Annotated in this window: 56 protein-coding genes, 1 tRNA gene and 1 pseudogene (1 of these 58 only partly in view); 17 read left to right on the top strand and 41 right to left on the bottom strand. The window is 67.0% G+C overall.

Features of this window, described 5'->3' with window-relative positions:
* Both NE2_RS21955 and NE2_RS21950 read right to left on the bottom strand, forming a co-directional pair.
* Nucleotides 1-1679: the 5' portion of a S9 family peptidase gene (locus tag NE2_RS21955; protein ID WP_063029034.1), read on the bottom strand. It extends 499 nt beyond the left edge of the window; 1679 of the gene's 2178 nt are visible here — the first part of the coding sequence; its start codon is at nucleotides 1677-1679; its stop codon lies beyond the left edge, outside the window.
* Between the two features lie 99 nt (nucleotides 1680-1778).
* A complete protein-coding gene (locus NE2_RS21950; protein ID WP_063065915.1) occupies nucleotides 1779-1991 on the bottom strand; it encodes a hypothetical protein in 213 nt (70 codons plus the stop codon).
* Between the two features lie 310 nt (nucleotides 1992-2301).
* Here NE2_RS21950 and NE2_RS21945 point away from each other — a divergent pair, with 310 nt between their 5' ends.
* Nucleotides 2302-2526 carry a DUF397 domain-containing protein gene (locus NE2_RS21945; protein WP_223273481.1) on the top strand — a complete coding sequence of 75 codons (225 nt, stop codon included), beginning with the start codon at nucleotides 2302-2304 and terminating at the stop codon, nucleotides 2524-2526.
* Nucleotides 2527-2605: 79 nt separating this feature from the next.
* Here NE2_RS21945 and NE2_RS21940 read toward each other — a convergent pair whose 3' ends face one another.
* From NE2_RS21940 to NE2_RS21920, 5 genes are all read right to left on the bottom strand, one after another.
* A complete protein-coding gene (locus NE2_RS21940) occupies nucleotides 2606-3565 on the bottom strand; it encodes an alpha/beta hydrolase (RefSeq protein ID WP_063028971.1) in 960 nt (319 codons plus the stop codon).
* Nucleotides 3566-3683: 118 nt separating this feature from the next.
* On the bottom strand, nucleotides 3684-4154 hold the full coding sequence (locus NE2_RS21935; protein WP_063029032.1) for an HIT family protein: 471 nt from the start codon (nucleotides 4152-4154) through the stop codon (nucleotides 3684-3686).
* Nucleotides 4155-4284: 130 nt separating this feature from the next.
* A complete protein-coding gene (purB, locus tag NE2_RS21930) occupies nucleotides 4285-5718 on the bottom strand; it encodes an adenylosuccinate lyase (protein ID WP_063028969.1) in 1434 nt (477 codons plus the stop codon).
* Between the two features lie 6 nt (nucleotides 5719-5724).
* Nucleotides 5725-6429, bottom strand: coding sequence for a TetR/AcrR family transcriptional regulator (locus tag NE2_RS21925; RefSeq protein ID WP_084494228.1), 705 nt, complete (start codon nucleotides 6427-6429; stop codon nucleotides 5725-5727).
* A gap of 247 nt (nucleotides 6430-6676) precedes the next feature.
* Nucleotides 6677-7846: a pyridoxal phosphate-dependent aminotransferase gene (locus NE2_RS21920; RefSeq protein ID WP_084494234.1), complete on the bottom strand. Its 1170-nt coding sequence runs from the start codon at nucleotides 7844-7846 to the stop codon at nucleotides 6677-6679.
* 131 nt (nucleotides 7847-7977) lie between these two features.
* Between NE2_RS21920 and NE2_RS21915 the strand changes: the two genes are divergently transcribed.
* The gene (locus tag NE2_RS21915) at nucleotides 7978-8982 is read left to right on the top strand and encodes a M23 family metallopeptidase (RefSeq protein ID WP_063028967.1); all 1005 of its coding nucleotides are present in this window, start codon (nucleotides 7978-7980) and stop codon (nucleotides 8980-8982) included.
* A 65-nt stretch (nucleotides 8983-9047) separates the two neighbouring features.
* Here NE2_RS21915 and purD read toward each other — a convergent pair whose 3' ends face one another.
* A complete protein-coding gene (purD, locus tag NE2_RS21910) occupies nucleotides 9048-10340 on the bottom strand; it encodes a phosphoribosylamine--glycine ligase (protein WP_063028965.1) in 1293 nt (430 codons plus the stop codon).
* A 105-nt stretch (nucleotides 10341-10445) separates the two neighbouring features.
* Here purD and NE2_RS21905 point away from each other — a divergent pair, with 105 nt between their 5' ends.
* Entirely contained in the window at nucleotides 10446-10871 is a 426-nt protein-coding gene (locus tag NE2_RS21905) for an HIT family protein (RefSeq protein ID WP_063029026.1), read from the top strand.
* A gap of 15 nt (nucleotides 10872-10886) precedes the next feature.
* On the opposite strand, the gene NE2_RS21900 is transcribed toward NE2_RS21905, so the two are convergent.
* The 3 genes from NE2_RS21900 to NE2_RS21890 all read right to left on the bottom strand — a co-directional run bounded on the left by NE2_RS21900 (nucleotide 10887) and on the right by NE2_RS21890 (nucleotide 14344).
* Complete coding sequence (locus NE2_RS21900; protein ID WP_084494233.1) at nucleotides 10887-12398, bottom strand: sensor histidine kinase; 1512 nt, start codon at nucleotides 12396-12398, stop codon at nucleotides 10887-10889.
* Nucleotides 12399-12511: 113 nt separating this feature from the next.
* Nucleotides 12512-13249, bottom strand: coding sequence for a response regulator transcription factor (locus NE2_RS21895; protein ID WP_084494227.1), 738 nt, complete (start codon nucleotides 13247-13249; stop codon nucleotides 12512-12514).
* A 723-nt stretch (nucleotides 13250-13972) separates the two neighbouring features.
* Nucleotides 13973-14344, bottom strand: coding sequence for a hypothetical protein (locus NE2_RS21890; protein ID WP_146165145.1), 372 nt, complete (start codon nucleotides 14342-14344; stop codon nucleotides 13973-13975).
* A gap of 72 nt (nucleotides 14345-14416) precedes the next feature.
* On the opposite strand from NE2_RS21890, the gene NE2_RS21885 reads away from it, so the two are divergent.
* Complete coding sequence (locus NE2_RS21885; RefSeq protein ID WP_063029024.1) at nucleotides 14417-14623, top strand: hypothetical protein; 207 nt, start codon at nucleotides 14417-14419, stop codon at nucleotides 14621-14623.
* Nucleotides 14624-14666: 43 nt separating this feature from the next.
* Here the strand turns inward: NE2_RS21885 and NE2_RS21880 are convergent.
* The 3 genes from NE2_RS21880 to NE2_RS21870 all read right to left on the bottom strand — a co-directional run bounded on the left by NE2_RS21880 (nucleotide 14667) and on the right by NE2_RS21870 (nucleotide 16140).
* Nucleotides 14667-14741: transfer RNA gene (locus NE2_RS21880), tRNA-Thr, on the bottom strand.
* A 158-nt stretch (nucleotides 14742-14899) separates the two neighbouring features.
* Entirely contained in the window at nucleotides 14900-15142 is a 243-nt protein-coding gene (locus NE2_RS21875; protein WP_011207082.1) for an MbtH family protein, read from the bottom strand.
* A gap of 158 nt (nucleotides 15143-15300) precedes the next feature.
* Nucleotides 15301-16140, bottom strand: coding sequence for an alpha/beta fold hydrolase (locus NE2_RS21870; RefSeq protein WP_030517394.1), 840 nt, complete (start codon nucleotides 16138-16140; stop codon nucleotides 15301-15303).
* Nucleotides 16141-16407: 267 nt separating this feature from the next.
* On the opposite strand from NE2_RS21870, the gene NE2_RS21865 reads away from it, so the two are divergent.
* Both NE2_RS21865 and NE2_RS21860 read left to right on the top strand, forming a co-directional pair.
* Nucleotides 16408-16578, top strand: coding sequence for a hypothetical protein (locus NE2_RS21865; RefSeq protein WP_157110959.1), 171 nt, complete (start codon nucleotides 16408-16410; stop codon nucleotides 16576-16578).
* Between the two features lie 98 nt (nucleotides 16579-16676).
* On the top strand, nucleotides 16677-18224 hold the full coding sequence (locus NE2_RS21860) for an alpha,alpha-trehalose-phosphate synthase (UDP-forming) (RefSeq protein WP_030517393.1): 1548 nt from the start codon (nucleotides 16677-16679) through the stop codon (nucleotides 18222-18224).
* Nucleotides 18225-18582: 358 nt separating this feature from the next.
* Here the strand turns inward: NE2_RS21860 and NE2_RS21855 are convergent, their stop codons facing one another.
* From NE2_RS21855 to NE2_RS21800, 12 genes are all read right to left on the bottom strand, one after another.
* Complete coding sequence (locus NE2_RS21855) at nucleotides 18583-19083, bottom strand: Rv1363c family protein (protein ID WP_063028959.1); 501 nt, start codon at nucleotides 19081-19083, stop codon at nucleotides 18583-18585.
* Nucleotides 19080-19928, bottom strand: coding sequence for an Rv1363c family protein (locus NE2_RS21850; RefSeq protein WP_063028957.1), 849 nt, complete (start codon nucleotides 19926-19928; stop codon nucleotides 19080-19082). Before NE2_RS21850 ends, NE2_RS21855 begins: the two co-directional genes overlap by 4 nt.
* Nucleotides 19925-21349, bottom strand: coding sequence for an MCE family protein (locus tag NE2_RS21845; protein ID WP_063028955.1), 1425 nt, complete (start codon nucleotides 21347-21349; stop codon nucleotides 19925-19927). The genes NE2_RS21850 and NE2_RS21845 overlap by 4 nt, the downstream gene beginning before the upstream one ends.
* Nucleotides 21346-22593, bottom strand: coding sequence for an MCE family protein (locus tag NE2_RS21840; protein ID WP_063028953.1), 1248 nt, complete (start codon nucleotides 22591-22593; stop codon nucleotides 21346-21348). Before NE2_RS21840 ends, NE2_RS21845 begins: the two co-directional genes overlap by 4 nt.
* A complete protein-coding gene (locus NE2_RS21835) occupies nucleotides 22590-23855 on the bottom strand; it encodes an MCE family protein (protein WP_063028951.1) in 1266 nt (421 codons plus the stop codon). Before NE2_RS21835 ends, NE2_RS21840 begins: the two co-directional genes overlap by 4 nt.
* Complete coding sequence (locus NE2_RS21830; RefSeq protein ID WP_063029022.1) at nucleotides 23852-24913, bottom strand: MCE family protein; 1062 nt, start codon at nucleotides 24911-24913, stop codon at nucleotides 23852-23854. The genes NE2_RS21835 and NE2_RS21830 overlap by 4 nt, the downstream gene beginning before the upstream one ends.
* Complete coding sequence (locus tag NE2_RS21825) at nucleotides 24910-25935, bottom strand: MCE family protein (RefSeq protein ID WP_030518637.1); 1026 nt, start codon at nucleotides 25933-25935, stop codon at nucleotides 24910-24912. Before NE2_RS21825 ends, NE2_RS21830 begins: the two co-directional genes overlap by 4 nt.
* Nucleotides 25936-25937: 2 nt before the next feature.
* Complete coding sequence (locus NE2_RS21820; RefSeq protein ID WP_063028949.1) at nucleotides 25938-27155, bottom strand: MCE family protein; 1218 nt, start codon at nucleotides 27153-27155, stop codon at nucleotides 25938-25940.
* A 5-nt stretch (nucleotides 27156-27160) separates the two neighbouring features.
* A complete protein-coding gene (locus NE2_RS21815) occupies nucleotides 27161-28012 on the bottom strand; it encodes an ABC transporter permease (RefSeq protein ID WP_030518639.1) in 852 nt (283 codons plus the stop codon).
* Nucleotides 28013-28016: 4 nt separating this feature from the next.
* The gene (locus tag NE2_RS21810; RefSeq protein WP_030518640.1) at nucleotides 28017-28781 is read right to left on the bottom strand and encodes an MlaE family ABC transporter permease; all 765 of its coding nucleotides are present in this window, start codon (nucleotides 28779-28781) and stop codon (nucleotides 28017-28019) included.
* A gap of 279 nt (nucleotides 28782-29060) precedes the next feature.
* Entirely contained in the window at nucleotides 29061-29978 is a 918-nt protein-coding gene (locus NE2_RS21805) for a 3-oxoacyl-ACP reductase (protein WP_063028947.1), read from the bottom strand.
* Nucleotides 29979-30022: 44 nt separating this feature from the next.
* Nucleotides 30023-30211, bottom strand: coding sequence for a ferredoxin (locus NE2_RS21800; RefSeq protein WP_030518642.1), 189 nt, complete (start codon nucleotides 30209-30211; stop codon nucleotides 30023-30025).
* A 209-nt stretch (nucleotides 30212-30420) separates the two neighbouring features.
* Between NE2_RS21800 and NE2_RS21795 the strand changes: the two genes are divergently transcribed.
* The gene (locus NE2_RS21795; protein ID WP_030518643.1) at nucleotides 30421-31614 is read left to right on the top strand and encodes an acyl-CoA dehydrogenase family protein; all 1194 of its coding nucleotides are present in this window, start codon (nucleotides 30421-30423) and stop codon (nucleotides 31612-31614) included.
* A 49-nt stretch (nucleotides 31615-31663) separates the two neighbouring features.
* The gene (locus NE2_RS21790) at nucleotides 31664-32761 is read left to right on the top strand and encodes an acyl-CoA dehydrogenase family protein (protein ID WP_063028945.1); all 1098 of its coding nucleotides are present in this window, start codon (nucleotides 31664-31666) and stop codon (nucleotides 32759-32761) included.
* On the opposite strand, the gene NE2_RS21785 is transcribed toward NE2_RS21790, so the two are convergent.
* The gene (locus NE2_RS21785; protein WP_063029020.1) at nucleotides 32758-33312 is read right to left on the bottom strand and encodes an AAA family ATPase; all 555 of its coding nucleotides are present in this window, start codon (nucleotides 33310-33312) and stop codon (nucleotides 32758-32760) included. The genes NE2_RS21790 and NE2_RS21785 overlap by 4 nt on opposite strands.
* A gap of 160 nt (nucleotides 33313-33472) precedes the next feature.
* Here NE2_RS21785 and NE2_RS21780 point away from each other — a divergent pair, with 160 nt between their 5' ends.
* The gene (locus NE2_RS21780) at nucleotides 33473-33892 is read left to right on the top strand and encodes a VOC family protein (RefSeq protein WP_063028944.1); all 420 of its coding nucleotides are present in this window, start codon (nucleotides 33473-33475) and stop codon (nucleotides 33890-33892) included.
* A gap of 7 nt (nucleotides 33893-33899) precedes the next feature.
* On the opposite strand, the gene NE2_RS21775 is transcribed toward NE2_RS21780, so the two are convergent.
* On the bottom strand, nucleotides 33900-34712 hold the full coding sequence (locus NE2_RS21775) for an alpha/beta fold hydrolase (RefSeq protein ID WP_063028942.1): 813 nt from the start codon (nucleotides 34710-34712) through the stop codon (nucleotides 33900-33902).
* 32 nt (nucleotides 34713-34744) lie between these two features.
* Nucleotides 34745-35536: an alpha/beta fold hydrolase gene (locus NE2_RS21770; RefSeq protein WP_218018644.1), complete on the bottom strand. Its 792-nt coding sequence runs from the start codon at nucleotides 35534-35536 to the stop codon at nucleotides 34745-34747.
* Nucleotides 35537-35647: 111 nt separating this feature from the next.
* On the opposite strand from NE2_RS21770, the gene NE2_RS21765 reads away from it, so the two are divergent.
* On the top strand, nucleotides 35648-36532 hold the full coding sequence (locus NE2_RS21765; protein WP_063028940.1) for a LysR family transcriptional regulator: 885 nt from the start codon (nucleotides 35648-35650) through the stop codon (nucleotides 36530-36532).
* A 247-nt stretch (nucleotides 36533-36779) separates the two neighbouring features.
* Entirely contained in the window at nucleotides 36780-36923 is a 144-nt protein-coding gene (locus NE2_RS35850; RefSeq protein ID WP_156055884.1) for a hypothetical protein, read from the top strand.
* Nucleotides 36924-37010: 87 nt separating this feature from the next.
* Here NE2_RS35850 and NE2_RS21760 read toward each other — a convergent pair whose 3' ends face one another.
* The 5 genes from NE2_RS21760 to NE2_RS21740 all read right to left on the bottom strand — a co-directional run bounded on the left by NE2_RS21760 (nucleotide 37011) and on the right by NE2_RS21740 (nucleotide 44367).
* Entirely contained in the window at nucleotides 37011-38435 is a 1425-nt protein-coding gene (locus NE2_RS21760; RefSeq protein WP_063028938.1) for an MFS transporter, read from the bottom strand.
* A 219-nt stretch (nucleotides 38436-38654) separates the two neighbouring features.
* The gene (locus tag NE2_RS21755) at nucleotides 38655-39644 is read right to left on the bottom strand and encodes a sigma-70 family RNA polymerase sigma factor (RefSeq protein ID WP_063028936.1); all 990 of its coding nucleotides are present in this window, start codon (nucleotides 39642-39644) and stop codon (nucleotides 38655-38657) included.
* Between the two features lie 246 nt (nucleotides 39645-39890).
* Nucleotides 39891-41540 carry an acyl-CoA synthetase gene (locus NE2_RS21750; RefSeq protein ID WP_063028929.1) on the bottom strand — a complete coding sequence of 550 codons (1650 nt, stop codon included), beginning with the start codon at nucleotides 41538-41540 and terminating at the stop codon, nucleotides 39891-39893.
* 217 nt (nucleotides 41541-41757) lie between these two features.
* On the bottom strand, nucleotides 41758-43299 hold the full coding sequence (locus NE2_RS21745) for an acyl-CoA synthetase (RefSeq protein WP_063028927.1): 1542 nt from the start codon (nucleotides 43297-43299) through the stop codon (nucleotides 41758-41760).
* Nucleotides 43300-43329: 30 nt separating this feature from the next.
* A complete protein-coding gene (locus tag NE2_RS21740; protein ID WP_063009993.1) occupies nucleotides 43330-44367 on the bottom strand; it encodes an LLM class F420-dependent oxidoreductase in 1038 nt (345 codons plus the stop codon).
* Nucleotides 44368-44485: 118 nt separating this feature from the next.
* Between NE2_RS21740 and NE2_RS21735 the strand changes: the two genes are divergently transcribed.
* The 4 genes from NE2_RS21735 to NE2_RS21720 all read left to right on the top strand — a co-directional run bounded on the left by NE2_RS21735 (nucleotide 44486) and on the right by NE2_RS21720 (nucleotide 48232).
* The gene (locus NE2_RS21735) at nucleotides 44486-45496 is read left to right on the top strand and encodes a Zn-ribbon domain-containing OB-fold protein (protein WP_063028925.1); all 1011 of its coding nucleotides are present in this window, start codon (nucleotides 44486-44488) and stop codon (nucleotides 45494-45496) included.
* Between the two features lie 12 nt (nucleotides 45497-45508).
* Entirely contained in the window at nucleotides 45509-46543 is a 1035-nt protein-coding gene (locus NE2_RS21730) for a thiolase family protein (RefSeq protein WP_062994467.1), read from the top strand.
* Nucleotides 46540-47706, top strand: a complete 1167-nt coding sequence (locus NE2_RS21725; protein WP_062962009.1) for a thiolase family protein — start codon at nucleotides 46540-46542, stop codon at nucleotides 47704-47706. Before NE2_RS21730 ends, NE2_RS21725 begins: the two co-directional genes overlap by 4 nt.
* A 103-nt stretch (nucleotides 47707-47809) precedes the next feature.
* Nucleotides 47810-48232, top strand: a complete 423-nt coding sequence (locus NE2_RS21720; protein WP_063028923.1) for a nuclear transport factor 2 family protein — start codon at nucleotides 47810-47812, stop codon at nucleotides 48230-48232.
* A gap of 86 nt (nucleotides 48233-48318) precedes the next feature.
* Here NE2_RS21720 and NE2_RS21715 read toward each other — a convergent pair whose 3' ends face one another.
* Nucleotides 48319-49503 (bottom strand): cytochrome P450, encoded by a 1185-nt coding sequence (locus NE2_RS21715; protein WP_063028921.1) that lies wholly within the window; start codon nucleotides 49501-49503, stop codon nucleotides 48319-48321.
* A gap of 213 nt (nucleotides 49504-49716) precedes the next feature.
* Here NE2_RS21715 and NE2_RS21710 point away from each other — a divergent pair, with 213 nt between their 5' ends.
* Nucleotides 49717-50883, top strand: coding sequence for a steroid 3-ketoacyl-CoA thiolase (locus NE2_RS21710; RefSeq protein ID WP_063010005.1), 1167 nt, complete (start codon nucleotides 49717-49719; stop codon nucleotides 50881-50883).
* A 358-nt stretch (nucleotides 50884-51241) separates the two neighbouring features.
* On the top strand, nucleotides 51242-51658 hold the full coding sequence (locus tag NE2_RS21705) for a helix-turn-helix domain-containing protein (RefSeq protein WP_014348820.1): 417 nt from the start codon (nucleotides 51242-51244) through the stop codon (nucleotides 51656-51658).
* Nucleotides 51659-51862: 204 nt separating this feature from the next.
* Here NE2_RS21705 and NE2_RS21700 read toward each other — a convergent pair whose 3' ends face one another.
* From NE2_RS21700 to NE2_RS21675, 6 genes and pseudogenes are all read right to left on the bottom strand, one after another.
* The gene (locus tag NE2_RS21700; protein ID WP_063028918.1) at nucleotides 51863-52888 is read right to left on the bottom strand and encodes a hypothetical protein; all 1026 of its coding nucleotides are present in this window, start codon (nucleotides 52886-52888) and stop codon (nucleotides 51863-51865) included.
* A gap of 40 nt (nucleotides 52889-52928) precedes the next feature.
* Nucleotides 52929-53444: an ImmA/IrrE family metallo-endopeptidase gene (locus NE2_RS21695; RefSeq protein WP_063028916.1), complete on the bottom strand. Its 516-nt coding sequence runs from the start codon at nucleotides 53442-53444 to the stop codon at nucleotides 52929-52931.
* A gap of 11 nt (nucleotides 53445-53455) precedes the next feature.
* Entirely contained in the window at nucleotides 53456-53779 is a 324-nt protein-coding gene (locus NE2_RS36335; protein WP_146165144.1) for a hypothetical protein, read from the bottom strand.
* Nucleotides 53780-54833: 1054 nt separating this feature from the next.
* Nucleotides 54834-55865: a hypothetical protein gene (locus NE2_RS21685; protein WP_063028912.1), complete on the bottom strand. Its 1032-nt coding sequence runs from the start codon at nucleotides 55863-55865 to the stop codon at nucleotides 54834-54836.
* 150 nt (nucleotides 55866-56015) lie between these two features.
* Nucleotides 56016-56528, bottom strand: a complete 513-nt coding sequence (locus NE2_RS21680; protein WP_063028910.1) for an ImmA/IrrE family metallo-endopeptidase — start codon at nucleotides 56526-56528, stop codon at nucleotides 56016-56018.
* A gap of 11 nt (nucleotides 56529-56539) precedes the next feature.
* Nucleotides 56540-56790: pseudogene (locus tag NE2_RS21675) on the bottom strand (cell surface protein); the annotation flags it as partial.

The raw sequence follows: 56790 nt of genomic DNA, 5'->3' as shown, positions 1-56790 counted from the left end.
GTATCGACGAGATGCCTTGCGCAGGAGACGAAGTCGGTGAAGGTGTTCTTCTTGGTGAGCGTCTTGCCGTTCTCGTACCACAGCCGCCCCATCTCGCCACCGCCGCGCACATGGGCGACCGCGAACACCATGCCGCGGTCGAGCAACGACAGCCGCGACACCGAGAAACCCGGATCGATACTGGCCTCGTAGGAGCCGTACCCGTAGAGCAGCAACGGCTTCGGGCCCGCACCCTCGCTGTCGCGGCGGCGCACCACCGAGATCGGAATCCGGGTGCCGTCGGCCGCGGTCGCCCAATCCCGGTGCTGCACATAGTCGTCCGGGTCGTAGCCGCCGAGCACCTGCTGCTGTTTGCGCAGCGTCAGTTCCCCGGTGGCGGGCACGTAGTCGAAGACCTGCATCGGGGTGATGAACGAGGTCACGCCCAGCCGCAGCGTCGGCTGCGCCCACTCCGGATTGGAGCCCACGCCGGCGGAGAACAGTTCCAGGCCGAATTCCAATTCGCGCAGCTCGCCGTAACCGTCGGAAGTCAACGGCCACACCGCGACTCGCGGCAGGGCCTCGCGCCGATACGAGAGGACGAGATGGTCGCGGAAGCAGTCGACGTCCTCGAGCCGCACATCGTCGCGATGGCCGATCAGCATGGTCATCGCGGCCGGATCGTCCACCGGCGCCTCGGTGAGCACGAAATTCTCGGCCTTCACACCGTCGACCACGTCGTTGTGCAGGATCAGCAGCCGGTCCTGCCCGCCGATCACCGCGTGTTCGGCCGAATACTCCACACCCTCGCGGCGCGGCAGCAGCACCCGGAATTCGCCCTCGGGATCGTCGGATTCGAGGATCCAGCCCTCGGTGGTGATCTTCGACCCGACCCAGATCATCAGGTACTTCTCGGAGCGGGTGGCGCCGATGCTGACCCAATAGCGCTCGTCGGGCTCGTGGAACACCTTGACGTCGTCGGACTGCGCGGTGCCGAGGCGGTGGCGCCACACGGTGTCGGGCCGCCAGGATTCGTCGACGGTCTGATAGAACACGTGGGTTCCGTCCAGCGACCAGGTCGCTCCCGGCGCGGTGCCCGGAATTTCGTCGCCGAGCAGCTCGCCGCTGCGTAAATCCTTGAACCGCAGCACATATCGCTCGTCACCGACGGTATCGGTGGAGTACGCCAGCAGCGTGCCGTCGTGACTGATCGAATAGGCGCCGAGGGCGAAGAAATCGTGCCCCTCGGCCAGCACGTTGCTGTCGAGCAGAATCTCCTCACCGGGAATCTCGATATCGACGTCGAGTTGCGGCGGGGTCCAGTCGTCGACATCGGTGATCGGGCAGCGGCAGTGCACGCCGTACTGCTTGCCTTCGAAACTGCGCGAGTAGTACCAGTACTCGCCCAGCCGCGCCGGGACCGACATATCGGTCTCCTGGGTGCGCGATTTGATCTCGTCGAAGATGCGCGCGCGCAGCGGGGCCAAGTGGGCGGTCTGTGCGTCGGTATAGGCGTTCTCGGCCTCGAGATGGGCGATGACCTCGGGATCGTCCTTGTCCCGCAGCCATTCGTAGGGATCGACGAAGGTGTCACCGTGATGGACGCGTTCGGCCGGGACCTGTTTGGCCACCGGCGGGGTCACCGCCGCGGCGGCGTCGCCGGCGTTCTGGATGGTTCCGGTACCACTGTCGAGAGCCATGGTGACCACCGTAATCGCGGCAAGCCGGTCCGGGCGCGCACCCCCACACCCGCCGACACGAACGCATCGGCGAGGACGGGAGTGCGAGCTCGGCCCGCATTACCCCAGGCCGGTGGTCCGCGGTGCGGGCCGGCGCAGGTCACGCCCGTTGCCGCGGGCCGAACGACGAGATTCCATCAGGAAGAACAGTGCGGCTTTGCGGCGCGGGCATTGGTCGGTGGGACAGCTGCTGTGACTGTGCAGGATGTTGTGCGCCTGCTCGACGGTGAGGTGCCGGGGCACCACCGCGCAACTGTCGAAGACGGGTGCCATGCGGTGCTCCATCCTTGTCGTCCCTTCAGTGCGGCAGGGCACGCCCTCTCGGTCTCTTGACCAGTCGACGCCCTCCAACTGCCACAGTGAGTGGGGTTTCCGATCAGGTTGCGGCGTAAACCAGCGGTGTTGCCGGGACGAGTAGACGAATGCCACATTTCGCAGGTCGGCATATCGGTGTGATCCCGGCCATGCCGGTACGCGCGGATTCGGAAACGACGCCGGTGCGGCGGCTTCCGACCGCCTACTCTCGGGGACGGCAGCGCCCGCGCCGATCCCGCGGGCGATCACATCGATGCAGGAGCACAGGTTGGAAGCGAAGAATCGCGAGATCGAACCCGGGGCGGTCTGGCAGCGCAGCGGCGACGGGGAGGGTGGTGTCGAGGTGGCCTTCCTGGCCAGCGGCAATATCGGGCTGCGTGATGCCAAGAATCCGGACGGGCCGGCGCTGATCTTCACTCCCGGCGAATGGCGGGCGTTCGTCGCCGGCGCGAAGGACGGCGAATTCAACCGGCCGGGCGCGCAACCGCACTGAACGCAGTGCACCGGATCTCCGGGGCCTCGCCCGGTCGCGCGGGGGCGTCCCGCGCCGATCGGACGTCGGGCCCCGGCGATCAGGCCCCGATCGCCGCGCCGATTGTCGGCCAGGACGCGTGCATATAGTCCTGCCAATACGACCAGGAATGCGTCCCCACCGGACTGTGATCGACCCGGGCCGGAATTCGCATGCCGCGCAGCCGCTGCTCGAAGGCGGTGACGCAGACGTCCACGCCGGCTTCGATCGGACCGCCCAGGACGATGTTCTCCGGCAGCTGCGGTTTGATCTCGGTCTCGTGTGGACCCGGGATACCGGTGCCGGTGGACAGGTAGAGGGTCTTGCCGCGCAGCCGATTCGCCAGCAGCGCCGGATCGTGGGCGCCCCATTCCGGACTTCCGGGCGCACCCCACATATCGAACGGATTGCCGCCGCGGTTGGCGATCGAGAACATGATCGCCCCTTGCGCGATACCCAGGTCCGGGCACGCACTGTAGCCCGCCACCGCCTCGTACAGCTCCGGATGGCGAACGGCCAGGACGAACGCAGCGATGCCGCCCATCGACAGGCCACCGATCGCGTTCACGCCGTTGCCGGAGAACGTGGCATCGATGATGGGCGGAAGTTCGCGCGTCAGGAAGGTTTCCCACTGGTAGCGGCCGAAGTGCGGATCGTCGCGCTGCCAGTCGGTGTAGTAACTCGCCTGCCCGCCGATCGGCAGCACCACGTTGACGTTCTTACCGTGGAAGAAGGGTTCGGCATCGGTGGCATTGGTCCAGGTGCTCTGCTGCACACCGGGATCGAGCCCGTCGAGCAGATAGTAGGAGGGCCGTGAACCCCCACCGGCCGGATGCAGCACCTGAACCTGGATGGTGCGTCCCATGGCTGGGGAGTCGATGAACAGCGCCGTCCGGGTCGGACTCATATCGTTTTCCCCGACCACCCGCGCCGCCGATGCGCGTGGCTGTGGGCCCATCCAGGGACCGAAGACGCCCAGTCCGACTGCCAGCACAACTGCAGCAACGCATGAACGTCGCATGTCCCCACCTCCGTCAACCCACCACAACTGCTACTTAAAGTAACGCATACCGTGGCGCAGCGCGGAGCTTTCGACCTCCTGGCGTTTCCTCAGCAAACCACCCGGTCCGCAGCAGGACTCAGGTGAGCCACCACTTTCCGTCCTGTCCGCTCGCGGGATTCGGTTGTGCCCGCCCGGCCGCGCCCCGGATCGACGCGGCCAGATAGTCCAGGTCCGCACGCGGCGGGGTCGTCGCGCGATTGCGCAGACCGAAGCCGTCACCGGGCGTGCGCGGAATGACGTGCAGATGGACGTGGAAGACCTCCTGCCCGGCCGTAACACCGTCTGCCAGAAAGAGATTCACCCCGTCACAGCGCACCTCGGACTGCCGCAGCGCGGCCGCCAGACGCTGCGCGACCTGAAAGAGCTTGCCGCCGATCGCCGGATCGAGTTCGGCCAGGCTGCGCGCCGGAATCTTCGGAATCACCAGCAGATGACCGGGTGTCATGGGACGGATGTCCATGAAGGCGAGAACGTCGTCGTCCTCGTAGACCTTGGACGAGGGCGCCCGCCCGGCGACGATATCGGCGAAGATCGTATAGGGGTCCATATCCGGCAACCCTAGTCGCCGGTTTCGCCTGCGCCGCCGCACCATTCGCACGGCGCCGAGCACGCGCGAGACCACCACGCGAACGGCGGCGCCGGGCGGTTGCGGTGCCGCGACCATCGGTCCGCGGCGGTTACAGAATCGGCGAGGGGGTGTAGCGGGCGGCCTCGGGATTCGCGTCGATCAGCTTCTGCACCTGCGCCACCACATCGCTCACCTGCGCCTCGGCGGCGCCGATGAACGCCGTCCGATCGGCCAGGGCGGCCTCGAGTCCGGCCCGGTCCAGCGGCATCCGGTCGTCGGCCGCGAGGCGGTCCAGCAGATCCGGTTCGCGCCCCTGCTCCCGCATGGCCAGCGCCACGGCGACCGCGTGCTCCTTGATGACCTCGTGCGCACTCTCGCGCCCGACCCCCGCCCGCACGGCCGCCATCAGAATGCGCGTGGTGGCCAGGAAAGGCAGGTAGCGGTTGAGCTCACGCTCGATCACGGCCGGGTAGGCGCCGAATTCGCCGAGGACGGTCAGGAAGGTTTCCATCATGCCGTCGATGGCGAAGAACGCGTCGGGCAGCGCGACCCGGCGCACCACGGAACAGAACACATCGCCCTCGTTCCACTGCGCGCCCGCCAGTTCGGCCGCCATCGAGCCGTAACCGCGCAGCACCACCTGCAGACCGTTGACGCGCTCGCAGGAGCGGGTGTTCATCTTGTGCGGCATCGCCGAACTGCCGACCTGCCCGGGCTGGAAACCCTCGGTGACCAGTTCGTGCCCCGCCATCAGCCGCACCGTGTGCGCGAACGACGAAGGGCCCGCGCCCAATTGGACCAGCGCGGAGATCACGTCGTGGTCCAGGGAGCGGGGGTAGACCTGGCCGACACTGGTCAGCACGGTCGCGAAGCCCAGATGCCCGGCGACCTTCTGCTCCAGCTGGGCGAGTTTGGCGGCGTCGCCGTCGAACAGATCGAGCATGTCCTGCGCGGTGCCCATCGGGCCCTTGATCCCGCGCAGCGGATACCGGTCGATCAGCTCGCGCACCCGGTGCAGGGCGATCAGCACCTCGTCGGCCGCACCCGCGAACCGCTTGCCCAGGGTGGTCGCCTGTGCCGCCACGTTGTGCGAGCGTCCGGCCATCACCAGCGACTGGTACTCGGCGGCCCGCTCCGCCAGCCGCGCGGCGACCGCGACACCGTGTTCGTAGACGTGTTCCAGCGAGAGCCGGATCTGCAACTGCTCCACGTTCTCGGTCAGATCCCGGCTGGTCATGCCCTTGTGGATCTGCTCGTGCCCGGCGAGGGCGTTGAACTCCTCGATGCGCGCCTTCACATCGTGGCGGGTGATCCGCTCGCGTTCGGCGATCGAGGCCAGGTCGACCTCGCCCAGCACCCGCTCGTAATCCTCGAGCACGTCGGGGGTGACCGCCTCGGTACCGGCGGCGCCGAGTTCGGTCTGGGCCCGCAGCACCTCGAGCCACAGCCGGCGCTCCAGCACGATCTTGTTCTCGGGCGACCACAACTGCACCAGCTGCGGGCTCGCGTACCGGGTGGCGAGGACGTTCGGGACAAGACTCACGAACAGTCAGTCTAATGTTCGATGCCTGCTCGGTTGCTGGGGCATGGCCGCGGGCAGGTGCGGCGCCGCGGCCGGTGGCACGGTCTGCGGCGCCATCAGCGGTTGCGGCACCGGCGGAGCGATCACATCGATCAATTCCAGCAGCGCGCCGCGGGCGGTCCGGCGCGGTTGCGGATCGGATTCGGCCAGCGCGGCGACCACCGCACCGTCGACCACCGCCACCAGCCGGCGCAACTGATCGGTGCGCACCATCCGATCGGATCGGCGCAGCACATCGGCCAATAGGTCCTCGAGCTGGGCGCGTAACCGCAGCTGCACCTCGCGTAGTTCCGGATGCCGGGCCGAGGCCACCGACCGCTCGTAGCGGGCGATCAGCCGCCCGCGGGCGAATTCGTCGGGGCCGTCGGTGCCTACCATCAGATCCACGATCAGGTCGACGGTCGCCTCGGCGCCGCGTTTGCGGTGGGTGACCTCGCCGATCCGGCGGCGCATCGACTCGAGTTCGGCGTTGCCGCTGAACTCGACCGCGCGCGCGATCAGGTCCTCGAGGGATTCGAAATAGTAGGTCGTGGATGCCAGGGGCAGGTCCGCGCGCGTCGCCACCGAACGGTGGCGCACGGCATCGAAGCCGCCTTCGAGTAGCAACTCCGCGGCAGCCGCAACCAACGCTTGGCGACGCCTTTCGCCTTTCGGGGTCGTCGCGGTGATCACCGTGTCATCGTGCCAGTCATCATCGGTTCATCCGTGCCAAATCGGTGCGATCTGTGCAAATCTGTGCGTCTGTGCAATCCCGGCCGAATCGTTGCTGTGCAATCGACCATGGGACCGCGCAAATTTCCGGGATCCGATCCGAGCGGACAGCCGGGATCGGTTCGAAATAGCAAGGGTTGAAATCACAACCCGAATCATTTGTACCGCATCCACGCGCTCCGGTGGGCCGGTACGGAAAGTCTGTGCGTCAGCTCAGATATCGGCCGAGTCGCACCAGGGCCTCCTCGATATCCGCGGTGGCGCCGGCGAAGGAGAATCGGACCGTGCGGTGTCCGTTACGGGTGTCGAAATCGATCCCGGGCGCGAGGGCGACACCCGTGTGCGCCAACAGATCCGCGCACCAGCGCGTCGAATCCTGGCTCAGATGACCGATATCGGCGTACGCGTAGAAGGCGCCGTCGGCAGGCGCCAGATCGCTGATGCCGAGAGCGGGCAGCCCCTCGAGCAGTAACGACCGGTTGCGGGCATAGCGGCGGACGTGTCCGTCGAGTTCGGATTTGGCCTCCGGGCCGAACGCGTGCGCCGCCGCGAATTGGGAGATGGCCGGCGGGCAGACGGTCATATTGGACGCCAGCCGCTGCAGCGCCGGGCGCAGCCGCGCGGGTGCCAGCATCCAGCCCAGCCGCCAGCCCGTCATCGAGAAATACTTCGACACCGAACCGATCACCACCGACTCGCGCGAGGTCTCCCACGCCGAGCTCACCGGTTCGGTATCGCCGTCGACGCCCGAATAGGCGATGCCGTGATAGATCTCGTCGGAGATCAGCAGCGTGCCGTGCTCGTCGCACCAGCGGGCCAGGGCCGCCAGCTCGTCCGGGGCGATCATGGTGCCGGTCGGGTTCGCCGGGCTGGCCACGATCAGGCCGGCGGGCGGTTCGGGCAACTCCTCCAGCATCGCCACCGTCGGCTGGAACCGGGTCCGGGGGCCGCAGTCGAGTTCGATCACCCGGCAGCCCAGTGCCGTGAGGGTGTTGCGGTAGGCCGGGTAACCCGGGCGAGCGACCACGACGGTGTCGCCGATATCGAATGCGGCCAGGAAGATCAGCGTGAACGCGCCGGAGGAGCCGGTCGTGATCACTACGTCGTCGGACTCGACCTCGACGCCGTAGGTGTCGCGGTGATGGGCCGCGATGGCCGAGCGCAATTCGGGGATGCCGAAAGTCTCGGTGTAGCCGAGCAATTCGGCGTCGAGGGCCACCTGGGTGGCGCGGCGCACCGGCACCGGGGCGGGCGTGGAGGGCTGGCCCGCCGCCAGGACCAGCACGTCGCCGTGGGTGCGGGCGCGTTCGGCCGCGGCCTTCCAGACGTCCATGACGTAGAAGGTCGGAACGGTGGACCGCCGGGATTCACTGCGCACCAGACGACGGTAGAACACCGCCTCGGCAGGCCGGCGCGCAGTCCGTTCCCGGGCACCGGACGCCTGAGACGTTGCTGTGCGCCGCCGCGCCTGCCTGCGTGTCCGGGCGGGCCCCTGTTATCGTCGGCAGAATGCCTGACCAGGCACGCCGCGCGAAGTCGTACCAGGGGGGCTGGACCGTGATCCGCCCCGACTGGCGAACGACGCTGCGCCGCGACCGTCCCTCGATCGCGCATCGCCTCCGTTCCTCGGCCCGCCGATCGCGTGAATTCGGGCAGGTCGCGGCGGTCGAATGGCGCACGCGGGTGGGGCGCTGGTGGCAGCTGATGCGGGATCGACACTGGCGCGAGGAATTCGAGACCCTGTGGCCGCGGCTGCGCGGCTGGGTCGGCGAGCATCGGGTGCTGGTGATCGGCATGGTCGTGGTCGGACTGTTCGCCGCCGCCGACACCGTGGCGCCGCAACCGGTCGACTCGACGCCGAAACCCGGTGCGGCACAGCGGATCGCGGTGGCCTATCCGCTACAGGTGCAGGCCGAACCCGAAACCAGCAAGCGCTATCTGACCGCCATCGACAACGGCGAGCGCATGCGCGAGGCGCAGGTGGTCGCCGCGGCGTCGCGGGCCACCCTGGAACGCGCGAAGGCCGAAGCCGCCGCGGCGGTCGCCGGGACGCCGCAACCCTGGCTGTCCGGGCCGGCCACCACGATTCCCGGCGGCATCCTCCCGGGCGGAATCGCCCCGGGCATAGGCGGTTTCGCCCTGCCCGCGCGCGGCATGTTCACCTCCGGTTACGGGGGCCGGTGGGGCACCTTCCACTACGGGATCGATATCGCGGCGCCCATCGGTTCGCCCATCTACGCCGTCGCCGACGGCACCGTCATCGACGCCGGACCGGCGCAGGGCTTCGGACTGTGGGTGCGCATCCGCCACGACGACGGCACCATCTCGGTGTACGGCCACATGTACGACTTCTCGGTGTCGGTCGGCGAGCGGGTGCGCGCCGGTCAGCAGATCGCCCGCATCGGCAACCGCGGCGATTCCACCGGCCCGCACCTGCACTTCGAGATCCTCATCGGCGGACAGCACGTGGACCCGCAGCCGTGGCTGGCCGTGCACGGCATTCAGGTCGGCTGAACCCCGCGGGGTCGCTTCGGCCTCCGTGCGCCTCGAAACCGATGGGGCCGAAGTCGTCGATTCGGCTACACGCGGGTGGGGAGCGAGATGCGATCCTCGACGGCGGCGAGACCGATATCGGTGCGGAAGTGGCTGCCGGGCAGTTTGATTCCCGCGATGCGTGCGTAGGCATTCGTACGAGCCTCGGTCAGATCCCCGCCTGTGGCAACGACATTCAGCACACGCCCGCCGGCCGACAGCAGTGCGCCGTCCGCGCGCAGCGCCGTACCGGCGTGCAGCACTTCGGCATTCGCGCTTCCCCCCGAGGCCGGGGCGCTCTCCGCGCCGGAGATGACGTCACCGGTCCGGGGGCGGCCCGGATAGTTCTCCGCGGCCAGCACCACCGTGATCGCCGCGCCGTCCTTCCAGACCGGCGGCTGCGCCTGCGCCAGCGTGCCGGTCGCGGTGGCGTGCAGCAGGGCGCCGAGCGGACTGTCGAGCAGCGCGAGCACGGCCTGGGTCTCGGGATCGCCGAAGCGGCAATTGAATTCGACGACCGCGGGCCCGGCCTGGCCGATCGCCAGGCCCGCGTAGAGCAGGCCGGAGAACGGGACACCACGCCGAACCATTTCGGCGGCAACGGGTTTGACCACATCGTCGACGATTTCGGTGACGGTCTCCGGCGGCAGCCACGGCAGCGGGGTGTAGGCGCCCATGCCGCCGGTGTTGGGGCCGGTGTCGCCGTCGCCCACGCGCTTGTGATCCTGCGCGGGCAGCAGCGGCACCACGGTCTCGCCGTCGACCAGGCAGAACAGGGAGACCTCGGGACCGTCGAGGAACGATTCCAGCAGCACCGGATGGCCCTGCTCGAGCAGCTCGGCCCCGTGGTCGCGGGCCGCGGACCGATCGGCGGTGACCACCACACCCTTACCCGCGGCCAGCCCGTCGTCCTTGACGACCCAGGTCGGCCCGAAGCGATCCAGTGCGGCGTCGAGTTCGCCCGGATGATCGACGACCTCGCTGTGCGCGGTGCGCACCCCGGCCGCGGCCATCACGTCCTTCGCGAACGCCTTCGATCCCTCGATCCGCGCGGCGGCGGCCGACGGTCCGAAGCAGGCGATCCCCGCCGCCCGGACCGCGTCGGCGATGCCGAGCACGAGCGGCACCTCGGGACCGATCACCACCAGATCGGCGGCGAAATCCCGGGCAAGGCCCACGACGGCCTCCGCGCTGGCCGGATCGACCGCCCGCACCTCGGCAACCTGGCCGATCCCCGGATTGCCGGGCGCGGCCGCGATCGCGGTGACCCCGGGATCCCGACGCAGGGCTTCCACCAGGGCGTGTTCACGGGCTCCGGATCCGATGACGAGTACGCGCACGCGTGACAGCTTAGGGGACGCAGGTGAACAGCAGATGCGGGTACCGGGAGGACAGCCCGCCGCCCCGGCCACCGCCTCCCGACCGGGCGGGGCAGTATGAAACCCATGCCATCTGTATTCAGCGCGATCATTGCCGGACAGCTGCCGGGGCGGTTCGTGTGGGAGGACGAGGAATTCGTCGCCTTCCTGACCATCGCTCCGGTCACCCAGGGTCATACGCTCGTGGTTCCTCGCAAGGAGATCGACCAGTGGCAGGATCTGGATCCCGCCACGTTCGCGCGGATCAACGAGGTCGCTCAGAAGATCGGCCAGGCGGTGCGCATGGCGTGGGACGCGCCGCGCGCGGGCCTGCTGATCGCCGGGCTGGAGGTGCCGCACCTGCACGTGCACGTCTTCCCGGCGTTCGAGCTGGGCGATTTCAACATCTCGGGCGCGGACACCGATCCGAGCCCGGAATCGCTGGACGAGGCGCAGGACAAGATCAAGCAGGCGCTGCGCGAGCTCGGCTACGGCGCGAACGTCCCGGCCTGACGCACCGAGCCTTGATCACTCCTGCGAACGGGGCAGGCGCACCGCGAAGGTGGTGCCCTGTCCCACCGCGCTGTGCACCGAGACCGTGCCGCCGTGCGCGGCCACCAGCGCCTGCACGATCGACAGCCCCAGTCCGGTGCCACCGCTGTCGCGGCTGCGTGAGGTGTCGGTGCGGTAGAAGCGTTCGAAGATGCGCTCGGCGTCCTCGGTGGGCAGGCCCGGCCCGGTATCGGCGACCTCGATGACCACCTCGTCCGGAGCGGGTGTCAGCGCGACGGTGACCGCCGCGTCGGGCGGGGTGTGGATCAGCGCGTTGTTGACCAGATTGCCCAGCACCTGACGCAACCGCGCTTCGTCGCCACGCACCTCCAATGTCCCCGTCCCCGGGCGTATTTCGAGGTCGATGGGCCGGCGCGGCTCCTCGGGCCGCTGCGCCGCGTCGACGGCGCGGGCACTGTGCACCGCATCGCTGGCCAGTGCCAGCAGATCCACCGGCCGGCGTTCCACCGGGCGCTGCGCGTCGAGGCGAGCCAGCATCAGCAGGTCCTCCACCAGCAGGCTCATCCGCTTGGACTCGCGTTCGATCCGGTCCATGAACAGGGCCGGATCCGCCAGCGCCCCTTGCCGATACAACTCCGCGAAGCCCTTGATCGTGGTCAGCGGGGTCCGCAGTTCATGGCTGGCATCGGCGACGAACCGCCGCATCCGGGCCTCCGAACGCCGCGCGGATTCCTCGGATGCCTCGGTGGCGGCGAAGGCGCTCTGGATCTGGGACAGCATGCCGTTGAGCGATTGCGAGAGCCGATCGACCTCGGTGTTGGTGCCCTGCACCGGAACTCGCCGATGCAGATCCCCGCTCGCGATGGCCGCGGCGGTCTTCTCCACCTCACCGAGCGGGCGCAGGCTCCGGCGAATCACGAACTGCGCCACCACCGCGAGCACGGCGAGCACGATGAGGCCCACAACGATCTGCAGTCCGATGAGCCTGTCCGTGATGTTCTCAGTTTCCGTCAGCCGAATGGCTACCCAGCTGGAACCATTGGGAGTAACGACCCGCGTGGCACGCCAATGCTCACTGGGGTCTCCCACCGAGCCGATGGTGCGGGGGCGCCTTCCGAGGTCGGCAGGAAAGTCGGGCGCCGACGGACCGGACGGCAGTAACAGACGCGTTTTGCCGTTCGGATCTTCGATCCGAACGTAAAAGAGCGCTGGCGGGCGCTCTCGGCCGGCAGGGCCCGGCAGACGCTGTGGTGGCGGCATGTCCGGCGCGGCCCAATCGCGAGAGGCACCGAAAAGTTGACGGTCCACGTTGCTTATCAACACGTTCCGCATAGCGGAGGTGACTGCGACTCCCGAGACGAGCAAACCCAGCCCGGTGAGAGACACCAGCGCGAACACGAGCGTCACCCGCAGTGGGACAGCAGACAGGCGCCGAGAGATTCGATACCTGCCTCGACGAGGCGCCGACGCGGCACGGTCGGAACTCGGTTCTGCGCCGTTCTCGTCGCCGTGTTCGGTATCGCTCATATCGTTGGACTCGGCAGGCTTCTCCTCCTCCGACTCGGCGATAGTCACGAGTTCAGCACGGGCGGTCGCCGACGCGGTGGAACCCGCCGGCTTCCGCACCGAGCGCGGATCGCTCATTTCGCCGACGACCGGCTGCGGCTGGGCGCGCGCATCACGTAGCCGACACCGCGCAGGGTGTGGATCAGCCGGTCGGGACCGGTGTCGACCTTCTTGCGCAGGTAGGAGACATAGGTTTCCACCACGCCCACCTCGCCGCCGAAGTCGTAGCGCCAGACGTGATCGAGGATGCGCGGCTTGCTCAGCACCGTTCCGGCATTGACCATGAAGTATCGGAGCAGGGTGAACTCCGTCGGCGAGAGCGCGACCGGTTCCCCGGCCTTCCACACCTCGTGCGTGTCGTCGTCGAGTTCGATGTCCTCGAAGCGGATACGCGAGGATTTCGCCTCCTCCACCACGTGACCGGAGCGGCGCAGAATCACCCGCAGCCGCGCCACCACCTCCTCGAGCGAGAAAGGTTTGGTGACGTAGTCGTCGGCGCCGAGGGTGAGGCCGGTGATCTTGTCCTCGACCTCGTCCCGCGCGGTGAGGAACAGGACCGGGGCATCGATGCCGTCGGCGCGCAGCCGGCGCAGCAGGCCGAAGCCGTCCATACCAGGCATCATGACGTCGACGATGAGGGCGTCGGGCCGGAACTGCTTGGCCCGGTCCAGCCCTTCGGCGCCGTTGGCGGCCGTGGCCACCTCGAACCCCTGATAGCGCAAGCTCACCGACAGCAGTTCGACGATCATCGGTTCGTCGTCGACCACCAGCACCCGAGCCTCGGGGGTCCGATCGCCAGCCACTCCATTCATGCTGGATATCGTCTCTCCTACAGCCCGGAATGCGCTGAACGTTGTCTGGGAGTTTCCTGCGAGCCGGCTGCGGGCGATGCGTTAACCCCATGCACGTCGAGGCTCGCTCCGTCCGAGCGAGCCTCGACGACCTAACGTTCGTCGATCAGTTCTGATAGTAGAAATACCACCCAGGTCCCTCGGGCTGGTCGGTCTTGTACGTACAGGTGTAGGCCACCCCCGGAACACCGCCGTTCATCGAGTGATTGGCATCTTCCGCATTCCTGCATACAGACCCATCGTTCGGATCTGTACCGTTTGGCCCCCACCATGGACTCACGGCCGAAGCAGTAGCAGCGGCAGAGATAGAGATCGCCGAGAACATCAATGCTGTAACGATTGCTTTACCGAACATGGAAACTCCCCCTCCATTGCATTCTCCGGCAGCCTATCGATCTTGCTACGGTTCGTCAATGACCGGGTAGGTCGAAAATCCTGGCTTTCGCTTGCGCGACAACATCTTCCGACGATCGAGAAGCCGAGGGAGAACTACCGCGAAAAGATCCGTAACAGTGCGCAGACACGCCGATCCGGGCGGCGCCTCCCGGATCGGCGTGTCGACAGGGTTGTGCTCTTATGCGGCGGCCTTCAGATCGGCGCCGAGCGTCTTCGCGTCACCCTTGATCGTCTTCAGGGTGTCGGCGGCGGAGCTGCCGTCCAGGCTGTCCTTGGTCTTGGCCTGCGTCAGTTCCTGACGGAACTTGTGAACTCCTCCTTCACCTTGGCGGGCACGGTGGCCTCGTTGTGGGTGAGGGTGTCGATGTCCTTGTCGAGCGACTTCTCGAGGTCCTCCGGCTTGTCGGTGTCCTGAATCTTGGTGAGGACCTTCTGGATCGCGTCCACGGAGGGCGCGGCCGGCTGGTCGTCACCGTCGTCCTCCTTGTGCTTGTCGGCGCCGAACGCCGACCCGGTGGACAGCTTGGGAGCCGACGCTAGGGGGACGGCTCGGAGCGGCGCAATGGCCCGAAATGGAAACCGCCAGGTCGGCATGCGAGGTTTAGCGACCGTTTTGCTGACGACTTTTCGCCCGTTCATCGCGGGGTGGCAGGCGCTCAACTTTCATCACGGTGGCGCGGATCGGAGCACACTGCGCCCGAAAAGAGCAGAATGGACGCCGGAAAGGTCGTCATGGCAGCGATACGGGGCCTGCTCGACGTGGTGCTGGGCATCCTGACGGCCGTGCGGGGCACGGTGGTCGGATTGTTGGCGCTCGTCGTCTGGATCCTCGGCGCCGTGTTGTGCGTGACGATCCTGTTGATTCCGCTGGGAATCCCCGTCATCAGACTCGGCAGCCGCCTGTTCGGGCTGGCCCGGCAGCTGATGCATCTCCCCTGACGCAAAAAGGGCTCCGACCTGCTTTCGCAGGCCGGAGCCCGAGTGGAGCCCCCTGTCAGGATTGAACTGACGACCTTCGCTTTACAAGAGCGGTGCTCTACCACTGAGCTAAGGAGGCGGGTGAAGCGGTGCCATCATAACCGGGGCGCGGGCCGTCCGGAAAAATCGTTCACCACCGTAGGAGGGAGCGGCGGATCGCAGCGGCTGCGTGTGCCCCTCAGGGCAGCACGCAGCCGCCGATCACCGTCGCTCCGCGCAGTTTCGTCCGGCGCGGAATCAGGACTGGGCGCCCTGGCGAGCCGCGTCGTCGGCCGCCATCGCGTCACGCAGGCTCTTGGGCCGCATATCCGTCCAGTTCTTCTCCACGTATTCGACGCAGGCAGCGCGGCTGTCCTCGCCGAACACCACTCGCCACCCGGCCGGGACCTCGGCGAAAGCAGGCCACAGGGAATGCTGCTCCTCGTCGTTGACCAGAACGAAGAAGCGGCCGTCCTCGTCGTCGAAGGGGTTGGTGCTCATTTCACCTCACTGGATGCTGGCGCTGTGTACGGGAACGCGCTGGATACGGAACTCGCGGGGCGCGGGCACGAGCCGAAACCGACCTGAGCCGACCGACCAGAGCCGTAGCCCCCGAGCGATGTGTCGACACTAGCAAGACCGACGTTACGCGTTGGTGGTTACCTCGAGCCCGCGAAGAAATCGAGCAGGATCTTATTGACCGCCTCGGGACGTTCCAGATACCCGTAATGCCCGGCGTCGGGGATCTCCTGGTATCGGGCGTCGGGAATGGCTTCGGCCAGCTCACGGGTCAGATACGCGGGAATCATCCGGTCGTCGGCGAATCCGATGGACAGGCACGGCACCTTGATCGCGCGATAGGCCTGCAGCCGATCGAAATCGTGGTCCATCCGGCGCTGCGCCCGGATTCCCGGGGATGCCGGTCCGCCGGTGAATTCGAACAGATCCAGCCAATCGCGCGCGGAATTCGGATCGGCCATCGTGGCGGGCGAAAGATTCATCACCGCGGTCAGGGCGGCCTCGTATTTGGCGGGCAGTCGCACGCCGGAGGCGTCGAGTTCGTGTTCGCCGAGCGAGAGCGTCTTCTGGAATTGGTCGAGCCGCGCGTGTCCGGCCATGAATACGGCTTTGCGCACGAGGTCGGGGCGCGCCAGGGCCAATTCCTGCGCGACCCGCGCACCCATCGAGGTGCCGGCGACCAGGACCGGGCCCTCGTCGAGAAATTCGATCAGCGCCGCGGTGTCGGCGACCAATTCGTCGATGGTCATCCCGTCGGGCGCCTCGTAGGACGGAGCGATGCCGCGATTGTCGAACGTGCACACTCGGTAGCCGGCCGCGACCAGCGCCGGAACCTGGTGCAGCTCCCACACCCGGCCGGGGCTCCCGGTGCCCATGATCAGCACGACCAGCGGGGCAGCCCCCTTGGTGTCGGTGCCTTTGGCCTTGTCTCCCTTCACCTGGTAGTTCAGCGAGATTCCATTCACCGTGGCCAACGGCATAGTGCTGCGACCCTTTCCACTCGATTCGTGCGGTGCTCGATACACGCAGTGGGCGAAATTCGCCTCCCTACCAACGTTATAGGTTCCCGAGGCTCCAGCGTTTCGCCGGTGTGACTGGTCTCGCCCCGCGCTGTTGCGGTTCGGCAGCGGTCGGTACCGAGTCGACGGGCCCTTGTGCGGCGACCGATACCATTGACAGCGCACGGCGCCGACACCACGACGGTCGAACCCCACCGCCGTGCCACGACCCCGAGCCGAGAGGACACGATGATGGCCGCGAAGAGCGCCAACGACATCGCGGACGACGACCTGGAACCGCTCGCCGACGAGACCGCACGGCAGGCACAGCGCGTCGTGGCCGCCTACGCCAACGATGCCGACGAATGCCGGATGCTGCTGTCGATGCTCGGAATCGGTCCCAGCGCGCGCAGCGAATAGGACGAGCCCGCGCAACGCAATGCGCAGCGCTCATTACAACTGAAATCCCACGCCTAGTTCCGCCATTTCGGCGACCGGAGGATCCAGCAGTGGACCAGATGCGCGACATACGCAGCGATCGATCTCGAGACGCTTCGCCGGAAACCGAATCCGCACCAGCGGACCGTCCCGGCGGCGCCGGGTCCGGTTTCGTCGTGGTCGCCAACCGGCTCCCGGTCGACCTGGAACGTCTCCCGAACGGGACCAAGCGGTGGAAGCGCAGTCCGGGCGGCCTGGTCACGGCCCTGGAGCCGGTGCTGCGCAACAACAACGGCGCCTGGGTGGGCTGGGCCGGCGTTCCCGATGTGGATGTCGATCCGATCATCGAGGACGGCCTGGAGTTGTATCCGGTGCCGTTGACCGCCGAGGAGGTCGCCGCCTACTACGAGGGATTCTCCAACGGCACGCTGTGGCCGCTCTATCACGACGTGATCGTGCGGCCGGAGTACCACCGCGACTGGTGGACCGCCTACGTGGACGTGAACCGGCGCTTCGCCGAGTACACCGCGAAGGTGGCCGCCGAGGGCGCGACGGTGTGGGTACAGGACTACCAGCTGCAGTTGGTGCCGAAGATGCTGCGCATGCTGCGGCCCGATCTGACTATCGGGTTCTTCCTGCACATCCCGTTCCCGCCGGTCGAGCTGTTCATGCAGCTGCCGTGGCGCACCGAGATCGTGGAGGGTCTGCTCGGCGCCGACCTGATCGGCTTCCACCTGCCCGGCGGCGCACAGAACTTCCTGTACCTGGCGAGAAGGCTTGCCGGACAACCCACCTCGCGCGGCACGGTCGGTGTGCGGTCGAAACTCGGTGTGGTGCAGGTCGGTTTCCGCACGGTGCGGGTCGGCGCCTTCCCGATCTCGATCGCCTCCGCCGAACTCGACGAGCTGTCGCGAAGACGCTCGGTGCGGGAGCGCGCCGCTCAGATCCGCAGGGAGCTTGGCAACCCCAAGCACATCCTGCTCGGTGTGGACCGCCTGGACTACACCAAGGGCATCGATATCCGCCTGGCGGCGCTGCAGGAACTCCTGCACGAGGGCCGCCTGGACCCGGCCGAGACGGTGATGGTGCAGCTGGCCACGCCGAGTCGTGAACGGGTGGAGAGCTACATCCAGATGCGCGGCGACATCGAACGTCAGGTGGGCCGCATCAACGGCGAATTCTCCCGCGTCGGTTACCCTTTCGTGCACTATCTGCACCGGCCGATCCCCCGCGACGAACTGGTCGCCTTCTTCGTCGCCGCCGACGTCATGCTGGTGACCCCGCTGCGCGACGGGATGAATCTGGTCGCCAAGGAGTACGTGGCCTCGCACAGCGGTCTCAACGGCGCCCTCGTGCTCAGCGAATTCACCGGCGCCGCAGCGGAATTGCGTCAGGCCTACCTGTGTAATCCGCACGATCTGGACAGCGTCGAGAACGCGATCATGTCCGCGATCGAGGACGATCCCGAAACCAAGCGGCGCCGCATGCGTTCGCTGCGCCGCCAGGTACTCGCCCACGACGTGGACCGCTGGGCGCGCTCGTTCCTCGACGCACTGGCCCAGGATCGGGTGGCCGGCAGCGCCCTGCTCACCGATGCGGATGTGGATCCGGGCGGCGCCGAGCGCTAGGCCCGCGGCGAACGCTCCCCGGCGGGGCCGGGCGAACGCTCCGGCGACTGCACAGCGACCCGAGGCGGGTACACCCTTCGAACCGACCGTCCGGCAGCCGGAGAGCGCCGCCCACACCGAATCTCGGTCCTGGCCTCCGCCGGGGCAGGCGGTCGCCGCATATCCGCCACCCCGGATTCCGCCGCACCCGCCGGATCACCACACGGTCGGTCCGTGCGGCACAGGCGCGCTTCACCGGCGGGAGATCTGCGCCGCGACCGGAGCCGGTATCGACCACCGATCCCGCCTCGGAATCGCTGTGCCGTCGACGGTAGGGACGAACCCTTAACGGGGATAACGGGATTCGCTTAACGCGGGATCAGATCGGGGTGATGGCGTCGACCAGCCAGTGGCCGCCGTCCTTGTCCAGAGCCACGCGGACCCGGCTCGGCGTCACCGTGCCCTGCGGGGAGTCCTTGCTGGTGGTCACCTGGTTCAGGTACAGCAGGACCACCGCGTGCGAGCGCTCCGCGGACACCACACCGGCCGCCGTGGTGGTGGCCTGCACGGTGAGCTGCTTCTCCTTGGCGCCGGGTGCGATCGCCTGCTGGATCAGCTTCAGGTAGTCCTTGCGGAACGACGAGGTGAGGTTGTCGGCCGATTTCGGCAACTCGGCGTCGACGGTCTTGAAGTCGTAGGTGAATACCGACTCCACCGCGTGCCGGGCCGCGGGCACCGAGTCGGTGCGGGCCTGCTCGACCTGTTTGTCGGACCAGTACTTGTAGCCGGTGACCGAGGCCATCGCGACGGCGGCCACGAACAGCACCGCCGCACCGATGAACAGGATGGGACGCAGCTTGCCGGAACCTTGTCTGCTCATGCCACGAACTCCACTTGCGAGGCGGTGATACCACCGTTGTCGTCGCGGTCGACCGTGACCCGGAAGCGGTAGTAGCGCTCCTGCGGATCCTTGGCACCGGCGTTGGTCAGGGTCTGCTTGGCCGCGACCAGCACCTTCGCGGTGTGGTCGTCCTGGCTTTCGACCGCGGTCTCGATGATCTCGCCGCTGGCCTTCACCTTGGCCTGCTGCACGACCTGCGCGTAGGCGTCCTTGCGCTCGGAGTACTCCTGCTTGAGCTGTCCCGAGGCGACCGAGAGCACCCGGTCGATGTCCTGCTTCGCGGTGTCGTCCTTGATGTTGGTCAGATTGAGGATGGCCTGCTTGGCGGTCTGCACATATTCCGCGCGCTGGTCGGCCTGGGCGCTGACCTGGTGCTGGTGGTAGGCGAAGAAGCCGCCCGAGCCGACCAGCAGGATCAACGACAGCACCGCCACCACCGCGGCCGCCCAGCCCAGCGGTCCGAGTGAGCGCTTCGGCGGCTCGGAGGTGTCCGCCGCTGCCGTGTCCTCCGGGGAGTCGGTGAGCCGCACGGTCGTGTCGTCGTCGGCCGCCGTCGAAAGCTCGACGGTGGTCTCGGACTTATCGTCGGCGCCGGATACTGCCTTCGATGCCGCCTCGGAGGAGGACTCGGTCGCCCTCGCCGGCGATGTGGTCGACGATTGCACCGTCTCCTCGGCAGCGCCCGCGGCGCCGAGCTTCACCGTCGCTTCGTCGGAGGGCGCGCTCTCGGTCCGCTCGACCGCTATCGCGTCGGTCGGCGCTCCGGCCTGCCGGCTGGCCCGGCGCCGGACGCGACCGGTGGGTGTGGAATTCGATTCGCTCATTTCTGTTGCTCCTCGAGCATCGCCTGCCAACTGGACGGTACAGTGCCCGATCCGTCGGGGCCCACATCCCCCTGTCGGTAGGTCCGGCCGTCGGGTCCGGTGAAGGTGTGGTTCTTCAGGTCGTAGGTGCGCAGTGCCGCCGCCGGTTGGCTCTGCGCGGCAGGAGCGTCGCCGGGGTTGGCCGCCGGCTCACCGGACGGGGTGACCGGGTGCGGATCGCCGAAGGGCGGGTTGTCGCCCTCGGGCACATAACCCTGCGGGTCGTGGCAGAGCTCCGGACTCGGAGCCCGCTTACCCGGCACGTCCGCACACGGCGTGTTGCGGATACCGCGCACCGCTTCCTTGGCGTTCTGCGCCACCTTGCAGTAGAGATTCGGCGGCGTGTCCGGGGTGTCCTTCAGGGCCGGCGAGCGGCGCTGATCCTGCGGCAGGAAGCCGGTGGTGCAGCCGGGCGGGTCGTTGAGCCCGAGCATGAAGTCGACCATGGCGCCGTATTGCGTGGGCCCGCGGATGGATGTCAGCAGCGCCGCCACCAGCTGCGGGTAGATCACCAGGATCTGTTCCACACCGGCGTGGTAGGTCACCCCGACCTGGCCGACGCTGGTCAGATTCGACAGCAGCAGCGGCAGCGTCGGCCGCAGATCCTGGAAGGTCTGCGACACCTTCTGCGCGGCCGCGGGGGTGCGGTCGAGCAACTGCCCCAGCGAGGGGTCGTGCTGGCGCAACTGATCGGTGACGGTCGCCAAATCCTTTGTCCACGAACGAATCGCGGCGTCGGACTGGTTCTGGGTGTCGAGCAGCGGGCCGATCTTGTCGAGCAGATCCTTGGTCTCGTTCGTGTTCTTCTTCGCCTCCTGCACCAGCAGCGAGGCGGAGTCGATGAACTTCTGCAGATCCGGGCCCGCGCCGTTGAACGCGGTGAAGGCATCGTCGATGACCTGGCGCAGTTTGGTGTCGGCGACACTGCTGAGCAGCCGGTCGGCCTGGTCGAGCATATCGCCGACGTCCTGCGGAAGTCTGGTGCGCTGCACCGGGATCACCGAACCGTCGTGCAGATTCCCGCCGTGCGGATTCTCGGCCGGGACCAGATCCACGTACTGTTCGCCGATCGCCGACACGCTCTTCACATAGGCATCGACATCACCGGGAATCTTGAAGTCGCTGTTGATCGACAGCTTGGCATCGACCCCCTCGGGGGTGAGCTTCACATCCTCGACCTTGCCGACATTGGTACCGCGGTAGGCGACGTTCGCGGTCGGGTACAGCCCGCCGGTGGCCTCCAGTTTCACGGTCACGCCGTAGCGGCCGATGCCGAACATGGCCGGCAGGTGGACGTAGACGCCCGCCATCACGACCAGGCCGATCACGGTCAGGATCGAGAAGATCACCAACTGCGTCCGGACGAATTTGCTGAGTTTCATCGACCCGCACCCCCTTGTTGCGGTGCGGGCACCGTCAGCCCGGGTATGGCGGGCAGATTCGGAATCGGCGGCAGGCCGGGAAGACTCGGCGTCGGCGCCGCCGTGTTCGGCGCGGGCGGTGGCGGCGGCTGCATCGGCCCGGTGATCGGGTCACCCTTGCCCATCGCGGTATCGGGTGCGATCGTGCCGAGCGCGCCCTCGACCCCGCCGAAGCGTCCGCCCAGCGGCGTACCGGTGAGGAAGTTCGAATCCAGCCGCGCGCCGGTGAGATCGACGGTCATCAGCAGGTTGAGGTAGTCGCCCTTGAGCGCCTTGTTCAAGTTCCGCATGGGGAACGGGAAGGTGAGCAGGATCTGCAGGGCGTCGGCCAGTTTCGTTCCGGTGCTGGCCAGCGATTCCAGGGCCGGATGGAGATTGGCCAGATCCGCCTTCAGGTTGTCACCGCTCTCGGCGATCACCCGGCTCACCACATCACTGAGATCACCCAGTGCGGTAATCGTTTTGGTGATGTTCTCGCGGCGGTCGGCCAGTACGGTGAGGGCCGGATGCAGCTGCGTGACGGCCCGGGTCACCTGTTCCTTCTGGTTGTTCAGCTGTCCGGCGAAACGGTCCAGCCCACCCATCGCGTCGATGATGTCCTTGGTCTGACCGTCCAGGGTGCTGGTCAGCTGCGCCAGCTGCGGCAGCAGATCGCGGATGGCATCCGACCGCCCGGAGAAGGTCTTGTTCAGCTCGTGGGTGATGGTCTCGAGCTGGGAGATACCGCCACCGTTGAGCACCACCGACAGCGACGACAGCGTCTGCTCGGTGGTGGGATAGACACTCGCGCGCGACAGCGGGATCACATCGCCGGGCTTCAATTGGCCTTCCGGCGCAACGTCTTTCGGCGCCGACAGCTCGACGTGGTTACTGCCGAGCAGGCTGGTCTGCCCGATCGCGGCCACCGTGTTGGCGGGCAGGTGCACACCCTTCTCGAGGCTCACCGTGACCAGCGCGTGCCAATCCTCGACCTGGATGTTCTTCACCGTGCCGACCGTGACGTCGTCCACCTGCACCGGCGAATTGCGGGTCAGCGTGGTGACATTCGGCATCTGGATCTTGATCTGCCAGGCGCCCTCACCCGTTCCGGCCGCACCGGGCATCGGCAGGGTGTTCAGACCGTCCCACTCGCATCCGGTGGCGCCCAACAGGATCACCAGACCGACGGCGGCGCCGGCGAGTCGCATCCGTCCGCGTCGCATCATCGTCCTCCTCCCGGAATCGCCAGGCCGGCAAGACCGCTGGGCACCTCGGCCGGAGCCTCGCCGGGCGCCGGATACTCGACGCGGTCGGCCAGGCTCGGGGGCGAGAAGGTCAGCTGGCTCGGGAAGGCCTGCTGTCCGGACGCCGGATTCACCAGCAGCGGTGGGTAATTCATCATCAGTGAGCTGATCACCGGCGCCACCTGTTGTTTACACAGGTCGGCGGTCCGCTGCGAACCGTTGTCCTCGAGCGCCTCGACGGCGCCACACAGGAACGCGAACGGATTGCGGAAGTTCGGCAGCACCACGGCGCCGGTCAGCGTGCCCTGCGCGGGCTTGTAGATCTGATAGAAGTTCGACAGCGCGACCGGGCCGGAGTGCAGGACCTGCTCGAGCTGCGGACGCTTGTCGGCCAGGATCTGGGTAACCTGCGCCAGATTCTGCACACTCTCGGTGAGCTGGCCGCCGCGTTCGTCCAGGAAGCGTTTGACGTCGGCCACCGCCGAATCGAGATTGTCCAATCCGGCGCCGAGGTCGTCGGAGACGCCCGACAGCACCGAGGACACCGAGGCCAGCCGCCCGCCGAACTGCACGATCTGATCGTTGCTCTTGGAGAGCACGTCGACGAACTGCTGGAGGTTGCGGACGGTGCCGAACAGGTCGGTGCGACCGTCGGACAACGTATTCAGCGTGCTCGACAACTCGTGAAGCGTGTCCCGCAGCGCCTGGGCGTTCCCGTTTGCGAGATTGTCGGACGCGGTGTTGACGAACCGGCCGAACGAGCCCTGCTGATCCTCACCGATCGGCCCCAGGGCCTTGGACAGTTTGGTCAGCTCGGCCTTGATGTCGTCCCATTCCACCGGCACGGCGGTGTGCTCGATCGGAATCACGCCGTCGTCGTGCATCTTCGGGCCGCCGGTGTAGACCGGCGCCAACTGCACGAAGCGTGCCGAGACCAGATTCGGCGAGACCGTGACGGCCTTGGCATCGGCGGGGATGTCGACGCCGCGGTCGACCGTCATCGTCACCTTGGTCTTGTCCCGGCCCGGCTCGATCGAATCGATCCTGCCGACCTTGACGCCCAGCACCCGCACGTCGTCACCGGCGTACAGCCCGGTGGTGGACGGGAAATAGGCGGTGATGTGTGTCTTGCCGATATTGCTCACCGCGCCGTAGACGATCCAGCCCGCCAGCGCCACCACCAGGACGGCGGCCACGACGCGGACCCATTTCGGCACCTTCGTGATCGTGCGAATCGCGTTCATCGCGGCGGCTCCTGGATCGCGGGCCCGATCGAGGGCGGCGGGGTGGTCAGGTACTTCCAGAACGATTCCGGTACATGCTGAGGCCAGACCAGCGCGTCCACCAGCGGCTGCAACGTCATACTCGTGGCGTTGGAGACGTAGGCCTGGAAGTACGGGCCGCTGCCGACCTGTTCGCCGAGCGCCGCCTCGAACGGACCGAGGGCGTCCAGGGCCTGGTTCAGGTTGTCCTTGTTCCGCTCGAGCAGTTGCAGCACCGAATTCAGCTTGTCCAGGGTGGGTTTCAGGCTCTGCTCGTTGTCGTTGACGAAGCCGGTCAGCTGCTGCGCGAGCCCGTTGACGTAGACGATCAACTGGCTCAGAGCGGTGCGCCGGGCGTCCAACTCGCCGAGCAGGTTGTTGCCGTCCAGCAGCAGGGCGTTGATCTGGTTCGACCGATCCGAGAGCACCTTGGTGACGTTCTGCGCGTGCGAGAGCAGTTCGGTCAGCGCCTTGTCGCGGGCGTTCAGGCTGCGCGAGAGCTGGGTGATGCCGTCCAGGGCGGAACGCATCGGCGCGGGGGTGTCGGCGAAGGCGTCCGACAGGGCGTCCAGAGTCTTGTTGACCTGGTCGGTGTCCAGCCCCTTCACGGTATTGCTCAGATCGCCCAGGGCGTCGTTGAGCGAATACGGAGAAGTGGTGCGCTCCAAGGGAATCGGCTGATCGCTGCGCAACGCACCGGACCCCTGCGGATCGACCTCCAGGGATTTGCGCCCGAGCACGGTGTTGGTCTTGATCGCGGCGGTCGTCTTCTTCCCCAGGACGATGGATTCGTCGAGCCTGAACCGGACCTTCACCTTGGGACCGTCGAGGCTGACATCCTCGACCTGACCGGTGCGGACACCGGCGACCTGAACCTGATCACCGGTCACCAGACCGCCGGCATCGGCGAAATACGCGGTGAATTCGGCGCCGCTGCGAATGAACGGAAGCCGGTCGAATTGCAGGGCGGACAACGCGATCGCGACCGCCAGGACGACGCCGACGACGCCGTGTTTGATGAGCGGGGAGGTCTGGTTCACTTCGTCGAACACCTTCCGGTCGTCTGCAGACCGGGCAGATTCACATGCATCGGCTTACCGTCCGGGCCGTCCACGAGGAAATTCGTTCCGCACACGTACATGTTCAGGAACGAGCCGTACGAACCGAGCCGCACCAGCTCCTTGTAGGTCGTGGGCAGGTTCTGCAGGACCCACTCGACATCGTCGGACTTCTGGTCGAGATTGTCCGAGAGCCGGCCCAGCTGGTCGAAGGTCGCCTTGAGGTCCGGGCGCGCCTGCTTCAGCAGATCGGTGAGATCTCCGGTAGCGCCGGCCAGTCGCGGCAGCGCCGCGCCGATCGGATCCCGGTCCGCGGCCAGGCCACTCACCAGACGCTGCAATTCGGTCAGCGTGGTGTCGAATTCCTTGTTGTGATCGTCGATGGTGGCCAGCACCGTCTTCAAATTCTCGATCACGCTGCCGATGAGGGCGTCGCGGTCGGCCAGGGTTTTGGCGAACGAGCCGGAGCTGTTCAGCAGTGCGACCAGGGTGCCGCCCTGCCCCTGGAAGACCTGCAGCAGCGCCTCGGTCAGGGAGTTGACCTGCTGCGGGTCCAGGCCGCGCAGCAGCGGCTTGAAACCACCCAGCAGCATGTCCAGGTCCAGCGCCGGCTTGGTCTTGTCCAGACCGATGGTGCCACCGGAGTGCAGCACCTGCGCGGTGCCCGGGGCGTCCATCAGTTCCAGATACCGGTCACCCACCAGATTCTCGTAGCGCACCGCGGCATGGGTGCTGACATAGAGCTTGTACTGCCGGTCGACGTCGAAATCGACATGGGCCAGATGGTCCTTGCCGACCTTGACGCTTTTCACCGATCCGACCGGCACACCCGCGATGCGCACCTTGGACCCGGGCAGCATGCCCGAGGAACTCGTGAACACCGCGTGGTAGCCGTTCTCCCGGGCGAAGCGCATCTGCGAGAAGATGACGACCAACAGGGCCAGCACCAGAACCATCACGAGCGTGAAGATTCCGAGTTTGACGCCGGTGGCGTGCGGTTTGATGCTCACGGATTACCCACCCCCGGCAGCCCCGCGAACAGCAGTTGGAAGACTCGGGGCCCGTTCAGATGGGTGGACAGTTCCGGCGTGTACACCCGTCCCTCAGTGGTGTCGGTGACCAGATAGTTTGCGTGGCTACCGGGTTTACGGTCGAGGATGCCCTCGCAGTGCGGGCCACCGGTCGCATTCACCTTCGGCAGATCCTTCGGATAGGTGTAGGGCGTGCCGCCCGGCATGAAACTGGCGTTCAACGTCACCCACGGTCCGGTGCCGCCGAAGATCTCGTTGGCTCGTGGAATCGCGCCCGCGACACCTTCGACCAGGCAGTACAGCGCCGGGTTGTATTCGTTGAGCAGTTCGGCCGTCGGGCGCAGCAGATCCAGTGCGGTCGACAGGCCGTTCTCGTTCTCCTTCAGCACCGCGCCCGTGGTGTCGGCCAGGCCGATCAGATTCAGCAACACCGCGTCGAGGCTGTCCTGGTGGTCGACGATGGTCTTGCTCGTCACGGCCGCATTGTCAGTGGTGCGCAACAGGTTCGGCGCGGTGTCGGCGTACAGATTGGTGACTCCCACCGACGTCTGCAGATCGCGTTGCAGATCGGGCAGGCTCGGATTGATGTCGCGCAGATATTCGTCACTGTCGACCAGCAGCTGACCGAGTTTGTCGCCGCGGCCCTGCAATGCCGTGCCGAGCGCGGTCAGCGTCGCATTCAATTTCTCCGGCGCGATCTTGCCGAGCACATCGGTCAAATGCTGGAACAGCGTATTGAATTCGACGGTCACCGACTGCGCGGTCAGCGTGGCGCCGGCCTGCAGATGCTGCGCGGACGGAACCTCCGGCTCCACGAAGTTCACGTATTTGGCGCCGAAGACGGTGGTGGACCGAATATCCACGGTCGCGTTCGCCGGCACCATCTTCAGCTGATCGGGTTCGATCGCCAGGGTCAGCCGAGCTTGGTCGCCGGTATACGCGATATCGGAGACGTGGCCGATCTGCACACCGCGGATCTTGACCTTCGCGTCCTTGTCCATCACCAGGCCGGCCCGCGGGGCGTCGAGATAGACCGGTTTCGACGTGCTGAATCCGCCCACGAACATCGTCAAAGCGACGGCGACGATCGCGGCCAGAAACAGAATCAGCGCCACCCCCGAAAGCTTGACACCCCATCCGGCGCCGAAAAACTTGCCGGCGCCTTCCTTTTCGACGAGTCTATTTGCCGCCATACCGCCTACCCGGAGAGATGGAAGTTGCCGGAGGTGCCGTAGATCGCCAGCGACATCAGCAGGGTCACCGACACCACTGCCACCAGCGAGGCGCGCACCGCGTTACCGACCGCGATTCCGACACCGACCGGTCCACCGGTCGCGTTGTAGCCGTAATAGGTGTGAATCATCATGACCGCCAAGGCCATGAGGATCGCCTGTACGAACGACCACAGAATGTCACTGGGAATCAGGAATGTTGAGAAGTAGTGGTCGTACACACCGGCCGACTGGCCGTAGATGACGACCGTGGCGAAGCGGCTCGCGACGAACGACGCGATGACCGCGAGCGCGTAGAGCGGAACGATCGCGATCATGCCCGCCAGCACCCGGGTGCCCACCAAAAAGGGCATCGGCCGGATCGCCATGGATTCCAGGGCGTCGATCTCCTCGGCCACCCGCATGGCGCCCAGCTGGGCCGTCGCGCCGGCGCCGATGGTCGCCGCGAGCCCGATGCCCGAGATCACCGGTGCCGCGATGCGCACATTGAGGAATGCGGCGAAGAATCCGGTCAGCGCCTCGACACCGATATTGCCCAGCGAGCTGTAGCCCTGCACCGCGATGGTGCCGCCGGTGAACAGGGTGAGGAAGCCGACGATCACCACCGTGCCGCCGATCACCGCCAAAGCGCCTGTGCCCATGCTGATTTCGGCGATCAGGCGTATGGTTTCGGTGCGGTAGTGCGAGAACGCCTTCGGCACCGAGGCCAGTGACTTCGCGTAGAACTGGGCGTGATGCCCGATTCCGTCCATCGAACTCGAAACCCGCCGCACACGTCGAACAGTACGGGGGAAGCGGGACTGGATTACGAACGCCATCGGATCACCGCACCGTGAACTTGATGCCGACGGCGGTGACCACGACGTTCACCACGAACAGAGCCATGAAGGAGAAAACCACCGTCTGGTTGACCGCGTCACCCACACTCTTGGGACCGCCCTTGACGTTGAGACCGAGATAGCAGGCCATCAGACCGGCGATCAGACCGAACAGCGCGGCCTTGACCTCCGAGATCACCAGCTCCGGCGTATGGGTGAGCAGGGTGAGCCCGTTGACGAAGGCGCCGGGGTTGACTCCCTGCAGAAGCACCGAGAACAGGAAGCCGCCGGCGATGCCGATCGTCGAGACCAGGCCGTTGAGCAGCGCCGCGACGAACATCGAGGCGAGTACGCGGGGCACCACCAGGCGATGGATCGGATCGATACCGAGCACCTTCATGGCGTCGATTTCTTCCCGGATCGTGCGCGCACCCAGGTCCGCGCAGATCGCGGTGGCACCGGCGCCGGCGACGATCAGCACCGTCACGATCGGACCGACCTGGGTGACCGTTCCGAATGCGGCGCCCGCGCCCGAGAGATCGGCCGCGCCGATTTCGCGCAGCAGAATGTTCAGCGTAAAGCTCACCAGAACCGTGAACGGGATCGCGACCAGGATGGTCGGGATGATCGACACCCGTGCGACGAACCACGACTGGTCGACGAATTCCCGTCGCTGAAATGGCGGACGTATCAAGGCCCGCGCCACAGCGGCCACGAGTTCGAAGAACCCGCCGACCGCACGCAACGGCACGGCAAGAACCTCGTTCATTCCGCGATTCCTCCTTGCCGACCCGTACGCGCAACGCTGCGCAAGCGAGCCTCCACACCTCTTCCGCTCCGAAGATTAGAACACGTTCACATCGAATCGGAAGAGAATTTGACATTTTTGACCTGCTCTTTTCATCCGAGCTTCATCTCGGAAGCTAGAACAGGTTCATACGGTGTACAGAACGCCTTTGTGAGGCACCCCACAACCTTCGACCCCCATGTCTACCAAGTGCGAGACCGCCGATCAACCGGAGTTGGTCGGATGACCTGTACCTGATAATCAGCCGAGATCGTGCAGCGAACTCGCAGAAAACGTACGCCCGGCGGCGCGCTCGGCGAAGTAGGTTCCGAGTGTGTCGGCCAGCGCGTCCGCACTCCATTCCGCGCCGGCGGCATCGAAGCGGGCCTCGACTTCGGGCGCGGCCATCAGCGCGACCATCGGGCCGTATACGACGAACACCTGACCGTTGATCGCATCGGCGCCGGGAGAGGCCAGGTAGGCGACCAGCCGGGCGACGTGATCCGGCGACAGCGGGTCCACATCCCCTTCGGGAGCGGCGGAGAAGACCGATTCCGTCATGGCGGTCCGGGCCCGCGGGCAGATGGCGTTGGCACGCACGCCGTATCGCGACAAACCGCGCGAGGCGGACAGCGTCAGCGCGGTGATTCCGGCTTTCGCGGCCGCGTAATTCGGCTGCCCTTCCGGACCCAGCAAACCGGCTTCCGACGATGTGTTGATCAGGCGCCCGTAAATTGGAGCACCGGATTCCTTCGATTTACCGCGCCAGTAGGCGGCGGCATTCCGCGACAACAGGAAATGGCCGCGCAGATGGACCGCGAGGACCGCGTCCCAGTCCTCGTCGGAGAGATTGAAAAGCATGCGGTCACGAACGATTCCCGCATTGTTCACGACGATGTCCACACCGCCGAAGGTCTCGTCCGCGGTGCGAATCAGGGCATCGGCGGTGGCGCGCTCGGCCACACTGCCACCCACGAATTCCGCTTTCGCGCCCAGCGCGCGGATATCGGCGAGGGTGGCGGCCACCGCATCGTTTTCGGCCAGATCGTTGACCACCACCGAGGCGCCGGCCCCGGCCAGCGCCAGCGCTTCGGCCCGTCCGAGGCCCGCGCCGGCTCCGGTCACGATCGCTACCTTGCCGGACAGATCCGTCCCCGACTGATTCGACGATTCACTCACGCCGTGACTCTAGAACGTGTTCCAGTTATCGGCAAGCATCCATTTCACTGCAACCGCAGGGCAGCCTTGGGGCATTGCGCGACGGCGGTCTCGACATCGGAGAGCCGGTCCTCGGGCACGTCGGCGGTGAGGATGTGCAGCTGATCCTCATCGTCGAGTTCGAAGACGTCGGGGGCGATTCCGACGCAAATGCCGTTGGCCTCGCACTGGTCGAAATCCACACTGACCTTCATTGATAACTCCTTCACCACCAGGTAGTGCCGAGCCTACAAGCCCGGCCGGGCCGCTGCGGCCGAAGCGGCCGGATTCGGTTTCCATACTGGAACATGTTTCAGTAGATATGCAATGATCGACGTCAGGGCAGATCGGCCCCGGCGCTGATCGTCACAGGGGCGATGTCGTCACATCCGCCATCACCATCACCGAGTACGAGGTAACCGCCATGCGGATTGCTTATACCGAGCAACAGGAGCAGCTGCGCGCCGAGCTCCGCGAATATTTCGCCAAGCTGATCACGCCGGAGCGCCGCGAGGCCTTGTCGTCGCAGACCGGTGAGTACGGGCACGGTAACGTCTACCGCGAGGTCGTTCAGCAGATGGGCCACGACGGCTGGCTCACCCTCGGCTGGCCCAAGGAGTACGGCGGCCAGGATCGCTCGACGATGGATCAGCTGATCTTCACCGACGAGGCGGCCGTCGCGGGCGCGCCGGTGCCGTTCCTGACCATCAACTCGGTTGCGCCGACGATCATGCACTACGGCACCGAGGAGCAGAAGAAGTTCTTCCTGCCCAAGATCTCCGCAGGCGAATTGCACTTCTCCATCGGATATTCCGAGCCCGGCGCGGGCACCGACCTGGCGTCGCTGCGCACCACCGCGGTCCGCGACGGTGACGACTGGGTGATCAACGGCCAGAAGATGTGGACCAGCCTCATCCAGTACGCCGACTACATCTGGCTGGCCGCCCGCACCGACCCGACCGCCAAGAAGCACAAGGGCATCAGCATGTTCATCGTGCCCACCTCGGCCGAGGGCTTCTCCTGGACACCAGTGCACACGATGGCCGGGCCCGACACCAGCGCCACCTACTACCAGGACGTGCGGGTGCCGCATTCGGCGATGGTCGGCCCCGAGAACGGCGGCTGGGCGCTGGTCACCAACCAGCTCAACCACGAGCGGGTGGCGCTGACCTCGGCGGCGCCGCTGGCGCTGGCGGTCGCGCAGACCACCGAGTGGGCGCGCGACACCAAGGATTCCACCGGTGCGCGGGTGATCGACAACGAGTGGGTGCGGCTGAACCTCGCGCGCGTGCACGCCAAGGTGGAATTCCTGAAGCTGCTGAACTGGGAGATCGCCTCGGGCGCCGATGCCGGCGGAGACGCCGCGCCGCGGCCGTGGGATGCCTCCACCTGCAAGGTGCTCGGCACCGAATTGGCCACCGAGGCCTACCGACTGCTGATGGAGATCCTCGGCCCGCAGGCCTATCTGCGGCAGGACTCCCCCGGCGCGCAGCTGCGCGGACGGCTCGAGCGGATGCATCGCGCCTGCCTGATCCTGACCTTCGGCGGCGGCACCAACGAGGTGCAGCGCGACATCATCGCGATGACCGCCCTGAAACAGCCCGCTGCCGCCCGCTGAGCCGCAGACCGGTCGGAACATCGGAAACGCCGAAGAACTAGGAACAACGATGGATTTCACACTTACCGAGGGGCAGCAGGATCTCGCGCGGTTGACCGGCGAGGTCTGCACCAAACTGGTCACCGCCGACCGGCTACGGGAACTGGACAAGGCCGAGGTCCGCTTCGACGAGCAGCTCTGGCGGTCGCTGGCCGAGACCGGAGTGCTCGCGGCGGCTCTGCCGGAATCGGTGGGCGGCAGCGGCCTGGGCGCGCTGGAGCAGACCGCGATTCTGCGGGAGATCGGCAAATCCGCCGCCCCCGTCCCCTATCTGTGGTCGGTCGTCCTCGGCGCCGGCGCCCTGGCCCGGTGGGGTGACGAGGCGCAGCGCGAACTGGCGGCGAAAGCCGGTGCGGGCGAGACGATTCTGACCGTCGCGCTGTCGGAGGAACGCAACTGGGAGCCGGCGAAGCCCACCACGACCGCGACCGAGGACGGCGGCTGGAAGCTGGTCGGCGCCAAGACGGTTGTTCCCTTCGCCGCGCAGGCCGGGCGGATCCTGGTGCCTGCCACGGTCTCCGGCAAGGCGGCGGTATTCCTGGTCGACCCCGCGGACGCGCGCATCACGCCGCAGCAGGTGGTCGACCGCAGCCCGCAGGCCGAGATCGAATTCGATTCCACCCCAGCCGAATTGATCGGCACCGTGGACGGCGGCGCGGAAATCCTCGCGTGGCTACTGAACCACGGCTGGCTCGGTCTGGCCGCGCAGCAGCTGGGCACCTTGGAGCGCGCGGTCGAACTCGTCGCCGAATACGGCCGTGAGCGTGAGCAGTTCAATCGCAAGATCGGCAGCTTCCAGGCGGTCGCGCAGCGGCTGGCCGACGGCTACATCGATCTGCAGGGGCTGCGGCTGGCGGTCACCCAGGCCGCGTGGCGGGTCGACGAGGGGCTGCCGGCGGACGCGGAGATCCACACCGCCAAGTTCTGGGCCGCCGAGGCCGGTCACCGCATCGCCCACACCGCCGTGCACGTGCACGGTGGCGTCGGCATCGACCGCGACCACATCGTGCAGTGCTACTTCACCGCCGCCAAACACAACGAATTCGCGCTCGGCGGCGCCACCGACCACCTGCGTGCGCTGGGCACCCTCCTGGCCGAGGCCCACTAACGCAGGCGCTCGCCCGGGCCGATCCGCCGCTCCACCGGTTCGGCCCGGGCGAGAATCTCTCCGACGGTCTCCTCGATCGTGAGATCCGTTGTGTCCAGCCACAATCCGACGTGTGGCGTCTCCCCGTGCAGGACGGTGTCGAGCTGTTCCACGGTGAAGACCCCGTAGGCCTTCTTGTCCCGTCCGGCCTCACGCCGAGCCACCGCGGCCGGACGCGGAGTCAGCACGACCACGTACAGCGGGTCGGTGCGGATCTGCTCGATCATCCACGGCAGCAGTTCACCCAGGACGACGTCCTGGACCACCGCCGTGAATCCCGCGGCGGCGTATTCGTCGGCCGTCGCGGCCGCCAGGCGGTGGCGTAACCGCAACTGCCGCATGGCTTCTCCGCTCGGTTCGCCGGACATCTCGGCGCGGCCGCCGACCACGAAGCGGCGGAACACGTCACCGCGAACGTGGGCGGAACGGGGCAGTCGTTCGGCGAGGGCCTGCGCGACCGTCGACTTTCCGGCCGCTTGGATGCCGGTGATGAGATAGACGGCACTCGTCATGGCCGGACGGTATCGCGCAGGACACTCGACCGCGAGCGATTTTCCCGGTCGATGCGGCATCAGTGCAGCTCAGAGCGGGTACGCCGAGGCGTCCGATGAGTTTGCCGCGCCCACCGCGTCTCTACAGACGACACGTACCGATGCCGCGAGAGGACCGAGCATGGCCAGCAAGATGATCTTCATCAATCTCCCCGTCGAGGATCTGGAGCGGTCCACATCGTTCTACGAGGCGCTGGGCTGGAAGGTGAATCCGGATTTCACCGACGAGAACGCCGCGTGCGTGGTGGTCGACGACAACATCTGCGTGATGCTGCTGGTCCGGCAGTACTTCGACACCTTCACCAACCGACCGATCGCCGACACCCGGGCGGCCACCGGTTCCATCTACGCGCTGTCGCTGGGCAGTCGAGCGGAGGTCGAGTCGCTGATCGCGGCCGCGGTGGGCGCCGGGGCCACGGAGGAGGTCAGCGAGGACAAGCGCGCCCAGGAGGAGGCGGTAGGCATGTTCAGCCGCGCCTTCGTCGACCCCGACGGTCACCACTGGGAGGGTTTCTGGATGGATTATCCCGGCAGCAACTGACCGGGCGTCACGCCGTTTGCGCGTCCAGGAAGTTGATGATCTTGGCGTGGAAGCCGGCCGGATCCTCGCCCGGAGCGCCGTGGCCGGCGTCGATCTCGGCGTAGCGGGCATCGGGTATCGCCGCGAGCAGCCGCTGTTGCTGCGCCGCCGGAACCACCCGGTCGTGCGCACTGGCGAGGATCAGCGTCGGCGCGGTGATGCGGCCGAGCAGATCGGTGAGATCCACGGTGCGATCCGCCTCGGTCTGGCGGGCGGCACCGCGCGCGATCACCTTCGCCAGCTGTTCGACCAGAGTCGCGTTCTCCTCCGCGCTCGTTCGCTCCCAGTAGCGCGGACCGAATGCCATCAGCGGCAGCATGTGCGCGAAGAGGCTGGTGCCGTAGGCGGCGTCGGCGCGCAGCACCTGGATCCAGTAACGGAATTCGGCATCCATCCGAGCGTCGGTGCGAACCCAGCCCGCATGCATCAGCAGGGAACGAACCCGGTCGGGTGCGGTCGCGGCGACGTGCGCGGCCACCACCGCGCCCAGGGAATGCCCGACCAGGTGGAACCGGTCCAGCCCGGCGTGATCGGCGACGGCGCGCACCTCGGCGGCCAGATCGGCGACGGTGAGCGGGCCGCCGTGGTCGACGGTGTCGCCCGAACCGGAATAGTCCAGTGCCACAACGGTATAGCGGTCGGCGAGATCGGCGGTCAGCGGCGTCCACTGGTCGCGTGCGGCCGCCGTGCCGTGGACCAGCACGACCGCGGGACCCGTTCCGGTCATGTGGTAGGCGACCTCGGCGGTACCCCCGGTGATTGCGGCGGTTGCGAATATCATCGAATTTCCTTGTGCCGTAGGTGTTTCGGTCATCAGGCCGCGGCCTGCAGAGTGAAGTCGGCGATCGCCGCGCGCAGCGCGGCCGTGAACTCGGCCGCTCGTTCCTGTTGCGGCATATGGCCCGCGCCGTCGATCACGCCGACTCGCGCGCCCGGCGTGAGGGCCGCGCACATCCGCGCCACCGCCACCGGAATTTCGGCGTCCAGCTCGCCGTGCAGGTAGTGGATCGGCGTACGCAGGTGCGGCAGTCGCGGGCGGGGATCGTAGGTTGCGAAGAGGTGGAACAGTTCGTCGATGTACACACCCGAATCGAGGATCTGTCGTACGGTCCAGTCCACCAGCGCCGGCGAGGTTCCCGGGGCATACCAGTTCGGCACCCACCGCGCGACGAATTCGGCTCGGTGATCCCGCATTTCGCCGATGATCTCGGCCAGCGGCATGCCCTGCCCGGGCCAGTAGGCCGGACCGTCTACCGCGACCACACCGCCGAGCAGATCCGGATGAGCCAGCGCCAGTTCGGTCGCGAAGGTCGCGCCGACCGAGGATCCGACGACGATGGGGCGATGCAACCCGAGCTGCCGGATGAGCTCGACGAGGTCGGCGATCACACCGGTCAGGTTGTTGCCGGCGACGGGCCGGTCCGATCGCCCGCAGCCGCGCCAATCGACGGTGACCACCCGGAACTCGGTGACCAGCGCCGCCTGCTGAGCGCCCCAGACCCGGCCGCTGGTACCCCAGCCGTGCAGGAACAACAGCGGCTTCCCGGTTCCCTGATCCTCGTAGTACAGCTGGACGTCGTCGACGGTGAGATACGGCATGGTCATCACTCCCGGTGCGGTTTCCGATGTGCTGTGACCAGGAAATCGCGTTCGGCCGCGCCGAAAAACGGCCGAATCGCGCTGGCACTGTTCACCGAAACTGATTAATCTCGCGCCGTGGAGCTCCGCCAATTGCAGTACTTCCTGACCGTGGCTGAGGAACTGCACTTCGGCCGCGCGGCCGAGCGGCTGCACATCGTGCAGTCGGCCGTGAGCCAGCAGATCACCCGCCTGGAGCGGGAATTGGGCGTCGCGCTGTTCGAGCGGACCACCCGCACCGTGCGCCTCACCGAGGGCGGGCGGCGACTGCTTCCGCACGCCGAACAGGTACTCGCCGCGGTGGCGCAGGCCCGTGCCGCCATCGACGACCTGCGCACCGAACGCACCGGCACGATCCGGCTGGGCACCAGCACCGGTCTGGGCACCCGCCTGGAGAGCATTCTCGTCGCCTTCGCCCACCGCGCCGCGCACGCCCACCTCGAACTGGTCAACGCCGAGACCGCGGATCGGATGAAGTGGGTGCGCTCGGGTGAACTGGATGCGGCGATCGTGCGCGGTGCGCGCGAGGAATCCGGGCTCGAACTGCTGCCGCTGTGGTCGGACCGCCTCGTGGCCGCGATTCCCGCTCGCCACGACCTCGCGGTATTGCGGGAGATCGATCTCGCGCGTTTCGCGGAGCTGCCACTGCGGCTGGTCGGCCGCACGCGCAATCCCGCCCTGTACGACCTGGTCACCGACTCGTGCCGGCAGGCCGGCTTCGCACCGGTCTTCGGACCGGAGTTCACCACCGAACAGGACACGCTGGCCGCGATCGGCTTCGGCGCGCCGAGCTGGACCGTGTACTACGCGGCCCAGGCGGCGCACTTGTCGTTCCCGGGCGTGGTCTGGCGTCCGCTGCGCAACCCGGAGCCGAGGATGCCGAGCTATCTCGCGGTGCGGCCCGATCCGCCGCGCGCCGAGTTGCGGGCACTCATCGAGGCTTGCCACACCGTGCCCGATTGACCGCCTGATCGTCGCACGACGACGACCGAATCCTCTCCGCCCCAGCATCTTTCGTCAGGGCCATCGCAGGATCCGCCGTCGCGCCAGCTCGAGCCGCTCGAGCCACCGAGCTATTCGCCTGCCACAGGTGCCCCTCGGTCATCGGCGAACACTTCGCAACGGCAGCGCGGCACGATGCGGGTATTCTTCTGTGGCGCAACCACTTCCGCCTCTCGTATGCTTGAACCCCGAGAGGTGGGGGGACAGGGTGAAACGTTCGCTGATGTTCGTCATGGCGGCCGTCGCGGCGCTCTCGAGCTACGACTACGCACGCTCCCCCGGCCACATCGGCATGGCGGTGGCCGCCGGAGTCGTCATCACGATCTGGCTGACCGCCAAGGCGATCGACTAGTACCTCGAAGGCGCGCAGACGTTTTCGTGTCCCGCGCACGCGGAGTGGCCCCCGACCGGGTCGAGGGCCACTCCGTCCGCAGCGCGGTCACACATCGGCCGGCACGCGCTCGCGCCGAGCCGACCGGAATGTCGCCCAGGCGAGCGCCGCCGCCAGCACCGCGATCCCCGCCGCGGCACCGAATGCGGCCGAGAACCCGTCGGTGAGCGCATCGGCGTCATCGATGCGGTCGGCTCCGGCGGCCGCGGCGATCGCGGTGACCACCGCCAGCCCCAGCGCCGATCCGATCTGATAGCCGGTGTTCACCAGCCCGGACGCCAGGCCGCCCTGCTCCGGCCGCGCCGCGGAGATGGCGGTCTGCAGCGACGGGACGAACGCCAGCGACATGCCGGATGCGGCCAGCAGCGATCCGGGCAGCACGTCGATCCAGAAGGTGCCGTCGGCTCGGATGAAGGTCAGCCAGACCAGCCCGGCCCCCAGGACCAGCAGTCCGGTGACGATCATGGCGCGAGCCCCGAAGCGCGCGAACAACTTCGGTGACACCGCGATCATGCCGACCATGATCAGGGCGGTCATCGGCAGCAGCGCAGCGCCCGACGGGAACGCCGAATAGCCGAGAACCTGCTGCAGATACAGGTTCAGGAAGAACCACATCGGCACCCAGGCCGCACCCAGCAGCACCTGAGCCAGGTTGGCCGCACCGAGATTCGGCGCACGGAAGATCGACAGCGGCATCAGCGGTTCGCTGCGACGGGCCTGCAGGCCCAGGAACGCCGCCAACAGGGCGACCGCGAGCGCCAGGACGGCCCAGGTCGATCCGGACCCCCACCCGACCTCGGGAGCGCGGACGACCGCGAAGACGGCCGCACCCGAGCCCAGCGTCGCGGTGAGGGCGCCGAGCACGTCGACCGAACCGCCGGCCGCGGCTGCCCCGCCGGGGACCAGCACCGCGGCCGCGACGACGGCCAGCGCGGCGATCGGAATGTTGATGTAGAAGACCCACGGCCACGAGGCGTACTCGGTGATGAGGCCGCCGAGGAATACGCCGGCGGTACCGCCCGCCGGGGCGGCGGCGCCGTAGAACGCGAATGCGGTGGTCAGCTCCTTGGGATTCGACCCGAACACCATCATCAGCAGCGTCAACGCCGAGGGCGCGATCAATGCGGCGCCGGCTCCCTGGACACCCCGGCCGATCAGCTCGAGCGCGGGCGAGCCGGCGAGCCCGGCGACCAGCGAGCCGGCGCCGAGCACCACCCAGCCGGCCTGGAAGATGCGGCGGGCGCCCCAGATATCGGACAGCCGCCCGCCGAGCAGCAGCAATCCGCCGAAGACGATGACGTACGCGTTGAAGACCCAGGACAGGCCCTCCTGCGAAAAGCCAAGGGAATCCTGCATTTTCGGCAGGGCCACCCCGATGATCGAGGTGTCCATGATGACCATGAACTGAGCCAGCGCGATCAGAGCCAATGCGAACCAGCGCCGCGACGGCGGCGCGGATACCCGAGTGGACATAGAAATCCTCACTCCTCGGTTGCGGGCGCATCCGCTGCGCCCGTTGAATTTCCGACCCGTTCTGTATACCCCCATAGGGTATTCGTGCGATACGGAACGCGCCTGTGATTCAGGCCATACCCCCATAGGGTATCTCGCAGAAGCGGGAGGTCCGCAGGCACGAAAAGGAAGGGCCCGCCGGTCTTTCGACCGGCGGGCCCGTGCACGATCCACGAGGGATCAGTCGCGCAACTCCGGCGGTAATCCGAACAGCGGGAACAACCGGTCGGTGTCGAGGAAGAAGTTCAGTCCGCTGATCGCGGAACCCTCGAATTCCAGCACCGTGATCGACCAGGGCGAGAAGACCCCGGGTTCCTCGGTCGGTTTGTACTGACCGAAGGCCGGAAGTCCGTTGGCGCCCTCGAGGGGAACGAGCCGCGAACCCCGGCAGGCCGAGGGGCCCGGCGAGAGCATGAACCGAGCGACGTTCTCCGGACCGGAGACCCACAGCTCGATGGGCGGCATCGACAGCGCCACATCCTCTTTCAGCAGCGAGGTGAGCGCGTCCATGTCGTAGGCCTCGAAGGCGCGCACGAAACCGTCGACGAGCTTGCGCTGACTGTCGTCGGATTCGTCGTAGCCCCCCGACTCCGAGGGCTGCACCTTCGACATCGTCGCGCGGGCCCGCTGCAGCGCGCTGTTCACCGAGGCCGGCGACATCATCAACATCTCGGCCGTCTCGTTGGCCGAGAACCGCAGCACCTCCCGCATGATGAGGATCGCCCGCTGGGTGGCCGGCAGATGCTGGCAGGCTGCCACGAACGCCAGCCGCAGCGAATCCTTGGTGCTGGCGTGCTCGGCCGGGTCGGCGCCGAAGGCCAGGGCGTTCGGAATCGGTTCGACCCAGACGTAATCGGGCTGCGGCGGCGGTAGCGGACTGTCCGGGCTCGACGGTCCGGACAGGTCCATCGGCCGGGCCCTGCGCTGGGGGCCGTCGAGCATGTCCAGGCAGATGTTCGTGGTGATCTTGTATAGCCACGACCGCAGGCTGGACCGCCCCTCGAACGAGTCGTAGGCCTTCCAGGCCCGAGTGAAAGTCTCCTGAACCGCGTCCTCTGCCTCGAACGAGGAACCCAACATCCGATAGGCGTAAGCACACAGCTCCCGCCGGTAACTCTCGAATTGCTGCAGCACGTCGTCGACCGTGCCGGCGGAAGCTTGTTCGCTCATGCGGATCACTGTGGCACAGGCCACCGACAGAAAACACCCCGGAAGTAGGGGCATGGACACGAACGCCGTGCCCAGCAGGCCGCGGCCACGCAATGGCACTCGACGGACCGCCGGTGCGCAGAACTCACCGCGTTTCGGCGACACGATATCGCCGCGCCCGGCGGTGCCGTGCCGGGCGCGGCGATATCGATTGCCGGTTATTTACTTCGGCGAGCTATCTATTTCTGCGGGGCGATCGCTGTGTGCCTATTTCGACGCAGCCTGGGATTCCTCGTCGGCCGGCCGCGACCGGGCGTGTTCGTTGGCCCAGCGATAGTCGGGCTTACCGGCCGGCGAACGCTTGATCTCGTCCACGAACCACAGGCTGCGCGGCAGCTTGTAGGAGGAGATCTCCTTGGTCAGCACCGGACGCAATTCCTCGAGCGTCGGACGGTCGGCGCCGCGACACTGCACGACCGCGGCCACCCGCTGTCCCCAGCGCTCGTCCGGCACACCGATCACCAGCGCGTCGAAGATCTCCGGATGGCACTTGAGCGCGCCCTCGACCTCTTCGGGGTAGATCTTCTCGCCGCCGCTGTTGATGCTGACCGAACCGCGGCCCAGCATCGTGACGGTGCCGTCCTCCTCGACCCGGGCGAAGTCGCCGGGGATGGAGTAGCGAACGCCGTTGAACTCCTTGAACGTCGCGGCGGTCTTCACCGGGTCGTTGTAGTAGCCCAGCGGGATGTTGCCGGTCCGAGCCAGCACGCCCACCTGACCGGAGCCGGGCGCGACGGGGTTGCCCTCTTCGTCGATGACCGCGGTGGAGGCGTCGATCTTGACCCGGGGACCACCGGTGTGGGTGGCACCCTTGGCCGCCACCGACAGCCCGCCGAAACCGGTCTCCGAGGAGCCGATGGAATCGGTGATGACCGTATTCGGCAGCAGCTCGATGAACTCGTCCTTCAGCGCCGGGGAGAACAGCGCCGCACTGCTGGCCATCGCCCACAGATTCGAATGCTGGTACGGCTCACCGGTTTCCGGATGGCCTTCCTTGAGCGCGTCCAGCATCGGCCGCGCCATGGCGTCACCGGTGATGAAGATGAGGTTCACGCCGTGGCGGTCGATCGCCTGCCACACGGTGTGGGCGCCGAACTCCGGCAGCATGATCGTCTTGCCACCGTCGAACAGGCCGTGGAAGGTCGCCGACTGCGAACCGCCGTGGATCATCGGCGGGATCGGGTAGCGCACCATCTGGCCGCCGGCGGCGCCGGCCTTGGCCTGCTGCCACTCGTCCTCGATCGCTTCGCCGGTGACGAAGTTGATGCCACCGCCGAGCACCCGCCACCAGTCCTCGTGGCGCCACATGACGCCCTTGGGCATGCCGGTGGTGCCGCCGGTGTAGATCATGAAGATGTCGTCGTTGGAGCGGTCGCCGAAGTCGCGCTCACCGTACGAAGCCGCCAGCGCCGCTTCGTATTCCACCGAATCCGCGGGCAGCGGCACCTCGGCTTCGGTACCGTCGTTCACGGCGATGACCGTCTTCAACTTCGGCGTGTTCGGCCGCACGGCCGACACCTTGTCGCTGTAGCGACGTTCGTGAATCAGCGCGACCATATCGGAATTGTCGAAAATGTATTGCAACTCGTTCTCGACGTACCGGAAGTTCACGTTGATCATTACTGCCCGCGCCTTGAAGATCGCGACCATGGCCTCCACGGCCTCGATCGTGTTGCGCGAGTAGATGCCGACCTTGTCACCCGGCTGCACACCCTGTTCTTGCAGGTAGTGCGCCAATCGGTTGGCCCGATCCTCCAGCTCGGCATAGGTCACCGAGCGGACGTCGTCGGCCAGCGCGACACGGTCCGGCACGAGGTCGATGGTGTGTTCGACAAGGTCCGCTATGTTGTAGCTCACAGGACCAAAATAGAACGTGTTCTTACGCCTGACAAGACTTGATTTACACAGTTTACTAATTCGGCCGAATCGGCAGTGGGTTTCGCCGAAACGCGTATTCTGCAACGCCGACGAGCCCGCCGGTCACAACCGGGCGGGCTCGAGGGCGCCGCGACCGAGGACGCCCCACACAGGGCAGGACGGAAAGGGCGTCCGGACTCGATCGGCGAGACTGCGGCTACGCGGGCACGTAATGCTCGCGCAGCTTGCGCTTGTACAACTTGCCGTTCGGATCGCGCGGCAGTTCGGGCAGGTAGTCGATGCTCTTGGGCAGCTTGTACTTCGCCAGGCGAGCCGCGGCGAACTCCATCAGCTCCCGGGTCAGCTCGTCGTCGGCCGCGACTCCTTCGGCCGGCTGCACGACGGCCTTCACCTCCTGACCCCAATCCGGATGCGGGATACCGAAGACCGCGACATCGGCGACCTTGGGGTGGGTGATCAACTCACCCTCGATCTCGGCCGGATAGATGTTCACACCCCCGGACAGGATCAGATCCGAACGCCGGTCGTGCAGGAACAGATAGCCGTCGGCATCCATGTGCCCGATGTCGCCGACGGTAAACAGATCGCCCACCCGCGCGTCCTCGGTCTTCGACTTGTCCTTGTGATACTCGAAGTTGGAGCCGCCCATCTTCATGTACACCTGGCCGACCTCGCCGGGCGCGACCTCGTTGCCCTGCTCGTCGAGCACCTTCACCACCGCGTACGGCCAGGCCTTGCCGACCGAACCCGGCTTGCGCAACCACTCCTCGCCCGAGATCGACGTGCCGCCACCCTCGGTGGCCGCGTAGTACTCGGTGACGACCGGGCCCCACCACTCCAGCATCCTGCGCTTGGTCTCCTGAGGGCACGGTGCGGCGCCGTGGATCATGCACCGCAGCGAGGAGACGTCGTAGCGCGCCCGCACCTCCTCCGGGAGCGCGAGCAGGCGGTGGAACTGAGTGGGGACCATATGGCTGTGCGTCACCCGATGGGTGTCGATCAGCCGCAGCATCTCCTCCGGATCCCACTTGTCCATCAGAACCACCTTGTGCCCCAGCTGAATCGAGATGGAGGCGAAGTTCAGCACGGCGGTGTGATAGAGCGGCGAACCGCAGATGTGCACGTGGTCATCGAAGGGCTGGATGCCGAAGAGTCCGAAGAAGCCGGTCGCCTGCGGGCCCACCACATCCGGATCGGCGCCGGTCAGCGGGCGGCGAACACCCTTGGGGCGGCCGGTGGTTCCCGAGGTGTAGAGCATCGGCGCACCGGTGGTCCGGACGTCGGGGCGTCCGGACTCGCCCGCGCCGAGCTCGGCCAGGGGCTGGAAACCGGCGATGTCGCCGACCGAATAGCGCGCGCTCGCAGGCACATTCGCCTCGTCGGCGGCGATGGTCGCGGCTTCGGCGAAACGCTCGTCGGCGATGAACACCTTCGCCTCGCTGTCACCGAGGATGTAGGCGATCTCCGGACCGGTCAGATGCCAGTTCACCGCCACGATGTACAGCCCGGCCTGATAGGCCGCGAAGTACACGCCGAGCGCATCGGTGGTGTTGTGCACCATCGACACCAGCACATCGCCGGGCTGTAACCCCTTGGTCTGCAAGCCTCTTGCGATGCGGTCGGCCTGGTCGGACAACTCCCGGTAGCTGACCTCCCGCCCCGACGGATCGACGACCGCGATCCGATCGGGGTCGGTGGCAGCGATATTCCACAGTCCCAGCTTCTGCGCCGGCTCCATCGAAGTCACTCCTCGAATCTAGAACGTGTTCTACATCTGAACAAGGGGGGCGAGGCGGTCCAGCTGCGCCACGTCGCGAACCGTCACCAGGAGCATTCCGACACCCGCCGCCTCCCAGACCTTCAGCTGGGAGCGCACATGGTCCTCGTCGCCGATGATGGCGGTGTCGAGGATCAGCTGGTCCGGGATCACGGCGGCGGCCTCGTCCTTGCGGCCGGAGCGGAACAGCCTGGTGATCTCGTCGACCTCGGCGCCGTAACCCATCCGGCGGTAGACCTGGGCGTGGAAGTTCAGCTCCTCGGCGCCCATGCCGCCGATGTAGAGCGCCATCACCGGCTTGATCCGATCGATCTCGGCGCGGGCGTCGTCGGTGATGATCACCTGGCAGCTCGCCGCGATCTCGAAGTCCTCCCGAGAACGCCGGGCACCCGGACGGGCAAACCCCTCGTCGAGCCATTCGTCGTACATTCCGGCGAGTCGCGGGGTGTAGTAGATCGCCAGCCAGCCGTCGGCGATCTCGGCCGTGAGAGCCACGTTCTTGGGCCCCTCGGCGCCGAGCCAGATCGGCAGATCCGCACGTAGCGGGTGGGTTATCGGCTTGAGTGGTTTACCCAGGCCGGTCGAGCCCGGCCCGTCGTAGGGCAGCCGGTACTGCGCGCCCTGACTCACCACCGGCGCCTCCCGGGCCAGCACCTGGCGGATGATCCCGACGTACTCGCGGGTGCGCTGCAACGGTTTGGCGAAGGGCTGGCCGTACCAGCCCTCCACCACCTGCGGGCCGGAGACGCCCAGCCCCAGGATGTGGCGGCCACCGCTGAGGTGATCGAGGGTCAGCGCGGCCATCGCGGTCGCGGTGGGGGTGCGAGCGGACAGCTGCACCACCGACGTCCCGAGCCGGACCCGGTGGGTGGACGAACCCCACCAGGCCAGTGGCGTGAAGGCATCCGAACCCCAGGACTCGGCGGCGAACACCGCATCGAATCCGGCCTCCTCGGCGGCCACCACCAACTCCCCGGCATTGGGCGGCGGCCCCGCACCCCAATATCCGAGCTGCAATCCGAACCGCATCGTCGACTCCTTCCGCCCAGCCCGTTTCACCGAGCCCGTTGCCGGACACCTTTCCAGGTAGCCCTTGCCACCAGAATAAGAACCTGTTCTACTCGATATCGTGACCAATGGGAACACCATGACCGGCGTAATCGCGAAAGGCAGCGGTCCGGAAGCGGAACCCGCACCCGAGGTACTCAGCGCCGAACTACGAATGAAGTTCGACTACACCCGATCGGTCGGACCGACCATCGGCCGGTTCCTGACCGGGCTGCGCGAGGGCCGGATCGTCGGCGTCCGCGGCAGCGACGGCCGGGTGATCGTGCCGCCGGCGGAATTCGATCCGGTGACCGCGCAGCGGCTGACCGACTTCGTCGACGTCTCCGATGTCGGCACGGTGCAGAGCTGGAGCTGGGTCGCCGATCCGCTGCCCGGCCAGCCGTTCGACCGCCCCTTCGCCTGGGCGCTGGTGAAATTCGACGGCGCCGATACCGCGATGCTGCACGCTCTCGACGTGTCGTCTCCCGACGAGGTGCACAGCGGATTGCGCGTGCGGGTGCGCTGGGCCGCCGAGCGCAGTGGCAGCATCCACGACATCGCCTGTGTCGAACCGGGCGAGACCTCCTCGGCCCCAGCCGGTTCCACCTCGGCGGATGCCGATGCGGCCGAGCCGGTCACCGGCATCGTCACCCCCATCGACCTGCGGTACAAGCACACCGCCTCGCCCACCGAGACGCGGTATCTGAAGGCGCTGGCCGAGGGTCGCCTGATCGGCGGTCGCGCCGACGCCGAGAGCAAGGTGTACTTCCCGCCCCGCGGTGCCGACCCGATCGACGGCCGTCCGACCGACGAGATGGTCGACCTGCCCGACACCGGCACCATCACCACGTTCTGCATCGTGAACGTGCCGTTCATGGGACAGAAGATCAAGCCGCCGTACGTCACCGCGTACGTACTGCTCGACGGCGCCGATATTCCGGTGCTGCACCGGGTGCTGGGCTGTGATCCCAGCGAAGTCCGCATGGGTATGCGCGTGAAGGCGGTGTGGAAGCCGCGCGAGGAGTGGGGTTACACGCTGGAGAACGTGGACCACTTCGAGCCCAACGGCGAGCCGGACGCGGACTACGACAGCTACCGGCACCACCTCTAGGAGCGAAACACCTTGAGCGACAACGCAACAGATATCGCGGTGGTGGGCTTCGCCCACGCCCCGCATGTCCGTGAAACCTACGGCACCACCAACGGTGTCGAAATGCTGGTCCCGTGCTTCCGGCAGCTGTACGACAAGCTCGGCATCGGCGTGTCCGATATCGACTTCTGGTGCTCGGGTTCCTCCGATTACCTAGCCGGACGGGCCTTCTCGTTCATCTCCGCGATCGACTCGATCGGCGCCGTGCCGCCGATCAACGAATCGCACGTCGAAATGGACGCCGCCTGGGCGCTGTACGAGGCGTGGGTGAAGCTGCGCTCCGGACAGGCCGAGACCGCCCTGGTCTACGGCTTCGGCAAGCCTTCGGCCGGCACGCTGCGGCAGGTGCTGACGATGCAGATGGATCCGTACCTGGTGGCCCCGCTGTGGCCGGATGCGGTCTCGGTGGCCGGACTGCAGGCCCGGGCCGGACTCGACGCCGGGAACTGGACCGAACGCGATATGGCCGCGGTCTCGGCCGCCGACGACGCCGAGATCGAGAAGCGGCTCGCCGCACCGTATGTCGCGAATCCGCTGCGCGAGCACGACATCGCGCCGATCACCGACGGCGCCGCCGCGATCGTGCTGGCCCGCGGCGACAAGGCCCGCGAGCTGTGCGAGCGGCCGGCATGGCTGACCGGCATGGCGCATCGCATCGACACCCCGATGATCGGCGCCCGCGATCTGACCACCTCCCCCTCCACCGCGGCCGCGGCCAAGGCGGTGCTCGGCGGGGACGCGAGCGGATTCGATGTCGCCGAACTGCATGCGACCTACAGCCACGAACAGCTGATCCTGAAGCAGGCCATCGGGCTGAGCGAGTCCACCCGCATCAACCCCTCGGGTGGTGCGCTGGCGGGCAACCCGATGTTCGCCGCAGGTCTGGAACGAATCGGCTACGCGGCCAACGAAATCATGAACGGCACCGCCGAGCGAGCCCTCGCACACGCCACCAGTGGTCCGGCGTTGCAGCAGAACTTGGTGGCGATCCTGGAGGCAGGACGATGACGCAGCAAGCCGCCGTACTCGGCACGGGACAAACCCATCACGTGACGAAACGGACCGATGTCTCGATGGCCGGTATGTGCCGCGAGGCAATCGATCGCGCACTCGAAGATGCCGATCTGACGATGGCCGACATCGACGCGGTGATCGTCGGTAAGGCGCCGGATCTGTTCGAGGGCTCGATGATGCCCGAGCTGTTCATGGCGGACGCCCTGGGCGCCACCGGAAAACCGCTGCTGCGCGTGCACACGGCGGGTTCGGTCGGCGGTTCGACCGGCGTCGTGGCCGCCAACCACGTGCAGGCCGGTGTGTACCGCCGGGTGCTGGCGATCTGCTGGGAGAAGCAGTCCGAATCCAATGCCATGTGGGCGCTGTCGAATCCGGTGCCGTTCACGATGCCGGTCGGCGCCGGTGCGGGCGGATACTTCGCGCCGCACGTGCGCGCGTACATCCGCCGGGCCAACGCTCCCCTGCACATCGGCGCGATGGTCGCGGTGAAGGATCGCCGCAACGGCGCGAAGAATCCGTTCGCACACCTGCGCCAGCCCGATATCACCATGGAATCGGTACTCGCGTCCCAAATGCTCTGGGATCCGGTGCGTTTCGACGAGACGTGCCCGTCCTCCGACGGCGCGTGCGCGATCGTGATCGGCGACGAGGAGTCGGCGAAGGCTGCCGAGGCGTCGGGTAAGAAGGTCGCGTGGGTGCACGGCACGGCCATGCGCACCGAACCGCTGGCCTACTCGGGCCGCGACCAGGTCAATCCGCAGGCCGGACGGGACGCCGCGGCCGCACTGTGGAAGCAGGCCGGGATCACCAATCCGCTCGAGGAGATCGATGCGGCCGAGATCTACGTCCCGTTCTCCTGGTTCGAGCCGATGTGGCTGGAGAACCTGGGCTTCACCCCCGAGGGCGAGGGCTGGAAGCTGGTCGACGCGCGCGAGACCGAGATCGGCGGGAAGCTGCCGGTCAACCCCTCGGGCGGCGTGTTGAGTTCCAATCCGATCGGCGCGTCCGGCATGATCCGCTTCGCCGAGGCGGCCAAGCAGGTAATGGGCCGGGCCGGCGATTACCAAGTCGAGGGTGCTCGAAAAGCCTTCGGCCATGCCTATGGTGGCGGATCACAGTACTTCTCGATGTGGGTAGTGGGCTCGGAACCACGGTGACGCGCAATTCCGCCGGCATTTCCGGGTGACCGGATTGCCGGCGGAAAGCACATTTGCAATTCCATCAGCAAATTCGCCGATACCGCCGAGCCGGGAGTTCGACATGACCGCTACCACCACCACCGAACATCCGGCACGCCTCGCCGGACGGGCCTCACAGGCCGCGGTCCGCGCCCGGGACAAGGGCGCGTGGCTGGCACTGTTCGCCACCGACGGCATCGTGGAGGATCCGATCGGCCCCTCGGTCTTCGACCCCGAGGGCGTGGGCCACCGCGGCCACGAAGCCATCGCGGCGTTCTGGGACAAGGCCATCGCCCCCACCGAATCCATCGACTTCCTCTTCGGGGACTCCTTCGCCTGCGGCAGCGAGGTGGCCTTCACCGGGCTGATCCGCACGCAGCTGGGCGGACACGTCATCGACGCCGAGGGCGTCTTCACCTACAAGGTCGACGACGCCGGGAAGATCGTGGCACTGCGCGCGTTCTGGGAAACCGATCGCGCGATGGGAACCATGCGCAAGCAGTGAGGCAGCGCGGCACGAAACGAGGGCCGCACGAACAACAGGGCGGGCACCCATCGGGTGCCCGCCCTGTCCGTGTTTCAGGGTGCGAATCAGGCCTTGGTCTTGTAGTCGACCTGGAATTCCTTGATGCCGTTGAGCCAGCCCGAGGTCAGACGCTTGGGGTCGCCGAGCTTGGTGATATCGGGCAGGTGGTCGGCGATGGCATTGAAGATCAGGTCGATCTCCAGGCGGGCCAGGTTGGCGCCGATGCAGAAGTGAGCGCCGGTACCACCGAAGGACAGGTGCGGATTCGGATCGCGAGTGATGTCGAAGGTGTACGGGTTCTCGAACACCTCCTCGTCGAAATTGGCCGAGCGGTACATCAGCAGGACACGCTGGCCCTTCTTGATCTGCACCCCGGACAGTTCGGTGTCGACCAGCGCGGTCCGCTGGAACGAGCTCACCGGCGTGGCCCAGCGGATGATCTCGTCGGCGGCGGTGGCCGGCCGCTCGCGCTTGTAGAGCTCCCACTGCTCCGGGTTCTCCAGGAACGCGATCATGCCGTGGGTGATGGCGTTGCGGGTGGTCTCGTTTCCGGCGACCGCCAGCAGGATGACGAAGAAGCCGAACTCCTCCGAGGTCAGCGCCTCACCGTCGATATCGGCATTGACCAGAGCGGTGACGATGTCGTTGGCCGGTTCCGCCTTGCGGGCCTCCGCCATCTGCCAGGCGTAGCCGAGGATCTCCATCGACGAGGCGGCCGGGTCGGCATCGCTGTCCGGATCGTCGTAGCCGGTCATCTCGTTGGACCACTGGAAGACCTTCATCCGGTCTTCCTGCGGGACGCCGATCAGTTCGGCGATCGCCTGCAGCGGCAGCTCACAGGCCACCTGGGTGACGAAGTCGCCGGCGCCGCTGGCCGCGGCCGCGTCGACGATCGATTTGGCGCGGGCGGACAGCTCCGCGCGCAGGCCGTTGATCGCGCGCGGGGTGAACCCCTTGGAAATCAGCTTGCGCAGTTTGGTGTGTTCGGGCGCATCCTTGTTGATCAGGATGTGGCGCTGCAGCTCGATGGCCTCGCGCGGGATGTCGTCGTTGAAGCGGGGAATCGCGGTGTTCTCGTAGGTGGAGAAATCGTCGCGCCGCGAGACCTCCTTGACATCAGCGTGCTTGGACACGACCCAGAAGCCGTCGTCGTGGAACCCTCCGACCTCCGGAGACTGCGGGTTCCACCAGATCGGCGCGGCCCGGCGCAGCTCCGCGAACTCTTCGACGGGAATGCCGCGGGCCCACATATCGGGATCTGTGGCGTCGAACCCCTCGGGGAGGTTCGGAGCTACATGGGTGTCAACCACCAGTTGTCTCCTTCGACTAACTGAAACACGTTCTACCTTCATTGCAGCATAGGTGGTATCAGTAGTAAAGAAGCCATAGTCCGCCCTCAGTACATCCACAGAACTTGTTCCAGTTTCTGTGCTGATACGGATCCTGTTCGAAAGGTTGAAGTTATGGGCACCCCCGTCATCGTCGAGGCCGCGCGCACCCCGATCGGCAAACGCAACGGCTGGCTGGCCGGCCTGCACGCCGCCGAGGTGCTCGGCGCCGCGCAGCGCGGCGTCCTCGAGCGCGCACAGCTCGATCCGGCATTGGTCGAACAGGTCATCGGCGGCTGCGTCATGCAGGTCGGCGAGCAGGGCAACAACGTCACCCGCACCGCGTGGCTGCACGCCGGACTCCCCTGGCAGGTGGGCGCGACCACGGTCGACTGCCAGTGCGGGTCCGCCCAGCAGGCCAACCACCTGATCGCCGGGCAGATCGCCCAGGGCGCGATCGACATCGGCGTCGCCTGCGGCGTCGAATCCATGAGCCACGTCCCGCTGGGCGCGAACGTGGGTGAGAACGCCGGGCCCCGCCGCCCGGCGAGCTGGGACATCGATATGCCCAACCAGTTCGAGGCGGCCGAGCGAATCGCCAAGCGGCGCGGCATCACCCGCGACGATATCGACGAATTCGGCGTGCGCTCACAGCGTTTGGCCGCGCAGGCCTGGGCGGAGGGGCGCTTCGATCGCGAGGTGCTGACCATCGCCGGCGCGCCGCAGGTCGACAAGGAGGGCACCCTCACCGGCGAGACGCTCGACGTCAACCGCGACCAGGGACTGCGCGAGACCACCCGGGAGAGCCTGGCGAAGCTGAAGCCGGTGCTGGAGGGCGGAATTCACACCGCCGGTACCTCGTCGCAGATCTCCGACGGTGCCGCCGCGGTGCTGCTCATGGACGAACAGGCCGCCGCGCGTGCCGGACTGAAGCCGCGGGCGCGCATCGTCACCCAGTGCCTCGTCGGCGCCGAGCCGGAGTTCCACCTGGACGGCCCGGTGCAGGCGACGACGCGGCTGCTGGAGAAGTCGGGCATGAGCATCGCCGATATCGACCTCTTCGAAATCAACGAGGCCTTCGCCTCGGTCCCGCTGTCGTGGGCGTCGGTGCACAAGCCGGATATGGACCGGGTCAACGTGAACGGCGGCGCGATCGCGATCGGACATCCGGTCGGCAGCACCGGCTCGCGGTTGATCACCACCGCCCTGCACGAGCTGGAACGCTCCGACAAGTCGATCGCAATGGTCCTCATGTGCGCCGGTGGCGCACTTGCGACCGGAACAATCATCGAGCGGTTGTAATACCGAACAGATTTCATCCGTAGTTGAACGTTCATCCTCACAGGTCCGAGACGTGTCGTACGCCACACAAACTGCGATACAGACAAAAGGATGAGATGTCAGCTATCTTCCGGTTATCAATGGCCCGTTGAACGAGACTCGTTCGACGGGCCAGAACCGGAGCGTACTGCCCCTCGACCAGTGAGGGTGCGGTGCCCCGCAAACGCGCCGACGCTGAACAGTTCCCGGACGGCCGACCTGGAAGCTTCAAGGAAATCCTGAATCAGGCGTAGGTTTTCAGTTACTCAGCCGCTAATATCAATGATACGTATCCGAGATAACGACTGTTAGTACAGCGAAGGGAATTGGGCGGCTCACAATGGCTGATTTCGCGGCGCGGCTGAACAAGCTGTTCGAAACCGTGCATCCCCCGGGGCGTAAGCCGCACACCAATGCCGAGGTGGCGGCAGCGCTCACCGCCTCCGGGCATCCGATCTCGAAACCGTATCTCTCGCAGTTGCGGTCGGGTCAGCGGACGAACCCCTCAGATGAGACGGTTGCCGCACTGGCAAAGTTCTTCAAGGTCAAACCGGACTACTTCTTCAACGACATCTATGCCGCCAAGATCGACCATGATCTGGAGTTGCTGTCCCAGCTGCAGGGCTATGGACTGCGTCGGCTGTCGAGCAGGGCGTTCGATCTCTCCGAAGAGTCGCAGAACCTCCTGACCTCGATGGCCGAAAAGCTCCGGGCGAGTGAAGGTCTGCCCGAGGTTCCACCGGACGGCACGGAATAGCAAGTCGGACAAGGCAACACAGTGCGGCACTCGGAACCGCACTGTGTTGTCTTGTGACATGGTTGTCTTGTGACATGCGACCGAAGCGGTGACGCTTCGGTCTGCGCTGTGCGATCGGACCGCCCGCCCAATCCGTCGCCGCGCCGACAGCACCGTTCGCGCCCGGTATCGGCGCCGGCATTACCCCTTCGCGCCGGATAAGGCTCAATCTGCCTGCGCGATCGCAGATTTCCGTTCTGTAGCGGTGTGCTCGAAAGCGCGAGCGATCGCCTGCACCCAGCCGCGCGGGCTCAGCCCCTCCGGCGGTGCGATCCACCGGGCATCGACGATCTCGTCACAGAGCGGATCGCGGGCCCAGCGGGCCACGCGTTGCGCGCGTTCGGTGACCGAACGCGCGGGCACCCCCGCCGCCGCCAGCTCCATACCGCCGCCAGTCTGCAGATATAGTGCGTCCATGATCTGAGCGACCTGGTCGGACGCCTTGAGCTCGGTGACCGACACAGTCTGCTCGTGCGCCACCACCTCGGGAAAACGTTTGATCATGGTCCGGTGCAGGGCTCGGATCTGTCGCAGCAGCAGCCGCGCCCGCATCCACCGCTCGATCACGATCCATACCGCGCCGCCCGCGATGAGCAGACTCGCGAGCTGCCAACCTGGCCAGAACCACCCCGGCTCGCCGGGAGGCACCGGTTGTGCACCGACCGTCAGCCGCCGGATCGATAGTGCGGCAAGCACTCCCGTAGCCATGGTGCCCGTGGTGTAGAGCGCGATGCCGCGCCCCAACGCCGTCCAGTCCAGATTGCGCAGACCCGTCACCGCGATGAAGGCACATCCGAGCAGCGTCATGGCCCAGCCGAACAGGATCGACCAAACGATGGTGGCGGCGATGAGGAGCGCGCCGAAACCATATACCGCCCAGGCGATTTGACGCAGATTTCGACGCGAGACCACGGGCCAGGCGGCGACCGCCACCACCGAGGTGGCCACCGCGAACAACAGCCAGGTCGCCGCCACCAGCCGGTCGGCCAGAGCCTGACCGTTGATTCCTTGCGGCCGTGATTGGTCCACCGCGACCGCGGTTTCCGGAACGCCGAGCGTGGCCGCGGCGCCCACCGCCGCGACCGCGATCACGATCGCCATCCGGGCCGTGGTCGGGGGCTTCACCAGGACGCGGCCGATACGGGAACCGGCCGCCATCCACACCAGCAGGGCCGTCAACGAGAAGATCATCACCAACCCTTCCCTTTCGTCGGATGACCGGCATGCACCGTCATCCGAGTGCCTCGTCGAATCGGAGCACCGAGACGCCGGAACCACGGTTGTCGAATACGCGTAGGCGGGTCGTCAACATGCCGGCGAAGGTTTCGGCCTCCCACTCGTACTGCTGGTTCCGACCGTCGTCGACGATCTGCTGATGCGCGCGCTGGGACAGCATGTAGGCGATCAGATCGTCGCCGGCCTCGAGCATGACCTCGGCGGTCGGTTCACCGGGATGGTCGAAGACCACATGTCCCAGTTCGTGAGCGAGGGTGTGGTCGCGACTGGGCAGGGCGGCGGCCAGCACGATCACATCCCTGTCCGGGTAGCTCCGGCGCTGACCGCACACACCCGGCCCCAGCTGGGCATTGGTGATTTCGATCGGACGGCCGCGTTCGGCGGAGATCGCGAGGACCACCTCCTCCAGGGTGGTGGCGTCGAAATCGGCGGCGACCGCGCACACGGCGTCGACGGCGACGGCGACGCGGCGATACGAGCGGCCTGTCTGAATAGTCCGGCTCTCGATCATTCCGCGCCCCCTCAGGCCCTCGGTCCGAAGAATTCCGCGCGTGCGGCGTCGAGGCGTGCCTGCGCCGCCGAGGCACTGCGAAAGCTCATCGCACCGGAGCCGACTGCGGCGAGCGCCATGGCGATCACACTGCCGGCGACCGCTGGCATCTCGACCTCCGGCGGTTTGCCAATGGCCACGATCTGGTCGCCGGCGGGATTCGGCTGGGCCGGCGCGGGCGCCGGAGCCGCGGCCGACGCCGACGGCGCGGGGGTCGGTGCGATCGGGACCGCAGCCGGCACGGGTGGGGTGGCGACGTCGACCGGAGGCAGGGGATCGGCGGGGACCCGCGGCAACGTCGGGAGTACCAGCGTCGGTCGCGCGGGAACCGTGCGCCGCCGAACACGGTGCGGCAATGAAAGAATCAGCAGCGGCGACCTCGCGGCAGCGGCCCTGATCGCGGCCGGTCCGGTGACCGGTGGCCCGGGGTCGATCACAATAGCCGATTCGGAAGCCGTTGCGGCAGGGCCCGTTCCGGTCAGCAAGGCCAGGAGGGAACCAGGGGCCGCCGGTCCTGACAACCCTGCGGGAGCCGGCGCCGAAGAGGTCGTAGCGCGTCCCGGGGCGTCGAGATTGCCGTGGTTCTGGTTATCGTCTAACGGAGTAGGCCCCGCCGCACCCGGTGCGGCCGTGCCCGGTTGCTGCCGCGCTTCGGCACCGGGACCGGTCGGCCGGGAATCTGCGGAGCCCTGCTCCGTTGCGGCGTTCGGCTGAGATGCGGGCGGATGAAATGGTTGGGCGTGACCTGGATTCGGCTGACCTGGATTCGGCTGACCCGGATTCGGCTGACCTGGATGGGGCTGACCCGGATTCGGCTGACCCGGATTCGGCCGAGCCGGATTGGGGTGAGCTGGGTGAGCGGCGGCTACCTGGGGGCCGAGAACCGCACAACTACAGAACATTCCGGCGACCGCAACAACGCGCGCTACCCGCCCCATGGTCATGCGCTCGCCTTCCCTCGAGTTCTCAGCGCAGATCTCTACCCGGTCGCTACAACCCATCGCCCGGACCTCGCGATGCGGCACATCCTAACTTCAGACAGTTCGCTCGCGCAGCGAGATCGGTTGAGCCCGAATGCTCGTCGCGCCACGGCACGCGGAATCGTCGACCGTGCGGATCGCGGCGGCGGGAAGGACGCCGCGCGACCCGGCAGGCGTGTCATTGCCGCGATAAGGCCGTACACCGGCTCGGGATCGGTTGCCTTGCGATCAACTCACGCACCACAGGCGCCAATTCGGATGGCTGCCAGCGCGCGCCGCCGTCCTCTGCGACACCGTGGCGCCAGCGTGCCGACCATGCCGACGAGCATCGAATTGACTCGCACCTTCGGCGCCCACTCGATCGCCAGCGTTACGCGACTGCCGGTCTCGGCTCGGAAGGTTTCCGTTCTGTCGCGGTGCGCTCGAAGGCTCGGGCGATCGCCTGCACCCAGCCGCGCGGGCTCAATCCCTCCGGCGGTGCGATCCAGCGGGCGTCGACGATCTCGTCACCGAGCGGATTGCGGGCCCAGCGGGCGACCCGCTCGGCACGTTCGGTGACCGAACGCGCGGGTACCCCGGCCGCCGCCAGTTCCATACCGCCGCCGGTCTGCAGATACAGCGCGTCCATGATCTGCGCGACCTGATCGGAAGCCTTGAGCTGAGTGGCCGATACCGTCTGCTCGTGCGCCACCACCTCGGGGAAGCGCTTGATCATGGTGCGATGCAGGGTCCGAATCTGGCGCAGCAGCAGGCGCGCCCGCACCCAGAGCTCGATCACGATCCACACCGCACCGACCGCGATCAGCAGACTCGCGAGCTGCCAGGTCGGCCAGAACCAGCCCGGATCGCCGGGGCGCGCGGGTTGTTCGCCGATCGCCAGGCGCCGAATCGACAGCGCGGCAAGGACTCCCGCCACCACCGTGCCGGCGGTGTAGAGCGCGATACCGCGGCCCAGCGCCGTCCAGTCCAGATTGCGCAGGCCGGTCACGGCGACGAAGACGCAGCCGAGCAAGGTCATGACCCAGCCGAACAGAATCGACCACCCGATGGTGGCCGCGATGACGAGCGCGCCGAAACCGTAGACCAGCCAGGCGATTTGACGAAGATTTCGGCGCGAGACCACCGGCCAGGCGGCGGCCGCGACCACCGACGTCGCCACCGCGAACAGCAGCCAGGTCGCCGCCACCAGCCGGTCGGCCAGGGCCTGGCCGTTGATCCCGTGCGGCAGTGCGTGATCCACCGCGACCCCGATCTCCGGGATGCCGAGGGTGGCCGCGGCGGCCACCGCCGCGACCGCGATCACGATCGCCACCCGGGCCGTGGTCGCGGGCTTCACCAGGACACGACCGATGCGGGCGCCGGCCGCCATCCACACCAACAGCGCAGTCAACCAGAACGTCATGTTTCTACCCCGTGCCTGTCGTCGGATGTCCGAGGGGCCCTCCGTGGTTACGCACGCTGCCGCCTCCGGGCCCCTCGGTCATCCGAGTCTTCTGCGGACGACCGAAGGGCCCTCCGTGGTTACGCACGCTGCCGCCTCCGGTCCCCTCGGTCATCCGAGAGCCTCGTCGAATCGGAGCACCGAGACACCGGCGCCGCGGTTGTTGAAGACGCGCAGGCGGGTCATCAGCATGCCGGCGAAGGTCTCGGCCTCCCACTCGTACTGTTCGTCCTGCCCATCGTCGACGATCCGCTGATGCGCGCGCTGGGACAGCATGTAGGCGATCAGATCGTCGCTGGCCTCGAGCGTCACCTCGGCGGCCGGTTCACCCGGGTGGTCGAAGACCACGTGGCCCAGTTCGTGCGCGAGGGTGTGGTCGCGGCTGGGCAGGGCGGCGGCCAGCACGATCACGTCCTTGTCCGGATAGCTGCGGCGCTGACCGCACACACCCGGTCCGAGCTGGGCGTCGGCGATTTCGATCAGGCGGCCGCGTTCGGCGGAGATCGCGAGGACCACCTCCTCCAACGTGGTGGCGTCGAAATCGGCGGCGACCGCGCACACCGCGTCGACGGCGGCGGCGACGCGGCGGTAGGAGCGGCCCGTCCGAATCCGGCTCTCGGTCATCTCGCGCCCCCTCAGGCCCTCGGTCCGAAGAATTCCGCGCGTGCGGCGTCGACGCGCGCCTGCGCGGCGGAGGCGCTCTGGAAACTCACCGCGCCGGAGCCGGCCGCGGCCAGCGCCATGGCGATCACGCCGCCGAGCACAGCCAGCGTCTTGACCTCGGGCAGGCCGCTACTGGCCGCGGTAGGACGCACGGCTGGATTCGACTGGGCCAGTGCGGGCGCCGGAGCCGCTGGGGCAGGAGCCGGTGGTGCGGGTGGTGCCG

This window comes from Nocardia elegans NBRC 108235 (genome assembly GCF_001612845.1).
Taxonomy (GTDB): Bacteria; Actinomycetota; Actinomycetes; order Mycobacteriales; family Mycobacteriaceae; genus Nocardia; species Nocardia nova.
This window is presented reverse-complemented; position numbering and strand designations above follow the sequence as displayed.

Bases quoted from the DNA above. Each gene is read 5' to 3' on its own strand.
- NE2_RS21950 (WP_063065915.1), bottom strand. From the start codon at position 1,991: ATGGCACCCGTCTTCGACAGTTGCGCGGTGGTGCCCCGGCACCTCACC.
- NE2_RS21940 (WP_063028971.1), bottom strand. From the start codon at position 3,565: ATGCGACGTTCATGCGTTGCTGCAGTTGTGCTGGCAGTCGGACTGGGC.
- NE2_RS21935 (WP_063029032.1), bottom strand. From the start codon at position 4,154: ATGGACCCCTATACGATCTTCGCCGATATCGTCGCCGGGCGGGCGCCC.
- NE2_RS21915 (WP_063028967.1), top strand. From the start codon at position 7,978: ATGCCTGACCAGGCACGCCGCGCGAAGTCGTACCAGGGGGGCTGGACC.
- NE2_RS21905 (WP_063029026.1), top strand. From the start codon at position 10,446: ATGCCATCTGTATTCAGCGCGATCATTGCCGGACAGCTGCCGGGGCGG.
- NE2_RS21900 (WP_084494233.1), bottom strand. From the start codon at position 12,398: ATGAGCGATACCGAACACGGCGACGAGAACGGCGCAGAACCGAGTTCC.
- NE2_RS21895 (WP_084494227.1), bottom strand. From the start codon at position 13,249: ATGAATGGAGTGGCTGGCGATCGGACCCCCGAGGCTCGGGTGCTGGTG.
- NE2_RS21885 (WP_063029024.1), top strand. From the start codon at position 14,417: ATGGCAGCGATACGGGGCCTGCTCGACGTGGTGCTGGGCATCCTGACG.
- NE2_RS21875 (WP_011207082.1), bottom strand. From the start codon at position 15,142: ATGAGCACCAACCCCTTCGACGACGAGGACGGCCGCTTCTTCGTTCTG.
- NE2_RS21870 (WP_030517394.1), bottom strand. From the start codon at position 16,140: ATGCCGTTGGCCACGGTGAATGGAATCTCGCTGAACTACCAGGTGAAG.
- NE2_RS21865 (WP_157110959.1), top strand. From the start codon at position 16,408: ATGATGGCCGCGAAGAGCGCCAACGACATCGCGGACGACGACCTGGAA.
- NE2_RS21860 (WP_030517393.1), top strand. From the start codon at position 16,677: ATGCGCGACATACGCAGCGATCGATCTCGAGACGCTTCGCCGGAAACC.
- NE2_RS21855 (WP_063028959.1), bottom strand. From the start codon at position 19,083: ATGAGCAGACAAGGTTCCGGCAAGCTGCGTCCCATCCTGTTCATCGGT.
- NE2_RS21850 (WP_063028957.1), bottom strand. From the start codon at position 19,928: ATGAGCGAATCGAATTCCACACCCACCGGTCGCGTCCGGCGCCGGGCC.
- NE2_RS21845 (WP_063028955.1), bottom strand. From the start codon at position 21,349: ATGAAACTCAGCAAATTCGTCCGGACGCAGTTGGTGATCTTCTCGATC.
- NE2_RS21840 (WP_063028953.1), bottom strand. From the start codon at position 22,593: ATGATGCGACGCGGACGGATGCGACTCGCCGGCGCCGCCGTCGGTCTG.
- NE2_RS21835 (WP_063028951.1), bottom strand. From the start codon at position 23,855: ATGAACGCGATTCGCACGATCACGAAGGTGCCGAAATGGGTCCGCGTC.
- NE2_RS21820 (WP_063028949.1), bottom strand. From the start codon at position 27,155: ATGGCGGCAAATAGACTCGTCGAAAAGGAAGGCGCCGGCAAGTTTTTC.
- NE2_RS21815 (WP_030518639.1), bottom strand. From the start codon at position 28,012: ATGGCGTTCGTAATCCAGTCCCGCTTCCCCCGTACTGTTCGACGTGTG.
- NE2_RS21810 (WP_030518640.1), bottom strand. From the start codon at position 28,781: ATGAACGAGGTTCTTGCCGTGCCGTTGCGTGCGGTCGGCGGGTTCTTC.
- NE2_RS21800 (WP_030518642.1), bottom strand. From the start codon at position 30,211: ATGAAGGTCAGTGTGGATTTCGACCAGTGCGAGGCCAACGGCATTTGC.
- NE2_RS21795 (WP_030518643.1), top strand. From the start codon at position 30,421: ATGCGGATTGCTTATACCGAGCAACAGGAGCAGCTGCGCGCCGAGCTC.
- NE2_RS21790 (WP_063028945.1), top strand. From the start codon at position 31,664: ATGGATTTCACACTTACCGAGGGGCAGCAGGATCTCGCGCGGTTGACC.
- NE2_RS21785 (WP_063029020.1), bottom strand. From the start codon at position 33,312: ATGACGAGTGCCGTCTATCTCATCACCGGCATCCAAGCGGCCGGAAAG.
- NE2_RS21780 (WP_063028944.1), top strand. From the start codon at position 33,473: ATGGCCAGCAAGATGATCTTCATCAATCTCCCCGTCGAGGATCTGGAG.
- NE2_RS21775 (WP_063028942.1), bottom strand. From the start codon at position 34,712: ATGATATTCGCAACCGCCGCAATCACCGGGGGTACCGCCGAGGTCGCC.
- NE2_RS21770 (WP_218018644.1), bottom strand. From the start codon at position 35,536: ATGACCATGCCGTATCTCACCGTCGACGACGTCCAGCTGTACTACGAG.
- NE2_RS21760 (WP_063028938.1), bottom strand. From the start codon at position 38,435: ATGTCCACTCGGGTATCCGCGCCGCCGTCGCGGCGCTGGTTCGCATTG.
- NE2_RS21755 (WP_063028936.1), bottom strand. From the start codon at position 39,644: ATGAGCGAACAAGCTTCCGCCGGCACGGTCGACGACGTGCTGCAGCAA.
- NE2_RS21745 (WP_063028927.1), bottom strand. From the start codon at position 43,299: ATGGAGCCGGCGCAGAAGCTGGGACTGTGGAATATCGCTGCCACCGAC.
- NE2_RS21740 (WP_063009993.1), bottom strand. From the start codon at position 44,367: ATGCGGTTCGGATTGCAGCTCGGATATTGGGGTGCGGGGCCGCCGCCC.
- NE2_RS21735 (WP_063028925.1), top strand. From the start codon at position 44,486: ATGACCGGCGTAATCGCGAAAGGCAGCGGTCCGGAAGCGGAACCCGCA.
- NE2_RS21725 (WP_062962009.1), top strand. From the start codon at position 46,540: ATGACGCAGCAAGCCGCCGTACTCGGCACGGGACAAACCCATCACGTG.
- NE2_RS21720 (WP_063028923.1), top strand. From the start codon at position 47,810: ATGACCGCTACCACCACCACCGAACATCCGGCACGCCTCGCCGGACGG.
- NE2_RS21715 (WP_063028921.1), bottom strand. From the start codon at position 49,503: ATGTGGGCCCGCGGCATTCCCGTCGAAGAGTTCGCGGAGCTGCGCCGG.
- NE2_RS21710 (WP_063010005.1), top strand. From the start codon at position 49,717: ATGGGCACCCCCGTCATCGTCGAGGCCGCGCGCACCCCGATCGGCAAA.
- NE2_RS21705 (WP_014348820.1), top strand. From the start codon at position 51,242: ATGGCTGATTTCGCGGCGCGGCTGAACAAGCTGTTCGAAACCGTGCAT.
- NE2_RS21700 (WP_063028918.1), bottom strand. From the start codon at position 52,888: ATGATCTTCTCGTTGACGGCCCTGCTGGTGTGGATGGCGGCCGGTTCC.
- NE2_RS21695 (WP_063028916.1), bottom strand. From the start codon at position 53,444: ATGATCGAGAGCCGGACTATTCAGACAGGCCGCTCGTATCGCCGCGTC.
- NE2_RS21685 (WP_063028912.1), bottom strand. From the start codon at position 55,865: ATGACGTTCTGGTTGACTGCGCTGTTGGTGTGGATGGCGGCCGGCGCC.
- NE2_RS21680 (WP_063028910.1), bottom strand. From the start codon at position 56,528: ATGACCGAGAGCCGGATTCGGACGGGCCGCTCCTACCGCCGCGTCGCC.